A 57,396-nucleotide genomic window follows, 5' to 3' on the forward strand; every position below is an offset into this window, starting at 1 on the left:
CCCCTGGTCTGGACCGCGACCGCAGACTCAATCCTCAAAAAAGTAGCCCGCGGCCGCGTCGCCCTCGAATCCATCAAACAAAACTGAGACACACCACTAGCTGGGTGATGCGGACGTCATGGGAGGACGACGGCGATCGGCGCGCCTGGCGCCGCCACGCGCTCGAGTTCACGCACGACGTCGTCCGCCTCCTCGGCGGTGAGCCCCGCCAATGCCTGCACCGCCCACACGGCCGGAAAGACACTGTCCGCAAACGGCAGGCGTGCGGGTTCCGCCACCGAGACGCTCAGACGGCGGGAAACGGCATAACGGACGTTCCCGTCGAAAGGATCCACGCCTGTGTAGTGGATACCCGCCCGGACGAACCTGATTCCGTCGTCGCCCGGGCCGCAGCACACGTCCAAGACTGCGTGCCGCCCCTGGGCCTTGAGCAGGGCGATGAAGGGTTCCAGTGAGGTTTCGGTTAACAGAGGCATCGTGTTAACCAGTCTCAGTTAAATCACGACCGGTGTGAACCGCAGGCCGTTTCTGTCAGGCCACAGTCAGTTGAAAACGACGGTCCGGTTGCCGCCCAGGAGCACGCGGTGCTCGGTGAGCCACTGCACTGCCTGGGCGAGGGTGCGGTCCTCAACATCGCGGCCCATCTGCACGAACTGCTCGGGAGTGCGGGCATGGTCCACGCGGATCACTTCCTGCTCGCTTGGCGCCCTTGAAGGACGGCAGGAACATGGGCAGCGGTCGCCGCGATCGCAACCAGGTAGCAGCAGGCGTCGTTATAAGCGCTCAAAACGACACCTGCTGCTACCTAGCGGTCAGGCGGAGCGCGGAGGATCAGGAACTGGTAATGCTGCGTCCAGTGGCCGGCGCCAGGGCCGGACTCGGCGCCGGTGCCTTCCGGCCACGTGACGAATTCCTCAATCTCGCCGTGACGGCCGAAGATCTGCCGCAGCGCGGCGTCGCTTCGACGGCTGAAAAAGCGCCGCGGCAGGATCCGGTCTTCGGGGTTGAGTACCTCTTCGTCCTCCCCGGACCAGAGGCCGACGGCGATCGGCGCACCCGGCGCGGCCACCCGCACGAGTTCACGGACGACGTCGTCGATGTCCCGGTTGGGGATGTGCAGCAGTGTGCTCATGCTCCACAGCGCAGGGAACACGCCGTCGGCGAAGGGAAGGTTGCGGGCGCTGGCAACCGAGACGTTCAGGCCCTTGGCTGTGGCGATCCGCGCGTGCTCTTCGGACAGGTCAACGCCGGTGTAGTGTATACCCGCCTGGACGAACTTCAGCCCGTCGAGCCCCGGGCCAGTGCCGATTTCCAGCACGGCGTGCCTGCCCTCGGCCTTCAGCCGGGCGATGAATCGCTCCCGCTGCTCCGCACGCTGTGGGGTCAGCGGATGCTCCGGGTGCAGGACCGCGCGCTGGTTGTAGAACGCGGCCAGCCTGTCCTCGCCGCTGTCCTGCGGAGCGGGGTCCTCCCCGGCCGGCGCCACGTCCTGCTCCCCGGATCCTGGTTACACGGGCGCTAGTTAAAGACCACGGTCCGGTTGCCGTCCAGCAGCACCCGGTGCTCGGCGTGCCACTGCACCGCCTGGGCGAGCGTTCGCCCCTCCACGTCCCGGCCCATCTGCACAAACTGCTCCGGAGTGCGCGCGTGGTCCACGCGGATCACTTCCTGCTCGATGATGGGGCCTTCGTCCAGCGCCGCGGTGACGTAGTGCGCGGTGGCGCCGATCAGCTTCACGCCGCGGGCGTGGGCCTGGTGGTAGGGCTTGGCGCCTTTAAAGGACGGCAGGAAGGAATGGTGGATGTTGATGGCTTTGCCGGTCAATTCCGTGCACAGTTCGTCGGAGATGATCTGCATGTACCGCGCCAGCACGGTCAGTTCGATGCCTTCCTCAGCGATGATCTTCCGCAGCTGGTCCTCGGCCTGCACCTTGGTGTCCGCGGTGACCGGGATGTAGTGGAAGGGAATGCCGTAGAACTCGGCCAACCCGGCGAGGTCGCGGTGGTTGGAGACGATCGCGGGGACCTCGATGGGGAGGGTGCCGGAGCGCTGCAGGAACAGGAGGTCGTTGAGGCAGTGGGCGGACTTGCTTGCCATGAGCAGCGTGCGGACCTTCTGGCCCACCGGGTGGAGGCTCCACTGCATGCCGAATGCCTCGGCAACAGGCTCCAGCGCGGCCTGGACCTCGGCCCGGGAGGCGGCAGTGGTGGCTTCCACGCGCATGAAGAACGTGCCGGTGGACTGGCTGCCGTACTGCTGCGAGTCCGTAATATTGCAGCCGGCCACCAGAAGGGCGCCGGCCACGGCGTGCACGATCCCGGGGCGGTCGGGGCAGGACAGGGTTACTACGTATGCTTTGGCGAGCTGGTCATCAATCACGAAGAACAGCCTACCCGCGCGGACGCCCGGCATTTGGTAGTCTGATGGGGTCGCAACTGGCGTTGGGTGGCTAACCACCAGGGAGCGGCATTCACGAAGACCACGGATCGTACGCCTGGGCCGAGGGTCATGTTATGCCGGCAAAGCGCCGCGCTTCCCCAAGTGCGCGTTTCCCCGGAGCGTTGCAGCGCCCATGCGGACAAGTGTCCGGGACGGGTCCTTTGGGCTTGTCATCAAAGGGCGCAGCAACGCCCCAGCCGGTAGCCTGACCTTAGCAGTGCCCATCCCTAGCCAGGAGTTCCTCGTGACTACTTCACCGACTTCCGTCAGCACTTCCTCCACCGTCAGCAACCAGCCGCTGGCTGAGCTCGATCCCGAGATCGCCGCAGTCCTGGACCAGGAGCTCGGCCGCCAGCGCGGCACCCTGGAAATGATCGCCTCCGAAAACTTCGCGCCGCGCGCCGTGATGGAAGCCCAGGGCTCCGTCCTCACCAACAAGTACGCAGAGGGCTACCCGGGCCGCCGCTACTACGGCGGCTGCGAGTACGTCGACATCGCCGAGCAGTTGGCAATCGACCGTGTCAAGGAACTGTTCGGCGCGGAATACGCCAACGTCCAGCCGCACTCCGGCGCGCAGGCCAACGCCGCGGCACTCTCGGCCATGATCACCCCCGGTGACAAGATCCTGGGCCTGTCCCTCGCGCACGGCGGCCACCTCACCCACGGCATGAAGCTCAACTTCTCCGGCAAGCTCTACAACGTGGCTGCCTACCAGGTTGAGCCGGACAACTTCCGCATCGACATGGACAAGCTGCGCGAGCAGGCCATCGCCGAAAAGCCGCAGGTGATCATTGCCGGCTGGTCCGCCTACCCGCGCCACCTCGACTTCGCCGCCTTCCGCTCCATCGCCGATGAAGTGGGCGCCCTCCTCTGGACCGACATGGCGCACTTCGCCGGTCTCGTTGCCGCCGGCCTGCACCCGAGCCCGGTGCCGCACTCCGACGTCGTCACCTCCACCGTGCACAAGACCCTCGCCGGCCCGCGCTCCGGCGTGATCCTGGCCAAGAAGGAGTGGGCCAAGAAGCTCAACTCCAGCGTCTTCCCGGGACAGCAGGGCGGCCCGCTCATGCACGTCATCGCTGCGAAGGCCGTGGCCTTTAAGATCGCCGGCACCGCGGAGTTCAAGGAGCGCCAGGAGCGCGTCCTCGAAGGCGCCAAGATCATCGCCGACCGCCTCAACCAGTCCGATGTTGCCGAGGCCGGCGTCTCAGTCCTCACCGGCGGCACCGACGTGCACCTGGTCCTGGTGGACCTGCGCAACTCGCAGCTGGACGGCCAGCAGGCCGAAGACCTCCTGCACTCCGTGGGCATCACCGTCAACCGCAACGCTGTACCGTTCGACCCCCGCCCGCCGATGGTCACCTCCGGCCTGCGCATCGGCACCCCGGCACTGGCAACCCGCGGCTTCGGCGCGCAGGAATTCACCGAGGTCGCGGAGATCATCGCCACCGCGCTGAAGGCCGGCTCGGGCACCGATGTCGAGGCCCTGCAGGCCCGCGTGGACAAGCTCGCCGCCGACTTCCCGCTGTACCCGCAGCACGAGCAGTGGTGACCCCGTCCATGGCGCAGACCGCGAAGATCCTTGACGGCAAGGCAGCCGCTGCCGCCATCAAATCCGAGCTGGCTGAGCGTGTCGCGGCCCTGAAGGCCCGCGGTGTAACCCCGGGCATTGCCACTGTGCTCGTGGGCGCGGACCCGGCGTCGCAGCTGTACGTGTCCATGAAGCACAAGCAGTCTGTGGAGATCGGGATGAACTCGATCCAGCGTGAGCTTCCGGCGGATGCCACGCAGGCCCAGGTTGAGGCCCTCATTGACGAACTCAATGCGGACCCCACCTGCCATGGTTACATCGTGCAGCTGCCGCTGCCCAAACATCTGGACACCGACGCCATCCTCGAGCGGATCGACCCCGCCAAGGATGCCGACGGCCTGCACCCGACCAATCTTGGCCGGCTGGTGCTCAATGTGAACGGCGAGATCACCTCGCCGCTGCCGTGCACGCCCCGCGGCGTTATCGAGCTCCTGGAGCGCAACGGCTACAGCCTCTCGGGCAAGCACGTCGTGGTGGTCGGCCGCGGCGTCACGATCGGCCGCTCGATCGGCCTGCTGCTAACCCGGCGGGCCGTGAACGCCACCGTGACGCTGACGCACACCGGCACCAAGAACCTCTCGGAGCTGCTGCGGCAGGCGGACGTCATTGTGGGCGCGGCTGGTGCCAAGCACATCGTCAAGGCTGCGGACGTCAAGCCGGGCGCGGCCGTGCTCGACGTCGGTGTCACCCGTGAAACCGACCCCGAGACGGGCAAGAGCAAGGTCCATGGCGACGTCGATCCCGCCGTTGCCGAGGTAGCCGGCTGGATTTCGCCGAACCCCGGCGGCGTCGGTCCCATGACCGTGGCGCTGCTCATGACCAACGTGGTCGAAGCCGCGGAACGCCACGCGGGTCTCGCTTAGCTGCTGCTGATCGAGCCCGGGGCCACGCCAGCCTGGTTACCCGGCGGTCGTGGCCCCAGGCTCAACCAGCGGGACCGTAGGGCGCCTACTCCTCCGGGAGTAGGCGCCCTGCGCCGTTAAGCAGACGACGATCAGCACCTCCGCGGCTAGGCTCGGACTATGCAGCGCCGTTTCCGTGGACCGCCCACCGCCGTCATCGTGATCGTGGTGGCAGTGGTCCAGGTTGTCGGCACGGTCTTCGCCTCCGCGAGGCAGCCGGACCACCGGCCCCTGGACGCGCTCGCCTTCGGCCTGCTGCTGCTGGGGCCCGCCGCATTGTCGCTGCGGCGGCGTGCCCCGCTGGTCATGCTTCCCGCCGCAGCAGCCGCCGTGGCGGCGTATCTGGCGATCGGTTACGCATGGGGTCCGGTGTTCCTGTCGCTGGCACTGGCCATCGTGTTCTCCGCGGCAGCGGGCAAGCGCTGGCAAACCTGGGCCGTGGCCGGAGCCTGCGGCGCGGCGCTGGTGGCCGTGTCGCTGTCGCGCGGTGATGATGCCGCCCTGCTCCGGGCCTTCGCCGGCACCGCGTGGCTGGCAATCCTGGTGCTCCTGGGGGAGGGCGCCAGGCTCCGGGGCGAACGCGTGGCCGAACGGCGCAGGCAGCGGGAGGCCCGGGAACAGGCGGCCCGCGACGAGTACCGCCTCACCCTCGCCCGCGACATCCATGACGTCGTGGCTCATTCGCTGTCCCTCATCAATGTCCGGGCTTCGGTGGCACTGCATCTGGGCGAGAAGGATCCCGAACAGTTCCGCCCTGCGCTCGAAGCAATCAAGGCCGCGAGCAAGGATTCGCTCGCCGAGATCCGCCAGCTCCTCGGCGTCCTGCGCGACGACGCACCGCTCCGCCCGGCGCCTCCGCCGCGGCTGTCGCAGATCCCGACGCTCGCGGACAACGCCCGGCGAACAGGCCTGGACGTGAGGCTGAGCCAGCCGGATCCGGACCTCGCCTCGCAGCTGCCCGACGCGGTCCAGGAGGCGGCCTACCGGATTGTCCAGGAGGCGCTGACGAACGTGGTGCGGCACGCCGGAGCCCGGCAGGCCGCCGTCGTCCTCGCCGTTCAGGCTGCCGGCACAGCGGCCGGCACCGGTGCCGGACTGCTTACCGTCACCATTGACGACGACGGCGCCGGCGCGGCCGGAGTGCCGGACGGCAACGGCGTGACGGGGATGCGCGAGCGGGCGGCAGCTTTGGGCAGCACGCTGGAGCTGGCTCCCCTGGATCCGGGCTGGCGTGTCCGGGCCGCGATCCCGGTGCCGGACGCGGACGCCTCCGGCTCCCGGACCGTGGACGGCCGGCCATGATCCGCATCCTGCTGGCTGACGATCAGACCCTCATCCGCGCGGGGTTCCGCGCCCTGCTGAACGCCGAACAGGACATGACGGTGGTGGCCGAGTGCGGCACCGGCCGTGATGCCGTGCGCCTGGCGTCCCGCGAACATCCCGACGTGGTGCTGATGGATATCCGCATGCCGGACGGCGACGGGCTCGAGGCCACCCGGCAGATCATGGCCGGCAAGGACCTTGCCGGCACACGGATCATCATCCTGACCACCTTCGAACTGGACGAATACATCGCCGAGGCCGTTCGCGCCGGCGCGGCCGGGTTCCTGGTGAAGGACACCGAGCCGGAGGAGCTGCTCCGTGCCGTGCGCGTGGTCCACGACGGCGACGCCCTGCTTTCGCCGTCGGTCACCCGCCGCATCATGGCCCAGCTCGCCGTGCAGTCACGGGCGGCGGCACCGCCTGCCTCCCTGGACCAGATCACGGAGCGCGAACGCGAGGTCCTGCGGCTGGTGGGCGAAGGCCTGAACAACGCCGAGATCGCCGAGCGGCTGTTCATCACACCGCTCACGGCAAAGACCCACGTCTCCCGCATCATGACCAAGCTGCTGGTCCGGGACCGGGCACAGCTGGTGGTGCTGGCCTACGAATCCGGGCTGGTGCGTCCGGGCTGGGCCGGCTGACGTCGGCCCGGCCTGACGACGCGGCCTCCTGACGGCGCAGCCGCGGGCATCCCGCCGGAGTACGCCGGCCGCCGAAGGTGACTCCCGACGGCGGACGCCAGGCGGGCGAAGCACGGCCAGACTCGATACAGAGCCGAAATACGGCCCGGTATTGAGAGTTTGGACGATTGAAATGCTCACCGACCTTGCCACCACCGTTACGGCAGCGGCCTCCCAGGTTCCTGCCGACCTCGCAGCCCATGGACCTTGGGACGGCGGCGGATTCTCGCCGTGGTTCCTGCTGTTCCCGCTGTTCTGGATCCTGGTCATCGGGCTGTTCATCTTCGTCGCCCGGCGTACCTGGCGGCGGAACCACGAATGGGCTACCACCCGCGGCGGGGAAAGCGTCCTGCGGGAGCGTTACGCACGCGGCGAAATCAACGAATCGGAGTACCGCGAGCGGCTTAAGGTGCTGCGCGGCGACCAAAAATAAGGCCGGTCCAGACACGCCTGCCAGGGCTACGGACAACGAATGGATTTTTCGAGACCGGGCTATTCCTTTGACCTCCTGCGCGTACTAGCTTAGGGGGGTGCCCGAACTCCATTCCGCTCAAGAAACGTCCAAGAAGCCTGTGCCCGCCAAAGCCGCCGGAGCCGCTCCGCCGCAGTACGTGATCACCGCGGAAAACCTGACCAAAACCTACGGCGACGTCACCGCCGTCGACGGTATTTCCTTCAGCGTTTCCGCGGGGGAGTCGTTCGGGCTGCTCGGCCCGAACGGTGCCGGCAAGTCCACCACCATGAAGATGATCGGCGGGGTGGCCCAGCGCACCTCGGGCAGCCTGACCATCATGGGCCTGGACCCCGAACAGCACGGGCCGGAGGTCCGCGCCCACCTGGGCGTGGTGCCGCAGCAGGACAACCTGGACGAGGAACTCAAGGTCCGGGACAACCTCCTGGTCTACGGGCGCTATTTCGGCCTGCCGATGAGCTACCTCAGGCCCAAGGCGGACGAGCTCCTGGAATTCGCGCAGCTCACGGACAAGGCCAAATCCAAGGTGGACGCGCTGTCCGGCGGCATGAAACGCCGCCTGACCATCGCGCGTTCGCTCATCAACGAGCCCCGCATCCTCCTTCTTGACGAACCCACCACAGGCCTTGATCCGCAGGCACGGCACATCCTCTGGGACCGCCTTTTCAGGCTCAAGGAACAGGGCGTCACCCTGATCCTCACCACGCACTACATGGACGAGGCCGAGCAGCTCTGCGACCGGCTCATCGTGGTGGACAAAGGCAGGATCATGGCGGAAGGATCGCCGGCCAGCCTGATCCGCGAGTACTCCACCCGCGAGGTCCTCGAGCTGAGGTTCGGCTCCGAGCGCAACGCCAGCATCGCCGCGGAACTCGAAGGCATCGGCGAACGTCTGGAGACACTTCCCGACCGTGTCCTTATCTACACGAACGACGGCGAGGGGGCACTGGAGGAAGTCTCCGGCCGCGGCCTGCGCCCGCTCACCTCGCTGGTGCGCAGGTCGTCGCTGGAGGACGTCTTCCTCCGGCTCACCGGCAGGAGCCTCGTTGACTGAGCCGTCTTTTACCGAGGACATGACGGGAAGTCCGACGGCGGCACCTCCTTTGCGTGCCCACTCGCCGGAGGTTTCCGCTGCCAAGGCCCGCCGGTGGGGCGCGTTCTACTACGCCGAGCAGGTCCTGCGCGTCATGAAGGGATACGGCTGGTCCATCTTCCTCTACAGCGTGGGGCAGCCCGCGGCCTACCTGTTTGCCATGGGCGTCGGCCTGGCCACCCTCGTGGACACCAACACAACCTCGGTATTCTTCGGCGGCGTGAGCTACATCGCCTTCATTGCCCCCGCGCTGCTCATCTCCGCCGCCGTCATGACGGCGGCCACTGAGTTCACCTTCCCGGTGATGGACGGCTTCAGATGGCGCCGGGTCTTCTACGGGCCCCATGCCTCCCCGCTGACCCCGGAGCAGATAGCGGGCGGACAGATCATTGCCGTGACCTGCCGCTTCCTGCTGCAGTCCGTCATCTACTTCGTCATCGTGGCGATGTTCGGCGCATCGCCGAGCGGCTGGGGCTGGGGATCCGTGCTGGTGGCAACGCTCGCCGGGCTGTCGTTCGGGCTGCCCCTGATGGCCTACGCCGCCTCCATCAAGGAGGACAAAGGCCAGTTCGCCATGGTCATGAGATTCATCGTGATGCCGCTGTTCCTGTTCTCCGGGACCTTTTTCCCGCTGGACACGCTGCCCGTGCTGGTCCGCTGGATCGGCTGGATCTCGCCCATCTGGCACGGCACCGAGCTGGGCCGTGTCATGACCTACGGCTACGGGGAATCCCCGGTGCTGACCATCATCCACGTCGTTTTCCTGCTCGGGCTCGCCTGGCTGGGGTGGGTCCTTACCAAACGCCAGTTCGTCAGGAGGATGGGGCAGTGACAGTCCTGACCCAGGGCCACAGCGTCACCGAAGAGGCGCGGAACCGGCGCTTCGGCCCGCTGTATTCCCGAAACGCCAGGGCAGTGATCGGTCGCGGGCTGATGGCCACCAAGAGCAGCAACTGGATGGTCATGCTGTCCGGGTTCTTCGAGCCCGTGCTGTTCCTCCTCTCCATGGGAGTCGGCATGGGCGCCGTGGTGGGCTCCGTCCAGGGCCCGGGCGGCCAGGAGATCAGCTACGCGGCCTACATTGCGCCCGCCCTCCTCGCCGTCTCCGCGATGAACGGGGCGGCGTACGACTCGACCTGGAACGTCTTCTTCAAGATGAACTTCGCCAAGCTCTACCAGGGCATGCTCTACACCTCGCTGGGACCTCTGGACGTGGCGATGGGAGAGATCTTCCTGGCGCTGCTGCGCGGGCTGTTGTACGCCACAGGGTTCACCGCCGTCATGGGCCTCATGGGACTGATCACCACGCCGTGGGCCCTCCTGATGGTTCCCGCCTCGGTCCTCATCGCCTTCGGCTTTGCCAGCTTCGGCATGGGCATCACCAGCTTCATGAAGACGTTCCAGCAAATGGACTGGATCAACTTCATCATGCTTCCCATGTTCCTGTTCAGCGCCACCTTCTATCCGCTCAGCGTGTACCCGGAGTACATCCAGTGGCTGATCCAGGCGATGCCCCTGTGGCACGGCGTTGAGCTGCTGCGCGAGATCAACTCGGCCACCTTTACCTCGGCAACCGCCATCCACATCGGCTACTACGTGGTGATGATCGTGCTCGGGCTCATGCTGACCACCGGCAGGCTGAGGAGCCTGTTCCTCAAGTAGCTGTCCTCTCGTTGTCCGCGACCCGCTGTTCGCCGGGGGTGGAAGCGTGCGGAGCCGGGTCCGCGGGTTTGAGACAATAGCTGCATGCAATCTCTTGGCAGCCCCAAATCTTCGTCCAACCCGGCCAAGGGCGGATTCTCCATGTTCCGCATCAGCGGCCCCGGCCTGATGGTCCTGGTCACGGCGTTCGTGGTGGCCGTCATCTTTGCCGCCAACCAGAACGACGTCGTGGGCTGGGTCGTGGCCGTCATCGCACTGTTCTGGCTGCTGCTGGCAACCTTCGTGGTTTTCAGTATCCAGAAGGCCGCCAGGAGGGCGGGGGCGAAGCTCAACGAGGCGCACAACGCGTTCAACGCGGCTGCCGGGCGCGCGCCGTCGTCGGGCAGTGCGGACCATGGGGGCACCCGCCTGGTGAAGTCGCGCAGCGAAGCCGACGAAGTCCGCGACATGAAACTGGACCACTCCTTCAAGATCGTGCAGGTCCAGGTGCGCGTGGTGGAGCAGGAACGTGCCAAGGGCGCCGCCGCGGACCAGGACACCATCCGCCGTGCCCTCGAGACCATCGAGATCACAGCCACCAACGCCCGTGACATGATCAAGTCCTCCGGCGACTCCGGTGAGCCCGTGACCGGAACCATCATCGACTAGAGTGGAACGGGTGAGCTCGGCATTGAAGAAGGACCACCTTCGCATCGCAACAGTCAACGTAAACGGCCTTCGCGCTGCCTATAAGAAGGGCATGGCCGAGTGGCTGGCACCCCGCGAGGTGGACATCCTTACCCTGCAGGAGGTCCGCGCGCCTGACGCGATCGTCCACCAGCTCATCGGCGAAGGCTGGCACATCCTGCACGCCGAGGCCGAGGCCAAGGGCCGCGCCGGCGTCGCCATTGCCTCCCGGGCCGAGCCGGTGGCCACGCGCACGCACATCGGCGATGACTACTTCGCTACGGCGGGACGCTGGGTGGAAGCGGATTTCCGGGTCACTGACGCTGCGGGCAATCCTGCCCAGCTGACCGTGGTGAGCGCCTACGTCCACTCCGGCGAGGCAGACACCCCGAAGCAGGTGGACAAGTACCGTTTCCTGGACGTCATGACCAGCCGCCTGACCGAACTGTCCAAGCACAGCGACCACGCGCTGGTCACGGGGGACCTGAACGTCGGCCACACCGAGCTGGACATCAAGAACTGGAAGGGCAACGTCAAGCGTGCGGGCTTCCTTCCGGAGGAGCGTGCCTACTTCGACCGATTCTTCGGCGAGGAAATCGGCTGGAAGGATGTTCACAGGGGCCTGGCGGGTAACGTCAACGGCCCCTACACTTGGTGGTCGCAGCGCGGCCAGGCCTTCGACAACGACTCGGGCTGGCGCATCGACTACCACATGGCCACCCCGGGCCTCGCCGCCGCAGCAGTTTCGGCCGTCGTGGACCGGGCTCCCTCGTGGGACACACGTTTCTCTGACCATGCACCGCTGGTAGTGGACTACCAGCTCTAGTCTTAAGGCCTCGACGAATGACCTCCAGCCCAACCGTGACTGACGCCGCAGCTTCCGAGCAGCCCGTTGCCGGAATCCAGCAGGACGCCGGAATCCGGCACCGCATCCTGTCGGGAATGCAGCCTTCCGCTGACTCGCTGCACCTCGGCAACTACCTGGGCGCCCTCGTGAACTGGGTGCGGATGCAGGACGAGTACGACGCCATCTTCTTCATCCCGGACCTGCACGCCATCACCGTCCCGCAGGACCCCGCCGAACTTGCCCGCCGCACCCGAGTCACGGCGGCCCAGTACATTGCCGGCGGCGTGGACGTGGACAAATGCACGTTGTTCGTCCAGTCCCAGGTGCCCGAACACGCCCAGCTTGCCTGGGTCCTGAACTGCATCACGGGCTTCGGCGAGGCCTCCCGCATGACGCAGTTCAAGGACAAGGCGCTCAGGCAGGGCTCGGACCATGCGAGCGTGGGGCTGTTCACCTACCCCGTTCTCCAGGCCGCGGATATCCTGCTTTACCAGCCGCACGGTGTGCCTGTGGGCGAGGACCAGCGGCAGCACGTGGAGCTCAGCCGCGACCTCGCCGCCCGGTTCAACACCCGGTTCGGCAAGACGTTCACTGTTCCCGAGCCCTTCATCCAGAAGGAATCGGCGAAGATCTACGACCTGCAGCTCCCCACCGCCAAGATGTCCAAGTCCTCGGAGTCTCCGGCTGGCCTGATCAACCTGCTCGATGACCCCAAAGTCACCGCCAAGCGGATCAAATCGGCCGTGACCGACGCCGAGACCGAGATCCGGTTCGACCGCGAGGCCAAGCCGGGCATCTCCAACCTGCTGACCATCTACTCCGCCATCACCGGCCAGAGCGTGGAGCAGCTGGTCAAGGCCTACGAAGGCAAGATGTACGGCCACCTCAAGGTGGACCTGGCCGAGGTGGTGACCGAGCACCTGACACCGATCCGCAGCCGCGCCAACGAACTGCTCGCAGACCCCGCAGAACTGGACCGTCTCCTTGCACTCGGGGCGGACAAAGCGCGCGGGATTGCGTCGGCCACCCTGCAGGACGTCTATGCCAAGGTCGGATTCCTTCCATATGCCGGAGCCCGCTAGACCGATGCCCGCTCCCACGCCCGCCAACAGCGGAGTCAGCAACGGAATGAGCCTCGGGGTCATTCTGGGCTTCCCCCCTGAGATCGCGGAGGAACTGCAGCGATGGCGGGCGTCCTTCGGGGACCCCATGGCCACGGTCATTCCGGCCCACATCACCCTCGTCACCACCACACCCACGCAGGACTGGGAGACGGCCCGGGACCACGTCCGCGAGGTGGCCCGCACGCAGGCCCCGTTCATGGTCACCATCGCCGGAACGGGCTCCTTCAGGCCCGTTTCGCCTGTCGTGTTCATCAACGTGGAGGAAGGCTTCGGAGCCTGCGTCGAACTCCACGAAAAGCTGCAGACCGGGCCGCTGGAACGCGAGCTGCCGTTTGCCTACCACCCGCATGTGACCATTGCCCACGACGTCGCTCCGGAGAGCCTCGACGAGGCCGAAACCGTGCTGAAGGAGTACAGGGCGACCTTCCCCGTGGTTAGCATGGGACTCTACGAGCACGACACAGACGGTATTTGGCAGCTACGGGAAGAGCTTGACTTTGGTACCGAACCAGACGGCGAACGAGACACCCTCCGGGCTGCGGACGCCGACGGAGCAGCCGCTACCCACTGAACGTGCCCGCCTCAAGCTCGAAGTCAGCCGCAAGCAGATGGAGTGGGGCAAGACGCGCAGGTCAGGCGCCGGCCCCATGGCCCAGGCGATGGCAATGTTCCAGTGGCTGCTCGCCCGGCTGAACGCGTTCCGGCCCATGCGGGCCTGGCAGCATTACACGCTCCAGCACGGCCCGCTGATGAGCGCCGGCATCGGGTTCAACATGTTCTTCTCCATCACCGGCCTGCTGACCACCGGATTTTCCATCGCCGGGCTGGTGCTCCGCGGCCAGCCGGTACTTTTGGACCGGATCATCGCCAGCGTCTCGGAAAGCGCGCCGGGCCTGCTCAAGGTCAACGGCGGCGACGGGCTGGTGGATCCGAAGGACCTCCTCAACCCTGATGGCCTCGGCTGGACCGCAGTGATCGCCGCCGCCGTCACGGTGATCACGTCATTGGGCTGGATCGCCGGACTCCGCGAGGGCCTCCGCGGCGTCATGGTTCTGGGGCCGCTGAAACTCAACCCGGTGGTCATGAAACTGCACGACGCCGGAACCCTGTTGCTGCTCGGCGTCGCACTCGTCATCAGCTCCGGGGCATCGCTCGTCTTCGGAACCGCCGCCGGCTGGGTGATCGAGCAGCTCCGGATGGACCCTGCCGTGGCCGGGCCGCTGGCGGCGTTGATCAAGATCGCCGTGCCGCTGGTGCTCAACTGGATCACGGCAATCATCATGTTCAGGCTGGCAGGGGGTCTCAAGCTCTCCCGCCGGGCACTGCTGGAGGGAACCATCCTCGCCGGAGTCGGCACCGCCGTCCTGCAGGTGTTCAGCACGGAACTGCTGGCCGGCGCCGGACGCAATCCCATCCTGGCGCCGTTCGCGATCATCATCGGGCTGCTGATCTGGTTCAACCTCGTCAGCCAGGTGTACCTCGTGGCCGCGGCGTGGTCCGCCATCCGCGAGGAGGACCTGAAAGCCGCTCCGGCTGCCAAGGCAACAGGCTGGGGATCACGCCAGGTGCAGCCCGGAAAGACGCCCGTGGAGCGGAACCACCCGGCCGAGCACCCGCGCCCGGTGGGCGTTACCGCCCGGCGTCGAGGTACTGATCGGCCCACGCCGCGATAATCTTCGCGGCCCGGGCCGCCTGCCCCTTGCCGGTCAGCAGGTGGTCGCTGCCCTCGAGGGAGACGAAGCTGCGCGGGTGGCGTGCCGTCTGGAAGATGGTGCTGGCGTTCTCGATGCCCACAGTGTTGTCCGTGGGGGAGTGCAGCACCATCAGGGGCTTGTGCAGCCGCTTGATGCAGTCGGTGAGGTCGGCGTTTTCCAGGTCCTCCACGAAGTGCCGGCGGATCTCCACCCGCTTGCCGCCCAGGTCTACCTCGGCACTGCCTTCGCTGAGGATCTTGTCCAGCGCGGCGTCAAAAACGTGAGCCACGTGTTTCGGCGAAAACGGCGCCCCAACGGTTGCCACGGCGTCAAGTTCAGGGATCTCCGAGGCCGCCGCGAGGACGGCGGCACCGCCGAAGGAGTGGCCCACCAGCAGCGAAATCTGCCGGCCCCCGGCGCGCATGAATTCCGCGGCCCGGACGGTGTCCGCCACCTTGTGGCTGAAGGAGCCCTCGGACCACAGGCCCGCGGAATCTCCCAGCCCCAGGTTGTCGAAGCGGAGCATGCCGATCCCGCTGTCAGCCAGTGCCTTGCACATGCGCGACGCCGCGGGGCTGTCCTTGCCCAGCGTGAAGCCGTGCGAGAACACGCCCCAGCCCTTCACCGGCCCGTCGGGCAGGTCGAGGAGGCCGGAGAGCGCCTCGCCGGTGGAACCTTCGAAGGTGACTTTTTCGGAGCGTGACATGACGCACCCTTTCGTTGGACGGGCTCTCTTGCGCTTTTCCGGAAACGACGACGGCGCCCCTCACCGTACGTTTTCCGTACGTGGTGAGAGACGCCGTCGTCCGCGGTGCCTTGAGCTAGATCTTGCGGGCGAGGATCGCCTGCTTGACTTCGGCAATCGCCTGCGTGACCTGGATGCCTCGCGGGCATGCTTCGGAGCAGTTGAAGGTGGTGCGGCAGCGCCACACGCCTTCCTTGTCGTTCAGGATCTCCAGGCGCATGTCGCCGGCGTCGTCACGGGAATCGAAGATGAACCGGTGGGCGTTGACGATCGCGGCCGGGCCGAAGTACTGGCCGTCGGTCCAGAACACCGGGCAGGACGACGTGCACGCGGCGCAGAGGATGCACTTGGTGGTGTCGTCGAACCGCTCACGGTCCTCCGCGGACTGCAGGCGCTCCTTGGTGGGCTCGTGGCCCCTGTTGATCAGGAAGGGCATGACCTCGCGGAAGGACTGGAAGAACGGTTCCATGTCCACGATCAGGTCCTTTTCCACCGGCAGGCCCTTGATGGGCTCAACGGTGATGGGCTTGGTCGTGTCCAGGTCCTTCAGGAGGGTCTTGCAGGCAAGGCGGTTGCGGCCGTTGATGCGCATGGCATCGGAGCCGCAGACGCCGTGGGCGCAGGAACGGCGGAAGGAGACGCTGCCGTCCACTTCCCACTTGATCTTGTGCAGGGCGTCCAGCACGCGATCCGTGCCGTACATGGTCAGCTTGAAGTCATCCCAGCGGGCTTCTTCGGAAACCTCGGGGTCGTAGCGGCGGACGCGCAGGGTGATGTCGAAGGTGGGGATTTCTCCGCCGCCTCCCACATGGGCAGGCAGCTCGATCTTTGAGGCTGGCTCAGCAAGTTCAGCGGACATATTAGTACTTCCTCACCATCGGCTCGTAGCGCGTAAATACAACCGGCTTGGTGCCAAGCCGAATCCCGGCAATGCTTTCCGCGGACCCGTCCGCGGGAGCGTGCTCGTCCTTGTACGCCATGGAGTGCTTCATGAATTTTTCGTCGTCGCGTTCCGGGAAGTCCTCGCGGAAGTGGCCGCCGCGCGATTCCTCGCGGTGCAGGGCAGCAACCGTCATGACCTTCGCCAGTTCCAGCAGGAAGCCGAGTTCAACCGCCTCAAGGAGGTCCAGGTTGAAGCGCTTGCCCTTGTCCTGGACGTTGATGCGCTTGTAGCGCTCCTCGAACGAGGCGATGTCCTTCAGGACCTGGTTGAGGGTTTCGGCCGTGCGGAACACCTGCATGTTGGCGTCCATGGTGTCCTGGAGTTCCTTGCGGATCTGGGCCACCTTCTCCTCACCGTTGCCGTTGCGGGCGATGTTGAGGAGCTCAATCGTGTAGGCCTCCGGGTCCTCCGGCAGTTCCACGAAGTCCGCCGTCTTGGCGTACTCGGCGGCGGCGATGCCGGCGCGCTTGCCGAACACGTTGATGTCCAGCAGGGAGTTGGTGCCCAGACGGTTGGAGCCGTGCACCGAAACACAGGCCACCTCACCGGCTGCGTAGAGGCCCGGCACCACGGTGTCGTTGTCCTGCAGCACTTCGGTGGTGATGTTGGTGGGGATGCCGCCCATGGCGTAGTGGGCCGTCGGGAACACCGGTACCGGCTCCGTGTAGGGCTCGACGCCGAGGTACGTGCGGGCGAACTCGGTGATGTCCGGCAGCTTTGCGTCGATGTGCGCGGGCTCAAGGTGGGTCAGGTCCAGGAGGACGTAGTCCTTGTTCGGTCCGCAGCCGCGGCCTTCGCGGACTTCGTTGGCCATGGAGCGGGCCACGATGTCACGCGGTGCGAGGTCCTTGATGGTGGGGGCGTAGCGCTCCATGAAGCGTTCGCCCTCGGAGTTGCGCAGGATGGCGCCTTCGCCACGCGCAGCCTCGGAAAGCAGGATGCCCAGGCCGGCAAGGCCTGTCGGGTGGAACTGGAAGAACTCCATGTCCTCCAGGGGGATGCCGCGGCGGAACGCGATGCCCATGCCGTCACCGGTCAGGGTGTGGGCGTTGGACGTGGTCTTGAAGACCTTGCCGGCGCCGCCGGAGGCGAACACCACGGACTTGGCCTGGAAAACGTGCAGTTCACCGGAGGCGAGGTCGTAGGAGACCACGCCGGCAACGCGCTTCTGCTTGTACGGCGTGCCGTCCTCGCGCACGGCGTCTTCCTCGACGGTGAGGAGGTCCAGGACGTAGTACTCGTTGTAGAACTCGACGTTGTGCTTGACGCAGTTTTGGTACAGCGTCTGCAGGATCATGTGGCCGGTGCGGTCGGCTGCATAGCAGGCGCGGCGGACGGGAGCCTTGCCGTGATCGCGGGTGTGGCCGCCGAAGCGGCGCTGGTCGATGCGGCCCTCGGGCGTGCGGTTGAACGGCAGGCCCATCTTTTCGAGGTCCAGCACTGCGTCGATGGCCTCCTTGGCCATGACTTCGGCGGCATCCTGGTCAACCAGGTAGTCGCCGCCCTTGATGGTGTCGAACGTGTGCCATTCCCAGTTGTCTTCTTCGACGTTGGCCAATGCCGCACACATGCCGCCCTGCGCCGCACCCGTGTGGGAGCGGGTGGGGTAGAGCTTGGTCAGTACTGCTGTTCGCGCGCGCTGACCGGATTCGATCGCGGCGCGCATGCCAGCGCCACCGGCACCGACGATGACGACGTCGTACTTATGGACCTGCATACCAGACGCTCTTTCTCTCAAAATTCGCAATAAAACAACGGGCGGGCTGAAGCCGGCTCCGCAAAACAGATGCCCGCCGGACGGGGCGGGCAGCCGCGGTTTGCTACGCGGGGCAGAAGCCGCCGGGGAGCTGGACGCCGTTCACGACCGGGCACGGGTTGAAGGTGAAGATCACCAGGGTGCCAAGGATGATGATCACGGCAGCGGCGGTGAAGAGGACCATCTTGAGCCAGAAGCGGGTGGAGTCCTTCTCGGCGTAGTCGTTGATGATGGTGCGGACGCCGTTGGTGCCGTGCAGCATGGCGAGCCAGAGCATGGCGAGGTCCCAGAACTGCCAGAACGGGTCAGCCCACTTGCCGGCCACGAAGCCGAAGTCGATGGCGTGAATGCCCTCGCCCACCAGGAGGTTCACGAAAAGGTGGCCGAAGATCAGGACAACCAGCACCACGCCGGAGAGCCGCATGAAGAGCCACGCCAGCATTTCGAAGTTGCTGCGGGAGCTGCCGCCGCGGCGGTACTTCGGAGCGATGGTGCTGCCGCTGCGCGGGGACTGGATCTGCGTTGCAGTCATGGCTTAGTGACCTCCGAGTGCGAGGGACAGGTGGCGGATGGCGAAGGCCACGATGGTGACGATCCAGAGGCCCAGCACTACCCAGAGCATCTGGCGCTGGTATTTGGCACCCTTCTTCCAGAAGTCGACGGCGATGATCCGCAGGCCGTTGAAGGCGTGGAACACAATCGCTGCGACGAGGCCCGTTTCACCCAGGGCCATCAGCGGGTTCTTGTAGGCACCGATCACAGCGGTGTAGGCCTCCGGCGACACCCTCACGAGGGAGGTGTCCAGCACATGGACCAACAAGAAGAAAAAGATCACAACACCGGTAATACGGTGTCCAACCCAGGACCACATGCCTTCACGGCCGCGGTACAAGGTGCCAGCTGGTTTCGTCGGCACTGAATAAACCTCCCTGCAACACAGCGGCGCTGGCGTGGGATCCACGCGGGGGGAACGCCTACTGCGAGAGCACTCGTAGCTCAGGCCTAAATCTAGGCTTCGCTCACAGCTTATTCAATTCAGGCGGTCCTACGTGACCACGTACTGTACGGTTTTTGGCGAAATTTGAGACGAACGCCACATCCGGTTCCCACTGTGTCCGCGGCGCCGGTGGCGTCGCGGGGGTCTGGCCGGGGTCGTCGGCTAAAGTAGGCCGTGATGAGTAAAGACAAAGTGACAAGCCAGGATTCACCGCTCAGCCGCTTTATTGCTGTGATTCCTGCAGGTGGTGTGGGGACCCGCCTCTGGCCTCTGTCACGTGCAGCAGCTCCCAAATTCCTTCATGACCTCACCGGCTCGGGGAGCACGCTTCTGCGTGCCACCTACGACCGGCTCGAGCCCCTTGCGGGCAATCGCGTCCTGGTTGTCACCGGAACTGCGCACCGGGCGGCCGTCTGCCGTCAGCTGCCGGAGGTCCAGGACGGCGACCTCGTGCTGGAGAGCGAGCCGAAAGACTCCGGGGCGGCCATCGGCCTGGCCGCAGCCATCCTGCACCAGCGCGATCCGGACATCATCATGGGCTCCTTCGCCGCCGACCAGGTGATCAGCCCGGACGAGCTCTTCCAGGATGCCGTCCGCGAAGCCATTCACACGGCGGCGGCAGGCAAGATCGTCACCATCGGCATCAAGCCGACGCACCCGTCCACGGGATTCGGCTACATCCGGTCCGGCGCGTCGCTTCACATTCCCGGAGCGCCCAGCGCCCAGGCGGTGGTGGAGTTCGTCGAAAAGCCGGACGAGGACGTCGCCCAGCAGTATGTGGACAGCGGCGAATATGTATGGAACGCCGGCATGTTCGTGGCTCCCGTTGCCCTCATGCTCAAGCACCTGGAAGCAAACCAGCCCGAACTGTTCAACGGCCTGCAGGAAATCGCCGAGGCCTGGGACACGCCGCATCGCGACGAAGTCACCGCCCGCATCTGGCCCACGCTGCCCAAGATCGCGATCGACTATGCGGTGGCCGAGCCCGCGGCGGCCGCCGGGGACGTCGCCGTCGTGCCCGGAACGTTCCGCTGGGACGACGTCGGCGACTTCGCCTCCGTTGGCCGGCTCAACAGCGCCAAGGAAGTGGACGAGGTGACTGTCCTCGGCGAGGGCGCGCGCGTCTTCACCGAAAACGCCAGCGGCGTGGTGGTCTCGGACACCAAGCGGGTCATTGCGCTGATCGGGATCAAGGACGTGGTCATCGTGGATACCCCTGATGCGCTGCTGGTCACCACCAAGCAGCACGCCCAGCGGGTGAAGCAGGCCGTGGACGCGCTGAAGGCCAGCGGCGACACCGACGTCCTCTAGCAGTCCGTAACGCGGCGAAGGCGATGCCGCTATTCTTTCGGCCCTCGCTACAGTTGAGGTGTGCGCAATTACACTACTGAAGCTGAGCCCACCGCGCTGGTGGGGCCGTGGCTCGAACCGCTCCTGCCGGAACTGATCGACTTTCGCCGGGATTTGCATGCGCACCCCGAACTGTCATTCAAGGAGTTCCGGACCACCGACAAGCTCGTGGAACGGCTGGAGGCCGCAGGCCTCGAGCCCCGCCGGCTCGACGGCACCGGCCTGACCGTCGACGTCGGCGAGGGCCCCATCGCCACCGCGCTGCGCGGCGACATCGACGCGCTGCCCATCATTGAGGAAACGGGCCTGCCCTTCGCCTCGAAGAACCACGGCGTCACCCATGCCTGCGGTCACGACGTCCACACCACCACCATGCTGGGCATCGCCCTGGTGCTGCACCGCATGCACCAGGAAGCCCCTCTGGGCGGTTCTGTCCGGATCATTTTCCAGCCGGCCGAGGAGACCATGCCGGGCGGCGCACACGCCTGCATCGAGCAGGGCGTCCTTGACGGCGTGCCGCGTATCCTGGCCCTGCACTGCGACCCGCGAATCAACGTCGGCAAGATCGGGACGCGCATCGGCGCCATCACCTCGGCATCGGACACCATCAGGATCGAGCTTTCCGGCCGCGGCGGCCACACGTCGCGCCCGCATCTGACCGAGGACCTCGTCTTCGCGCTGGCGCAGATCGCCGTCAACGTGCCGGCCGTCCTTTCGCGCCGAGTGGATGTCCGCAGCGGCGTCTCTGTCGTGTGGGGCCATATCTCCGCCGGTTCGGCGCCCAACGCCATTCCGGGCATCGGCTACATGGCCGGGACCATGCGGTGCCTGGACCGCGACGCCTGGCACAGCGCCGGCGAACTCCTGGACGAAGTAGTCCATCAGGTGGCCGAGCCCTATGGCGTGGACGTCCGGCTGGAGCACACCCGCGGTGTTCCGCCGGTGGTCAACTCGGAGCACGAGACCGCACTCATCGAGGCCGCGGCCCGCGCTGAGATCGGCGAAGGCGCCGTGGTCCTCACCCCGCAGTCCATGGGCGGCGAGGACTTCGCCTGGTTCCTCGCCGAGCTGCCCGGTGCCATGATGCGCCTGGGCACCAAGACTCCCGGCGGCGAGGAATACGACCTCCACCGCGGCGACTACATCCTGGACGAGCGTGCCCTGGGCTACGGCATCCAGGTGCTCACGGCCGCGGCCCTCCGCACGATCCGCGACCTCTAAGCCCCTCCGCGCGAGCGCGAACGGACACTTAAGCCCCCTTTTCCCACGACTCAAGGGGCCTCAACTGTTCGTTCGCGCTTATCTTTCGCCTAGGTAAGTTGTGCACAATTGAATTGTGGGCTAACGTTACGGTCATGACCGACGCTCCCCGCCTTGACCGCCAAGTGTGCTTTGCGCTCTATTCCGCGTCCCGGGCGGCCACCGCCGTCTACCGGCCGCTGCTGGACGGGCTCGGCCTGACCTACCCGCAGTACCTCGTGATGCTGGTGCTGTGGGAAAACGAACCGCGCGGCGTGCGGGAACTGGGGGAGGAGCTGGGGCTCGATTCCGGCACCCTGTCACCCCTGCTCAAGCGGCTCGAAGCCATGGGCCTGGTGGAACGCCGCCGTTCCGCAGAGGATGAGCGGCGGGTCGCTGTGCATCTGACCGCGGACGGCATGGCCCTCAGCAGCAAGGCTTCCGGCATTCCCCAGCGCCTCGCCGAAGCCGCCGGCCTGAGTCCCCGGGAGCTTGACCAGCTCCGCGAAACCCTCGGCAAGCTCACTGCCGCCCTGCACGATTCGCACTGACGCCCCACTCCGGCCTCAACACCAACCCCTATTGACACCGCATAACACCCGGACTTCCGAAACCATCAGAACGGACCGTATTTTGAAGACTCTCTACACTGCCGAGGCCCTCGCTTCCGGCGAAGGCCGCGACGGCTCCGCGCGCACCAAGGACGGCAAGCTGGACGTGACCCTGGCCAGCCCCGTGGAGCTCGGCGGAAGCGGTCAGGGCACCAACCCGGAACAGCTCTTCGCTGCCGGCTACGCCGCCTGCTTCCACTCCGCCCTCCGGGTGGTGGGCCGCAAGGAACGCGCCGATCTCACCGATTCCGCCGTGGCGGCGAAGATCCACTTTGGCGCCCTCGACGGCGGTGACGGCTACGGCCTGGCGGCCGAACTTGAGATCGCCCTGCCGGCGCTCGACCGGGCTTCCGCCGAGGCGCTCATGGCCAAGGCGCACCGGATCTGCCCCTACTCAAACGTGACCCGCGGCAACATGGATGTGGCGCTGACCCTCGTGGAGTTCGCAGCATGAGCGGCAGCCAGGACCGGGCCCTGCCCGCAGTAACCCGCGAGATCCAGCTGGCCTCCCGCCCCGTGGGCCGCCCGGCGCCGGAGAACTTCCGGCTCGCCGAAAGTCCGCTTCCGGAGCTCCGGGACGGGCAGGTGCTGGTCCGAAACCAATTCATCTCGGTGGATCCGTACATGCGCGGCCGGATGAACGACGCCAAATCCTACTCAGCGCCGTTTGCGCTGGATAAAGCGCTCGACGGCGGGGCCGTGGGTGAGGTGATCGCGTCCCGGGCCGCCGACCGCAAGGTGGGGGACGCCGTCGTGCATCATCTCGGCTGGCGGGAGTATGCCGTGGTGGACGTCAGCGCAACCACGCCTGCGCGCACCGATCTGGCACCGGCGTCCGCCTTCCTCGGCGCGCTGGGCATGACCGGTCTCACTGCCTACGCCGGCCTGCTGAAGGTAGCCGGGTTCAAGGCCGGGGACGCCGTGTTCGTCTCCGGTGCTGCCGGGGCCGTCGGTTCGCTCGTGGGGCAGATCGCCAAGGCCATGGGCGCATCCCGGGTGATCGGCAGCGCCGGCTCTCCGGAGAAGGTGGCCCGCCTCCTGGAGCTCGGCTTTGACGCGGCTTTCAACTACCGCGACGCGCCGGTCCGGGATCAGCTCAAGGCCGCCGCCGGGGAAACCGGGATTGACGTCTACTTCGACAACGTGGGCGGGGACCACCTCGAGGCCGCGTTGTCCGTCCTGAACGTTGGCGGCCGCGTGGCCATGTGCGGCGCCATCGCGCAGTACAACTCGACGGAGCCGCCGGCCGCTCCGCGCAACCTTGCCCTGGCGATCGGCAAGCAGCTGACGCTGAGGGGATTCCTCGTGGGCAGCTACCGGCAGTACGCGGGTGAGTTTGCCGAGCACATGGCCGGCTGGCTGGCCGACGGCTCCGTCTCCTACGACGAAACCGTGGTGGACGGCCTCGAGAACGCGCCGCAGGCCTTCATTGACCTTCTGGACGGTGCAAACACCGGAAAGATGCTGGTCCGCATCTAGCGGAACCAACAGCGCGAACGAACACTTGAGGCCCCGAAGATTCGGGGCCTCAAGTGTCCGTTCGCGCCGTATTTGGCGGGCTGCTGACCGGCTCCGCCGACCACGTGCAGGTGCCCGGCTACTGATAGGTAACAAGTTCTCAACAATCTTCGTTTTCCGCCGCCGATGTGTTATCCGGACGTGGCGCAGGCCACTACAGTGGCTTTCATAAGTGCGCTTCGGCGCAGTGCTGCGAAACCATCAGTGAAAACAGAATTTCAGTGTGGAGCATTAGAAACGGACACTCATTGAATCTCCGTCGTGGCGCCTATCTCTTTCTTCCTGGAGGAAATTTGAAGAACTCACTGCGTGCAAACGTCAAGCGCGGTTCCCTCGCCGGCGTGGCTTCCGTCGGCGCGGCAGCCCTGCTCCTGACCGGCTGCGGCCCCGCACCCCAAGCAGGCACTCCGACCGCCACCGCCAGCGACTACACGGGTTGCATCGTGTCCGACTCCGGCGGATTCGACGACCAGTCGTTCAACCAGTCCTCCTACGAGGGCCTCAAGAAGTCTGAGAAGGACCTTGGCATCAAGGTCAACCAGGTCGAGTCCAAGACCAACAATGACTTCGAACCGAACCTTCGGGCCATGGTGTCCGCGGGCTGCAACCTCACAGTGACGGTCGGCTTCCTCCTCGGTGACGCCACGAAGAAGCAGGCCGAGGCCAACCCGGACCTCCACTTCGCCATCATCGACTTCGGCTACGCCAAGCCGATTGCCAACGTCAAGCCCATCATCTACGACACGGCCCAGGCTGCCTTCATGGCCGGCTACCTGGCCGCCGCCTCAACGAAGACCGGCACGGTGGCTACCTTCGGCGGCATCAAGATCCCCACGGTCACCATCTTCATGGACGGCTACGCGGACGGCGTGAAGTACTACAACGAGAAGAAGGGCAAGGACGTCAAGCTCCTCGGCTGGGACAAGGCCAAGCAGGACGGCAGCTTCACCGGCGACTTCGAAAAGCAGGACAAGGGTAAGCAGCTGACCCAGAACTTCCTGGACCAGGGTGCCGACGTGGTCATGCCCGTTGCCGGCCCGGTGGGCAAGGGCGCCGGTGCAGCTCTCAAGGAAGCCAAGGCCGCAGGCAAGGACGTCAAGCTCATCTGGGTCGACTCCGACGGCTTCCTCACCGCGCCCGACTACAAGGGGATCATGCTGTCCTCGGTCATGAAGCAGATGGGCTCCGCCGTTGAGACCGTCGTCAAGGAAGACAAGGACGGGAAGTTCACCAACGAGCCGTACATCGGCACGCTCGCCAACGAGGGCGTCCAGCTGGCCCCGTTCCACGACCTCGATTCGGCTGTTCCGGCCGAGGTAAAGACGGAGCTGGACCAGATCAAGAAGGACATCGTCGACGGCAAGCTGAAGGTTGAGTCCGCAGCCAGCCCCAAGGCGTAACCTCCTCCGCTAAGCGCCACCGCCCGGATGGTCATTGACTGCACGGGAGGTGGCGCTTTTCGTTGGGCGCTTCCGGCTCACCCATGACTGCAGGCACTAGGCTGGTGCTGCAGCCACATATCCCGTCCGGCCAGCAGTTCCGGACGCAACGAGATTGGTCAGAGTTTTGAAACTTGAACTCAAGGGGATCACCAAAAGCTTCGGCTCCCTGCTCGCCAATGATCACATAGACGTGGTTGTTGAACCCGGTCAGATTCATTGTCTGTTGGGCGAAAACGGGGCCGGCAAGTCCACCCTGATGAATGTTCTCTACGGGCTGTACGAGCCCACCGACGGCGAAATCCTCATCGACGACGAACCGGTCAGCTTCCGGGGACCCGGGGACGCCATGGCTGCCGGGATCGGCATGGTGCACCAGCACTTCATGCTGGTGCCCGTGTTCACCGTGGCGGAAAACGTGGCGCTCGGCGCCGAGTCCACCAAAGCGGGCGGCTTCCTGAACCTGGATAACACCCGCCGCAAGATCCAGGAGATCTCGGACCGCTACGGGTTCGACGTCGATCCCGACGCCCTCGTGGAAGACCTCCCGGTTGGTGTCCAGCAGCGCGTTGAAATCATCAAGGCGCTCGTGCGCGAGGCCAAGGTGCTGATCCTGGATGAGCCAACTGCGGTGCTGACGCCCCAGGAGACCGACGAGTTGCTGGACATCATGCGCCAGCTCAAAAGCAGCGGCACATCCATCGTTTTCATCTCCCACAAGCTGCGGGAGGTGAAGGCCGTCTCGGACATCATCACTGTCATCCGGCGCGGCAAGGTGGTGGGGAGTGCCGATCCCGGCGCACCAACCACCGAACTGGCGTCGATGATGGTGGGCCGCGCGGTGAGCCTCACGCTGGACAAGGCCCCGGCACAGCCGCAGGAAACCACGTTCGAGGTCAAGGACCTTACCGTCATTGCCCCGAACGGCCACCACACCGTGGATGGCGTCAGCTTCAGCATTGCCCGCGGTGAAATCCTCGCCGTCGCCGGCGTCCAGGGCAACGGCCAGACGGAACTCACCGAGGCGATCCTCGGGTTGCAGGAGCGCGTCAGCGGTTCCGTCCTGCTCGACGGAAAGGAACTCCTGGGCCGCAGTGTGAAGGAAGTGCTGCAGGCCGGCGTTGGCTTCGTTCCTGAAGACAGGTCAGTCGACGGACTCATCGGTACCTTCTCGATTGCGGAGAATCTGGTGCTTGACCTGTACGACCAGCCGCCGTTCGCCAAGGGCATCAGCATGAGCCCCGCCAAGATCTTGGAGAATGCCAAATCCCGGATTGACGAATTCGACGTCCGTACTCCCTCCGGGTCGTTGGCCGCGGGAACGCTCTCAGGCGGCAACCAGCAGAAGGTGGTGATGGCACGGGAGCTCTCCCGGCCGCTCCGCCTGTTCATGGCCTCCCAACCCACCCGCGGCGTGGACGTGGGATCCATCGAGTTCCTGCACAAGCGCATCGTGGCTGAGCGGGACCAGGGCACACCGGTAATGATCGTGTCCACCGAACTCGACGAAGTCATGGAGCTCGCCGACCGTATCGCCGTGCTTTACAAGGGCAAGCTCGTGGGCATCGTGCCCGCCGGGACCGGCCGTGACGTCCTGGGCCTCATGATGGCAGGGCTTTCACCCGGCGAGGCGCATGCGGACACCGTCCACCACCGCCCTGTTCTTCACAGCGACCAGGATCCGACGTCCACCTCCCACGCCGAAGGAGGCGACCATGACTGACCAGAACGAGCCGCAGTACCCCGGCGGCACGCCAGCGGGCCCCGATGCTGGCAAAGACCACGCTGACAAGCGTCACCCTGACAAACACCACGTGCCCACGCCCGCCGAAGAGGAGACTGCCGCGGTGGTGTCCCTGGACACCGCCGGCGGAGCCATGGAGCCTTCCGCGGTTCCGGCAACGGCCCAGAGCGGCAAGATCCCGGGTGGGCCGGAAACCCTCGCACGCAGGATCTTCACCGGCAGCGGCATGGTCTCCGTCCTGGCGGTTCTGCTCGCGCTGATCCTGGGCGGACTGCTCATCGTCAGCACGGACAAGCAGGTGGGAGCCACGGCAGGCTACCTCTTCGCGCGTCCCTCGGATTTCCTCTCGGCTGTCTGGACCGCTGCGACGCGCTCCTATGTCGCGCTGTTCCAGGGTTCGGTGTTCAACCCCCGCGGCTCCAGCGTTGCGGTGCAGTTCGCTCCGCTCATGGAGACCCTCACCATCGCCACCCCGCTGATCACCGCCGGTCTGGGCGTGGCCCTCGCCTTCCGGGCAGGCCTGTTCAACATCGGCGCCCAGGGCCAGATCATCATGGCCGGCATCCTTGCCGCCTGGGTTGGCTTCGCGCTCCACCTTCCCGTCGGACTGCACCTGCTGCTGGTCCTTATCGCGGGCATCGTTGGGGGCGCTATCTGGGGCGGTCTGGTTGGCTTGCTGAAGGCTCGTACCGGCGCCCATGAGGTCATCCTGACCATCATGTTCAACTACATCGCCCTGTACTTCCTGCGGTACCTGCTTAACACCCCCGCGTTCCAGCGGCCGGGGGAGTCCAACCCGATTTCTCCGATCCTGGATCCCAACGCCGTGTACCCGCAGATCTTCGGCACCCAGTACCGGCTGCACCTGGGCTTCATCCTGGCCATCGCGGCCACGGTGTTCGTGTGGTGGCTGCTTAACCGCTCCACTGTAGGGTTCGAATTCCGGGCTGTCGGCGCGAATGCCAAGGCTTCCCTGACTGCCGGTATCAACGTTCCCCGGGCCACCGTCCTGGTCATGGCCATTGCCGGCGCCCTCGCCGGCATGTCCGGCGTGGCGCAGGTGGCCGGCACGGAAAAGGTCCTCACTGACGGCGTTGCGGCAACGTACGGTTTTGACGCCATCACGGTGGCCCTCCTGGGACGTTCGACGCCGTGGGGCACGTTCGCCGCGGGCCTGCTGTTCGGCGCCTTCCGCGCCGGCGCCGTCCAGATGCAAATCCAGACAGGCACGCCGATCGACATTGTGCTGGTGGTCCAGTCCCTCATCGTCCTGTTCATCGCGGCCCCGCCGCTGGTGCGCGCGGTGTTCGGACTCAACCCGCGCAAGAAGAAGGCCGTGACCGCCGGCAAATCCAAGAAGGCAGCAACCACCGGAGGTGCAGCATGAGCACAACAGCAACGTCGCCCCTGCCGGGAAAAGGGGAGCCCGGAACGCCGCAGCCGGCTACGGACAACGCCCCCGCAATTTCGGCCAAGCCCGTCACCTGGAAAGTCCCTGTGCTGCTGACCGTCCTGGGCGTTGCGGCTTTTGTGTTCTTCGGCATCATGGGACCCAACCAGACAGCCAGGTTCGGGATTTCCTCGAGCGGTGATTTGTTCCAGCTCCCGGCCATTGAGGTGCCGGCGTTCCTTGGCGGCATCATCCTGTCGGTCCTCATGCTTGGCCTGGCCGGCTATGCCGTGTATCTCAAGACGAAGGACCAGGCCCCGCCCCGCTGGCTGCCAGTCACGTTCATCGTCCTCTTCGTCGCGGCTTTCCTTATCTGGGTTGTCGGCGGCGCACGCACGCCCAGTATCTCGCTGGCCGGCCTCATCGCGGGTTCGGTGACGCTTGCCGTTCCACTCGTGTTCGGATCCCTTTCCGGGGTGCTCTGTGAACGCGCCGGCGTGGTGAACATCGCCATCGAGGGTCAGTTGCTCGGCGGTGCGTTTACGGCTGCCCTGGTGGCCTCGATGACCAAGAGCCCGTTCATCGGGCTGCTGGCGGCGGCTGTCGCCGGTGCCGTCGTCTCCATGGTGCTGGCGCTGTTCAGCATCAAGTACCTGGTCAACCAGATCATCGTCGGCGTGGTGCTCAACGTCCTGGTGTCCGGCCTGACCGGCTTCCTGTTTAGCAYGGTAATGCAGGCGAACAAGGCGCAGTTCAATTCCCCGGGCAGGCTGCCCATCATCGACATCCCAGTGCTTTCCAGCATCCCGTTGGTCGGCCCCATCCTGTTCAAGCAGTCCGTGGTCGGTTACCTCATGTACGTGGCGGTCATCGTGGTGTGGGTGGGCCTCTTCAAGACCAAATGGGGGCTCCGCGTCCGGGCCGTGGGCGAGCACCCGCAGGCCGCGGACACCCTGGGGATCAAGGTCAATGCCACCCGCTTCTGGAACGTCACCCTCGGCGGTGCCGTTGCGGGCATCGGTGGTTCCTTCTTCACCCTGGTGGCCATCGACAGCTTCACCGAGGAGATCTCCGGCGGGCGCGGCTTTATTGCCATCGCGGCGCTGATCTTCGGGCGCTGGAACCCGATCGGTGCGTTCTTTGCCGCGCTGCTGTTCGGCTTTGCCGACAACCTGCAGAGCATCGTGACCATCATCGGAACACCGGTACCCAGCCAGTTCATGGCTATGCTGCCGTACCTGGTGACGGTGCTGGCGGTGGCCGGGCTCGTGGGACGGTCACGGCCGCCTGCGGCCGACGGCATTCCGTACGTCAAGGGGTGACCGCCGTGGACCACAACCCCGTCCCTGCCGTCCCGGCCACCGGCACGGTCGACTGGGAGGCCCTCAAGGCTGCCGCCGTCGCCGCCATGAAAAATGCCTATGCGCCGTATTCCAGGTTCCCGGTGGGGGCAGCCGCCCTCACCGCGGACGGCCGGATCGTCAGCGGCTGCAATGTCGAAAATGCCAGCTACGGGCTGACGCTGTGCGCCGAATGCGCTTTGGTGGGCAACCTGCAGATGACAGGAGGCGGCCTGCTTCGTGCTTTCTACTGTGTGGATGCAGGCGGCAACATCCTGATGCCGTGCGGGCGCTGCCGCCAGTTGCTGTACGAGTTCCGCGACCCCGGCATGGAACTCATGACCACACACGGAATCAAGACCATGGACCAGGTGCTCCCCGACGCATTTGGCCCCCAACATCTGGAGGAACCCCGGTGACACAGACCACAAGAAACACAGAGGCGTTCGACGCCGTCGACATCATCCGAACGAAGCGGGACAAGGGCACCCTGAGTCCCGAACAGATCGACTGGACGATCGATGCCTACACCCGCGGGGTCATTGCGGACGAGCAGATGGCCGCACTGAACATGGCCATCCTGCTCAACGGCATGGACCGCTCGGAAATCTCGCGCTGGACGGCGGCGATGATCGCCTCCGGGGAACGGATGGACTTCTCCAGCCTCAGGCGGCCCGACGGCGGCGTCAAGGCCACGAGCGACAAGCACTCCACGGGCGGCGTGGGGGACAAGATCACCCTCCCGCTGGCGCCCCTCGTGGCCGTCTTCGGAGTGGCGGTTCCGCAGCTGTCCGGGCGCGGGCTCGGCCACACCGGCGGCACGCTCGACAAGCTGGAGTCCATCCCGGGCTGGCGGGCCGCATTGAGCAACGACGAGATGATGGCCCAGCTTCAGGACGTCGGCGCCGTGATCTGTGCTGCCGGTGCCGGCCTTGCCCCGGCGGACAAGAAGCTCTACTCACTCCGCGATGTCACGGGAACCGTCGAGGCCATACCGCTGATCGCGTCGTCGATCATGAGCAAGAAAATTGCCGAGGGCACGGGCTCGCTCGTGCTCGACGTCAAGGTGGGCAGCGGCGCGTTCATGAAGGACGAGGCCCGCGCACGGGAGCTGGCCGAGACCATGGTGGCCCTCGGCAAGGACGCCGGCGTGAACACGGTGGCGCTCCTGACCAACATGAACACGCCCCTGGGACTGACCGCGGGGAACGCCATCGAGGTGGAGGAATCCGTCGAGGTCCTGGCCGGCGGCGGCCCGGAGGACGTCGTTGAACTGACGGTCCGGCTCGCGGAAGAGATGCTGGCGTGCGCCGGGATCAGCGACGCCGACCCGGCGGCCGCCCTCAAGGACGGCCGTGCCATGGACGTCTGGAACCGGATGATCGAGGCGCAGGGCGGGGACCCGAGGGCGAAGCTGCCCGCCGCCAAGGAATCGGAGACCATCTACGCCCCGGCCGACGGCGTCCTGGTGGAACTCGATGCGATGGCAGTCGGCGTGGCCGCCTGGCGGCTGGGGGCAGGCCGTGCCCGCAAGGAGGACGCGGTTCAGGCAGGCGCGGGAGTCCGCATGCACGCCAAGCCCGGGGCCGCCGTGCGGGCAGGAGAGCCGCTCATGACCCTGCTCACGGACACCCCCGAGAAGTTCGCCCGGGCGAAGGAGGCGCTCGAAAACGCCGTCACCATCGCGCCGGAAGGCTCGCGCCCGGCACAGCAGCTCATCATTGACCGCATAGCCTAAGCCCGTGCAGGCCATCAACGACTTCATCCTTGCTGCCGCCGGGCAGCCCTGGGTGCTCATCCTCGTCCTGGCCTGCTGCGTTATCGACGGCTTTTTTCCGCCCATTCCCAGCGAATCCGTCGTGGTGGGGCTGGCCGCCGTCGCCGCGACGGCGGACGTCCCCAATCCGTTGCTCCTCATCGCAGTTGCGGCCCTGGGGGCGTTCACGGGGGACAACACCGCCTACCTGATCGGACGCAGCGTCGGCACGAAACGGTGGCGCTGGATGCGGGGGCCGCGCATGCAGCGGGCGTTTCGGTGGGCCGGAGGGGAACTCCGGAAGCGGCCGGCGTCACTGATCCTCGTGGCCCGGTTTGTCCCGATCGGCCGGGTCGCAGTCAACCTGACCGCCGGCGCCACGCACTTCTCCCGGCCCCGGTTCATCGGGATGACCGTGCTGTCCGCCACTCTGTGGGCCTCGTACTCCGTGGCCATCGGGCTATTTTTCGGGCAGTGGTTCGAGCACAACCATCTGCTCGGGGCCGCCATCGCCATAGTCTGCGCCATCGTCCTGGGGATACTGGTGGACATTGCGATCACCCGGTTGCGGGGGCGGGTGCCGGATCCGTTCAGTGAGGGGTAATTTCCTGAGCCGGGCGTAGCGGACTATGCTTCGGCCATGGGACACTAAAGAGCGATTTGCGTCACTAATTGTTTTAGTCATTTTCCGCTAGGAGCAATACCCGCGTGGAGTTTATTAATGAGGCCGTGCTCCATGCAGCGGGTCAGTGGTGGATTTACCCTGTTTTGCTCGTGTTCTTTTTCGTGGACGGCTTCGCAATGGTCGTTCCCAGCGAGACGCTCATTGTCGCGCTGGCGGCATTCTCCCGTCACAGCGGCGAACCCAATCTCCTGATCCTGGGACTGACGGCGCTCGTGGGTGCCATGGCCGGCGACAACATGGCCTACCTCCTGGGACGGAAGATCGGCCTGGGCCGCTGGAAGTGGATGCGCCGGCCGAAAGTGCAGAAGGCCTTCGGCTGGGCGCGCTACGAGTTGGAGAAGCGCGGAGCCGTGCTGATCTTCACGGCACGCTACATCCCCTGGGGGCGCGTGGCGGTCAACTACGTGGCGGGAACCACGGGCTACCCGCACCGCAGGTTCTTCCTGCTGGACGGGTTCGCGTGCTTCACCTGGGTGGGGTATTCGATCGGCATCGGAATTGTCGCGAGCTCGTTTCCGTGGCTGCACCACAATCCGCTCCTTGGCGCCGGCATTGCGGTCGTCTTTGCCATCGTCCTGGGAATCTTCATCGACCACATGCTCCGCTGGTGGCACAAGAGGCTCGGCCGCAACGACGCCGTGACGGCGCCGGAGATCCTGGCAGAGGAGCCGGAAAGGGACGCTGAAGCCACCGTTGACGAAACGGACGACGCCGGCCGCCTGGCCCGTGTCGCGGCTGCGGCGGACGCCGAATCCGGGCGCTGAACCGGGCACGTGGGTGGGCCGCTGGCATTGCAGGCGGTCCAACCCTAGAGTTGGTACGTGACTGAGCCAATCGTTGACGCTGCCCCTGCCCTTGACTTCGACCTGAAGAGCCTTCCCAAGGTCTCCCTTCACGACCACCTGGACGGGGGACTCCGCCCGGCCACCATCATTGAGCTGGCGGAGGCCGCTGGCCGCACGCTCCCTTCGACCGATCCCATTGCGCTCGGCGAGTGGTTTCGCGAGTCCGCGGACTCCGGTTCCCTGGTCCGCTACCTCGAGACCTTCGACCACACCGTCGCCGTGATGCAGACCAAGGAAAGCCTGGCCCGGGTGGCCAAGGAATTCGTGGAGGACCTGGCGGACGACGGCGTCGTGTACGGCGAGGTCCGCTGGGCGCCGGAGCAGCACCTGCAGAAGGGACTGACCCTCGACGAAGCCGTCGAGGCCGTCCAGGAAGGCATCGAGGCCGGAGTGGACGCCGTTGCCGAGACCGGACGTGAGATCCAGGTCGGCCAGCTGATCACCGCCATGCGCCATGCTGACCGCGGCCAGGAAATCGCCGAGCTCGCCGTCCGCCACCGTGACAAGGGTGCGGTGGGCTTCGACATCGCCGGCGCCGAAGACGGCTTCCTTCCCTCCCGTTTCCGCGAGGCATTCACGTTCCTGGCCGAGAACAACTTCCCCGCCACCGTCCACGCGGGCGAGGCAGCCGGCCTTGAGAGCATCCAGTCGGCGCTCGTGGATGGCCGGGCACTGCGCCTTGGCCACGGGGTCCGCATCGCCGAAGACATCATGGTGGAGTTCGAGGACACCGAAGACATCGATGACGACGCCGATGACAACGTCGGCCTCGTGACGCTGGGCAATCTGTCCAGCTGGGTCCGCGACCGTGGCATCGCCCTGGAAATCTGCCCCTCCTCCAACCTGCAGACGGGCGCCATCGCCGGCTTCGGCGAGGGCATCGAAAGCCACCCGCTGGACATGCTCTACCAGCTCGGCTTCAACGTCACGATCAACACGGACAACCGCCTCATGAGCGGTGTGACGCTCACCGACGAGTTCGAGCTGCTCGTGGAGACGTTCGACTACGACCTTGACGACCTGCTGGAGCTCACGCTCAACGCCGCTGAGGCCTCCTTCCTGCCGCTGGAGGAAAGGGAAGCCCTGGTGGAGTACATCAACGACGCCTACGCCAACCTTGGCTGAAGCCCCTTCCGAGGTGTCCCCGGAGGGGCCGGTGGGGGAGCTGCTCCGTGTGATCGCCGCCCTCCGCGAGCACTGCCCGTGGATGGGGGCGCTCACCCACGGGTCGCTCGTCGAGTACCTCCTTGAGGAGGCCTATGAAGTGGCCGAGACCATCGAAACAGGTGCCGATGAAGCGGAACTCAAAGGCGAGCTGGGTGATGTGCTGCTCCAGGTGGTGCTGCACGCCCGGCTCGCCGAGGAGCGCGGCACCTTCGACTTCGGCGACGTCGCCCGCGGTATCACCGACAAGATGATCCGCCGCAACCCCCATGTCTTCCGGCCGGACGGCTCCCTGCAGGATGTTTTCCCCGCTACGGTGGAGGAGATTGTGCTCAACTGGGATGCGGTCAAGAAAGCCGAAAGGCCCGAACGGCTCAACCATTTTGAGGGCATCCCGGACGCGTTGCCTGCGCTTGCCCGGGCGCAGAAGACCCTGGATCGGGCAGAAAGGGCAGGTCTGACACTGAAGGTTGAGCTTGCCCGTCCGCTGGTTGAGCTTGTCGAAACCTGTGACTCCGAGAACCAAATCGGGGAGCTGCTGCTCGCCGTCGTCGGTTCCGCCCGGAGCAGGGGATTCGACGCCGAACGCGCCCTCCGCGGGGCCGTGCGGCGGTACCAGAACACGGAATCACCGGGATCATGACGTCCGGGTGATGGATAGGTTTCCGTTACGTGCACCACTCTCGACTACGCTAGTCCCTGACGAGAACGTCGAGATTTTCCGCTAGTTTCCCAGTAAATCGCTTCACCATAAGGAGCAAATTCATGGCGCTTATCGATGCCATCCACGCCCGCGAGATCCTCGATTCCCGTGGCAACCCGACCGTAGAAGTTGAAGTTCTGCTTTCCGACGGCCAGATCGGCCGCGCAGCAGTACCTTCCGGCGCTTCCACCGGCGAGCACGAGGCCGTTGAACTCCGCGACGGAGACAAGGGCCGTTACCTCGGCAAGGGTGTCCAGAAGGCCGTTGACGCCGTCATCGACCAGATCGCACCGGCACTGACCGGCTTCGACGCCACGGACCAGCGCAGCATCGACCAGGCCATGATCGACCTGGACGGCACCCCCAACAAGGGCAAGCTCGGCGCCAACGCCATCCTGGGTGTTTCGCTTGCCGTGGCCAACGCCGCCGCAGCGTCCGCCGACCTGCCGCTTTACAAGTACCTGGGCGGCCCCAACGCGCACGTCCTGCCTGTTCCGCTGATGAACATCCTCAACGGCGGCTCGCACGCCGACTCCGATGTGGACATCCAGGAATTCATGATTGTCCCGATCGGCGCCGAGACCTTCTCCGAGGGCCTGCGCTGGGGCGTTGAGGTTTACCACAACCTCAAGTCCGTCCTGCAGGCCAAGGGCCTCTCCACCGGTCTCGGCGACGAGGGCGGCTTCGCGCCGAACCTGCCGTCCAACCGTGCCGCGCTGGACCTGATCCAGGAAGCCATCAAGAACGCCGGCTACACCCCGGGCAAGGACATCGCCCTGGCCCTGGACGTCGCCTCCTCCGAGTTCTACAAGGACGGCGCCTACCAGTTCGAAGGCAAGGCACTTTCCGCCACCGAGATGAGCGCCTACTACGCCGAGCTCGTTGCCGACTACCCGCTGGTTTCCATCGAGGACCCGCTGGACGAGAACGACTGGGAAGGCTGGAAGACCCTCACCGACACCATCGGCGACAAGGTCCAGCTGGTGGGCGATGACCTCTTCGTGACCAACCCGGCCATCCTGCAGCGCGGCATCGACACCAAGACCGCCAACTCGCTGCTGGTCAAGGTCAACCAGATCGGTTCACTGACGGAGACGCTCGACGCCGTGTCCCTCGCCCAGCGCGCCGGTTACACCACCATCACCTCGCACCGCTCCGGCGAAACCGAGGACACCACCATTGCTGACATCTCCGTTGCCACCAACGCGGGACAGATCAAGACCGGTGCCCCCGCACGCTCCGAGCGTGTTGCCAAGTACAACCAGCTGCTGCGCATCGAAGAGGAACTCGACGACGCCGCACGCTACGCCGGCCGCAGCGCCTTCCCGCGTTTCAAGGGCTAGTAGCCCGATAAACAACTGACCGGTGGCTATGGTGGAAAGACCATAGCCACCGGTCGTCGTTTAAGGTGGCTGCCCGTCCAGGCCACAGACAAGCGCCACACGTTTACAGGAGTGTCATGGCTACCCGCCGTCCCAAAGTTCCCCGGGTGACCCCAGCAGCACCGCAGTCCCACGCCGGATCCGCCGGCGGCGATGTCATCCAGGCGGACTTCGGCGGCCACCGTCCGGGAGACGCGCACGGTCCGGCGGAAACAGCCCGGGCCAGGGACGCCGTTACGAAATCTGCCGGCCCAGCGAACTCAAAGGGCACGGCGAAGACAAAAAGCACCTCCGGCACTGCGGGGCCGGGTAAAGCACAGGCGAAGGACACCGCCGGGAACGGCCGCGGGAAGTCCGGCTCCGCCGGGGCGGCAGCGCGCGACGAGACCCTCGACCCGGTCCCGGCAAAGGCCTTTTCGGGGCGCATGCTGGCGCTGGCCGTTGTCATGATTGCCATCACCATCATGCTGGCGCCCACCGTGAAGATCTTCATCGACAAGCGCGCTGAAATTGCGGCGCTGGAAGCGGACATCGCCGCCAGCAAGGCGGACCAGGACAACCTCAAACGGCAGGTCTCGCGGTGGCAGGATCCGAACTATGTCAAACAGCAGGCCCGTGACCGCATTAACATGGTTATGCCGGGAGAGACCGGCTACTGGGTGTTCGGCAGCGATCTGCCGGCCGGCGCGTCAGCAGGCCAGCCCGGTGCAGCAGCAGCACAAGACCCCGCCAACTTGCCGTGGGTGGATTCCCTGTGGGAGTCCATCAGGCGTTCGGCAACAGACTAGGAGCGGCGCCCGCCGCCGGACTGCCTCAAAGGAGACAGCCAGAACCGGGCAGGAAGGACGGCCGCGCCAGTGGACGAGAACACGGCAACCGCGCCGGAGGAATCCAGCCAGCCATCGGCACACGACCTTGATGTGCTCAGCCGCCAGCTCGGGAGGCCCGTCCGCGACGTCGTTGAGATCCCGGCGCGCTGCGTCTGCGGCAACCCGCTTGTGGCCGCTACGGCTCCGCGCCTCAGCAACGGGACGCCTTTCCCCACCACGTTCTACCTGACGCACCCCGTCATTACGTCCGCCGTGTCCCGGCTTGAAGCCGCCGGCCTCATGAACGAGATGAATGACCGGCTGACGGCCGACGAGTCACTGGCAGCCGCCTACCGGGCTGCCCACGAGGCTTACCTGGCGGCCCGCGCTGAGATCGGGGCCCGCTCCGGCATCGGTGCGGTCCCCGAGATCGACGGCGTCTCGGCCGGAGGGATGCCCACCCGCGTCAAGTGCCTGCACGTCCTCGTGGGGCACTCGCTCGCGGCCGGCCACGGCGTCAACCCCCTCGGCGACGAGGCCATCGCCGCCATCGCCGAGTGGTGGACGGCAGACCGCTGCTACTGTGACGGTGCCTGGGACACCGCCGGCGAAGCGCCGTCCCGTGACCTCAGCCGCCACGGGCCCCAGGGCCTGCCGGCAATCGTCGGCCGGCCGGCCCCAATCCGGAAGACCACGACGGAGGCAGGCGAATGACCACCGTGGCAGCCATCGACTGCGGCACCAACTCCATCCGCCTGCTGATCGCCGACGTCGACCGCAGCAACGGAACCACGAAACTCACGGACCTCGTGCGGGAAATGCGTGTGGTGCGGCTGGGCCAGGGCGTGGATGCCACCGGAGAACTGGCGCCCGAGGCGCTGGAGCGCACGTTTGCGGCCACGGCCGAGTACGCAGAGCTGATCCGCCAGTACCGGGCCGAGAAAGTCCGCTTCGTGGCAACCTCCGCCAGCCGGGACGCCCGCAACCGCCAGGTCTTCGTGGACGGTATCCGCAGCCTCCTGGGCGTCGAGCCTGAAGTGATCTCCGGAGACGAGGAGGCCGCCCTGTCCTTCGCCGGAGCCAGCAGTGTCCTGCCGATCGCCAGCGATGACCGCGTGCTGGTTGTGGACCTGGGCGGCGGCAGCACGGAGTTCGTGCTGGGCGACGCAGGCGGCGTCATCGCCGCCAGGTCCGTGGACATCGGCTGCGTCAGGCTGACCGAACGCCATCTCAAGTCCGATCCGCCCACGGCCGAACAGATCGCCGCAGCGGAGGCCGACGTCGACGCCGCGATCACCGAAGCCGGACTGGACGTTCCGCTGGAACGCAGCACCGCCGTCGTCGGGGTCGCCGGTTCCATCACCACCATCACCGCTCATGCGCTGAAGCTTCCCGAATACCTGCCGGCCGCCATTCACGGAGCCGAACTGTCCATCGGAACCATCCGGGCGGCAGCCACGGACCTGCTGGAGATGACCAGGGCGCAGCGGGCGGAACTGCCTTACATGCACCCCGGCCGGGTTGACGTGATCGGCGCCGGCGCCCTGGTCTGGCGGCGGATCCTCACCAGGATGGGGGAGCTAAGCGGCGGCCGCATCATTACGGCCACCGCCAGCGAGCACGATATTCTTGACGGAATTGCCCTGAGTGTCAGCTAGTCAGGCACCAGCCAACCGAGTATTGGATCTTGAATGACCAGAGCAACAGCCCGGCTCCGCCGGACGGTCTCGGCTCTCCTGTCGGCGACGCTCGCCGGGGGCATCGCTGCCACGGCGATCGCAACAGCCCCTGCGGCGCAGGCCGACACCTGGCGCGACAAGCAGTATTGGCTCAAGGAAGCAGGCATCACCAAGGCGTGGGAGGTCTCCAAGGGAGCCAACGTCAAGGTGGCCGTGATCGACAGCGGGGTGGACGGCAACCACCCGGACCTCAAGGGCGTCCTGGCCGGCGGGCATGACGTCTCCGGCGCGGGATCGAGCGACGGTCGGAAGAGCATCGGTGCCAAGCCCGAACACGGCACGCTCGTGGCCACCATGCTCGCCGGCCGCGGGCACCAGCCCAAGAAGGCCGCCAGCGCAAAACCCAGCCCCAGCGCTACGCCGTCCAAAGTCATGCCCGACGGCATCATGGGTGTGGCGCCCGAAGCCCAGATCCTCTCTGTTTCAACGTGGCTCGGCTCAGCCAATCCCGGCGGTAAAAGCGATCAGGACCAGATCCCCGAGGCCGTCCGCTGGGCAGTGGACAACGGTGCGAAGGTCATCAACATTTCGCTGGGCAGCACGTCTCCGGAATGGCCGCAGAGCTGGGACGCCGCATTCCTGTACGCCGAACAGAAAGACGTGGTGATCGTTGCGGCGGCCGGCAACCGGGTCGGCGGAAACGTGCAGGTGGGGGCACCTGCCACCATCCCGGGCGTGCTCACCGTGGCCGGTCTGGACCTCAGCGGCGCCGCGAGCACGGACTCCTCCTCCCAAGGCATCAGCATCGGGGTAGCGGCTCCGGCGGAGAAACTCGTCGGAGGGCTTCCGGGCGGCAGCTACGCCGAATGGGCCGGAACATCAGGCGCCACCCCCATCGTGTCCGGCGTGGCCGCCCTGATCCGGTCCAAATGGCCGCAGATGAGTGCCAAGCAGGTCATCAACCGGATCGTCTCCACGGCCAAGGATGCGGGCGCACCGGGCAAGGATCCGCTCTACGGCTTCGGTGTGCTCAACGCTGAGGCGGCGCTGAAGGACGACGTCGCCGAGACGCAAAGCAATCCGCTGGGGTCAATCTCAGACTGGATCCGCGTCCACCGCCGCGGAAACCTCGCCACGCCCACTCCTGTTCCTCCGGCCGAGGCGCCGAGCGCCGAGGCCACGCTGCCCGAGGCGACGGTACCTGTGGCCGAGCCTCCGTCCCAGCTGGACGGTGCCCTCCCCGCCGCCGTGGTCATTGGTTTCGGCGGCCTCTTCCTGGCCATCATTGCGGGCGCCGCCATCCAGCTGCGCCGGGTGTACCGGGGCTCAGGCGGGAGCCGGGACGACCCCGAAACAGGCGTGCTGCACAAGGTGGATCCGGGCGGGCCGACCAGTTAGTGAAGATTTTCACAAACTCATGTATTCTTGAAGCATGGCAACCACCCCCCAGCTCCAGGACCGTCCCCGGGTGCTCGTCGTCGGCGGCGGGTACGTCGGCCTGTACGTAGCACTGAAACTGCAGAAGAAGATCGCGAACGCCGGTGGCATCGTCACCGTCGTCGATCCACTGCCCTACATGACCTACCAGCCCTTCCTGCCGGAAGTTGCCGGCGGAAACATTGAGGCCCGCCACGCGGTGGTGTCCCACCGCCAGCACCTCAAGCAGACCGAGCTCATCCAGGGCCGCGTCACCTCGATCGACCACGCCAACCGCACGGCCGTGGTTGCCCCGGCTGACGGCGGCGAAAACTTCGAGGTGCCCTACTTCGACGTCGTCCTTGCAGCGGGAGCCATCACCCGCACGTTCCCCATCAAGGGCCTGGCGGACAAGGGCATCGGCCTGAAGACCATCGAGGAAGCGGTTGCGCTGCGCAACAAGGTCCTCGATCGCATCGAGGTGGGCTCCCTCATCACCGATCCCGCCGAGCGGGCCAAGGCCCTGACCTTCGTGGTTGTTGGCGGCGGCTTCGCCGGCATCGAGTGCATCACCGAGATGGAAGACCTCGCCCGCGCGGCGGTCAAGAACAACCCGCGCGTCAAGCAGGAGGAAGTCCGCTTCGTCCTCGTCGAGGCCATGGGCCGCATCATGCCCGAGGTCACCGAGAAGCAGGCAGTCTGGGTTGTCGAACACCTCCGCAGCCGCGGCATCGAGGTCCTGCTCAACACCTCGCTGGACAACGCCGAGGGTGCCCTCAAGCTCATCAACCTGCCGGACAAGTCGGTGGCCCAGGAATTCGAAGCCGACACCCTGGTGTGGACTGCCGGTGTCCAGGCCAACCCGATGGTCCGTTCCACCGACTTCCCCCTCGAACCGCGCGGACGCGTCCGTGCCCTTCCCGACCTGCGCATCGCCGGCGACGAAGGCATCATCGAGAACGCCTGGGCCGCCGGTGACATTGCCGCTGTCCCGGACCTCACGGGCGGTGGCCTGCCGGACGGCACCTGCGTCCCCAACGCCCAGCACGCGCTGCGCCAGGCCAAGCGCCTCGCCAAGAACCTGTGGGCCTCCCGCTGGGACAAGCCGCTGGTCGACTACAAGCACAAGAACCTTGGTGCTGTAGCCGGCTTCGGCGAGTGGAAGGGCGTTGCCAACATCAACCTCCTGGGCCGCATCGGCCTCAAGGGCGGTCTCGCCTGGCTGGCACACCGCGGCTACCATGGCATGGCCATCCCCACGGTGGAGCGCAAGATCCGCGTGATCATGGGCTGGATCCTGGCCTTCTTCATGGGCCGCGACACCACGCAGCTTGAAGACCTGGACAACCCGCGCGGCGCCTTCGTGGCCGCCGCCACCCCGGCTCCCAAGCCGGCTGCTGCCCCCGTTGCTGCGGCGCCCGCGGACAAGCCCGCAGCCGCTCCGCAGGGCGGTTCGAAGGACCCTGTTGCGGCGGAAGCCAAGTAGCGCGCACTAATTGACGACGGCGGCCGTTCCCTTTCGGGGGAACGGCCGCTTCGTCGTTTTGGCCGACTTCCGCCTGACCTGTGCGTCGCGGCGGGGTCCCGGGCAGCGGCGGCCGGGAAGCTTAGACTGGCTGCATGACGGGTGAAAAGAACCTCCAGACACTGCTGGCCGCGATGCATCCCGCCCTGCGCAAAGGAGAGTACGTTTACGTGCTCTGGCCGCACGGAAAACCGCTGGCGGGCGGCATTGAGGCGGCTGTCCGGGAGGCCGAGGGGCTGACAGTAGTGTTGCCTCGCGCGGAGGCTGACGGGCTGGAGCTCCCTTACGACTTTGTGGCTGCCTGGATCACTCTCGAGGTCCATTCGGAACTGGAAGCGGTGGGGCTGACAGCGGCGGTAAGCAGGGCACTGACGCAGGCCTGGATCAGCTGCAATGTGCTGGCGGGCTTCCATCACGATCACCTGCTCGTGCCGGTGGGGGACGCCGCGAGGGCCCTGGAGGTCCTGGCGGAGCTCTCGGCCGCCAACGCCCCGGACCCTGAGCCCGTTCGGGAACTGGTGCTGCGGAACGAGAACCCCGAAGACCGCGCAGCAATCCTCAGCCTGACGGCCGAAGCCTTCGCTGTGTCCCCGGAGACAGGGCTGCCCGTGGAAGGCCAGCCGGTGGAGGTGGAGTTGCTGCGGCAGCTCTTCGACTCCGAGGAATACCTGCCGGAGTTCAGCGTCGTGGCGGAGCTCGACGGTGAAATCGTCGGGCACGTCATCAGCACGCGGGCGTGGGTGGATGGCCTGGAACTGCTGGGGCTCGGCCCCATCGGGGTGACTCCCAGGCTGCAGCGCCACGGCATCGGGTCGGCGCTGATGCGCGAAACCGTGGTCCGGGCCAACGCGGCGGGGGAGCGCGGCATCGCACTGCTCGGAAGCACGGAATACTATCCGCGCTTCGGCTTTGTGCCGTCGTCGTCGCTGGGCATCGAGGCCCCGGACAAGAACTGGGGCGACAACTTCCAGTTTCTTCCCCTCGCGCTCTGGCCCGGCGGCGTCCACGGCATCTTCCAGTACGCCGGACCGTTTGCCGCCGCGGAAGGCGATACCATTGACCGGGCGCCCCAGTAGCCCAATTGGCAGAGGCAGCGGACTTAAAATCCGCGTGTTGTGGGTTCGAGTCCCACCTGGGGTACAAATTTCCTGAGCCGCCTGGTACCGTACGGCATCCGATCCGGCCCTTCGCCGGCCCCGCTTCGCCCTGCGGCGGGCCCCATCGTCCTCCCCCTCCGCCTCCGTTTGCGCTGCCGTTCTCCAGCCGCTTCCGGCGCTCGGGGCGCGGGAATCCGCAGGTGTCCCATATGCAACGAGTGTTATAAGGATGTGACCTTACTCACTTATGTTCGGGCCTGATTTGCATTAGCTTGAAGTTAACTCAGGAACACCTGACCAATCGCATCAAAGGCCGTTCGCACCTTTCGATCGAGGAGACTCTCAATGATTTCACTCCCCCAGGCGGCGCCCCGAGTTGCTAAGCTCACAGCGCTTAGCATCGGCGTCGCCCTTCTGGCTTCGGCTTGTGGTGGCAGCTCCACCCCAACCTCGACCACCTCGGCGGCCGGCGCGGCCGGAGGTATCGCGTGCCCTGCCGCCAGCGCGACCGCTGGTGCCACCAGTACCGCGGCCGAGACCGGCTCCGTGCCGCCTTCGACAACCACCACCCCCACACCGTTGAAAATTGGATCGCTTCTGCCGACAACGGGGTCGCTGGCGTTCCTCGGGCCGCCCGAAATTGCCGGCGTTAACCTTGGCATCAAGGAGATCAACGCCGCTGGCGGCGTACTGGGTAAGCCCGTTGAGGTAATCCACCGCGACTCCGGCGACACCAAGACCGACATCGCCACGCAGTCCACCACTGCGCTGCTGGGAAGCGGCGTCAGCGCCATCATCGGTGCGGCATCCTCCGGCGTCTCGAAGACAGTCATCAACCAGATCACCGGAGCCGGTGTCCTGGAATTTTCGCCGGCCAACACCTCCCCGGACTTCACCACCTGGGACGACAAGGGCCTGTACTGGCGTACGGCTCCCTCTGACGTCCTGCAGGGCAAGGTCCTGGGTAACTACATGGCCACTTGTGGAGCCCAGACCTTGGGCATGATGGTCCTGAACGACGCCTACGGCACGGGCCTGCAGAAGAACGTGAAGCAAGCCTTCACCGCGGCCGGCGGCCAGGTCGTGGCTGAGCAGCTTTTCAACACAGGCGATTCGCAGTTCAGCAGCCAGGTCGATGCGCTGGTCGCGGCCAAGCCCGACGCCATTGCACTGATCACGTTCGACGAAGCCAAGAGCATCATTCCGCTGCTGACCGGCAAGGGAATCAAGCCGGAACAGCTGTTCCTGGTTGACGGTAACCTCTTCGATTACAGCAAGGACTTCAAGACAGGAACCCTCAAGGGATCCCGCGGCACGCAGCCGGGAACCTTTGCCAAGGAAGACTTCAAGAAGTCCCTTCTCGCGATTGATCCTGCTCTCCGGACGTTCAACTATGCAGGCGAGTCATACGACGCAGTCAACATGACCGCACTTGCAGCAGAGGCAGCCAAGAGCACGAAGGGCACGGACATTGCCAAGCAGCTCAAGGCAGTCTCTGAAGGCGGCGAGAAGTGCAGTACCTTCCCGTCCTGCGTCACCCTGCTCCGCAACGGCAAGGACATCGACTACGACGGCCAGTCCGGTCCGATCACGTTCTCTGACGCCGGTGACCCCACGGAAGCCTACATCGGCATCTACGAGTACGACGACACCAACAAGCCACAGCCTGTGAAGGAAGAATTCGGCAAGCTGTAAGCCGTTTTCTCCCAGCCACTCCGGAAGCCCCCGTCCAGCAGGACGGGGGCTTCTGCGTGCCCGCAGGCGCCGAGCCTGGACCTGCGGAGGCAACCGGAGGCCACCCCGGAGGTTGCGGGTGCCGGCACTAACCAGGCATGCAGAAGGGCCGCCACCGGATCGGTGACGGCCCTGGTCAAGGTTGCTTGCCCTGTGGGTGGCCTACTTTTCGTGTTCGTCGGCGAGCGTTCCGAGGTACAGCTGGATGACCTTGGGATCCCTCATGAGCTCCCGGCCGGTGCCCGTGTATGCGTCCTTGCCCTGGTCCAGGACGTAGCCGCGGTCGCAGATCTGCAGGCAGCGGCGCGCGTTCTGCTCCACCATGATGACGGACACGCCCGCGCGGTTGATCTCGTGCACGCGAAGGAAGGTTTCATCCTGCTTCACGGGGGAGAGGCCAGCCGAGGGCTCGTCCAGCAGCAGCACGGCGGGATCCATCATCAGGGCACGGCCCATGGCCACCATCTGGCGCTCACCGCCGGACAGCGAACCGGCGCGCTGGGCACGGCGCTTGCCGAGCTCGGGGAACAGGCTGGCGACAAAGTCGAACCGTTCGGCGAACGCCTTGGGCCGCTGGAACATGCCCATCTGCATGTTCTCCTCGATGGTGAGGGTGGCGAACACGTTGTTGTTCTGCGGGACGAATCCCACGCCCTGGGTCACCAGCTTGTTGGCCTTGAGGCCGGTCAGGTCCTGGCCGCGGACGACGACGGATCCCGAGTGCACCTTAACGAGGCCGAACATCGCCTTCAGGAGCGTCGATTTGCCCGCACCGTTAGGCCCGATGATACCGATCAACTCGCCTTTGCGGGCCTCGATGCTGCAGCCATTGAGGATGTTGACCCCGGGCAAGTAACCGGCAACCAGATTCGTGACCTTGACGACCGATTCATCCGCTGCTGCCGTGCTTGCGGCCGGGGCGGCACTCGTGGCACTCATTCTTTGTCCTTGTCTGTGCTGGCCTGATCTGGGCGCACCTGTTCTGTGCGGGTGTCGTCATCGCTGAGGATCAGTTCCGGTGCCACGACGTCCACGGCGATGATGCCTGCGTTTTCCGTGCCGACGATCGATTCCTCGTCCGCGACCAGTTCCTTCTCGAGCTCCCTGATGCCTTCAGCGGCGCCAAGGTCGACGTCGTGGTGGGCGCCCAGGTAGGCGTCGATCACGGCAGGGTTCTTCATGACTTCGCCGGGCGGTCCCTCAGCCACGATCTTTCCCTCGGCCATGACAACCACCCAGTCTGCGATGTGGCGCACCATGTTCATGTCGTGCTCCACGAAGAGGACCGTCATGCCTTCTGCCTTCAGGTTCTTGATGTGGTCCAGCAGGGACTGGGTCAGCGCCGGATTGACGCCGGCCATGGGCTCGTCCAGCATGACCAGCTTGGGCCTGACCATGAGGGAGCGGGCCATTTCCAGGAGCTTGCGTTGGCCGCCGGAGAGTGATGCCGCGTAGTCGTCCTTCTTCGTGTCCAGCTTGAATTTCTCCAGCAGGACGTTTGCCTGGTCCGTGATCTCCTTTTCGCGGCCGCCCCAGACGCCCTTGAACAGTGCCCTGGACAGTCGTTCGCCGGGCTGGTTGGAGCCACCGAGCCGCATGTTTTCCATCACCGTCAGCTTGCCCATGACCTTCGTGAGCTGGAAAGTGCGGACCATGCCCATGCGCGCCACCTTGTAGGAGGAAACACCGGCGATGCTTTGCCCTTCGAACTGCCATTTGCCGGAGTTCGGAATGTCGAATCCGGTGAGCAGGTTGAAGAGCGTGGTCTTGCCGGCGCCGTTGGGGCCGATCAGCGCGGTGATCTTGTGGCGCGGGATCTCAAGGTAATCGACATCGACCGCGTTGATGCCGCCGAAACTGCGGGTCACGTTCTCGGCGACGACGATCGGGTCCCGTTTTTTGCAGCCCGGGGTGTTCTCCCCGACGGCTATGGCGCGGGCGTCCGTCATGTAGTCGACGCCGGCTTCAGTTGATTCTTCGCTGTGCTTGCTCATGCGAACGCCAGCTCCTTCTTATTGCCAAAGACGCCCTGCGGCCTGAAGATCATCAACAGCATCAGGGCTATGCCCACCAGGATGTAGCGCAGCTGGCCCGCCTGGACTGTGGTCAGCCACGTCACTGCGCCGGACTCGATGAGTCCGTAAAGGATCCCTTGGGTGAGGGACAGGACCACCCAGAAGATCATGGCGCCGATAACCGGCCCCAGGACCGTGGCCATGCCGCCGAGCAGGAGGCAGGTCCACAGGAAGAACGTCAGCTCGGTGCCGTAGTTGGCAGGCTGGACCGCGCCGCGGGGGAGCGTAAACACCATGCCGGCCAGCGCTCCGACGATGCCGCCGATGACCAGCGCCTGCATCTTGTACGCATAGACGTTCTTGCCGAGCGAGCGCACCGCGTTCTCGTCCTCGCGGATGCCCTTCAATACCCGCCCCCAGGGGCTGCGCATCAGCAGCCAGACGATGACGCAGCAGACAACCACCAGACCCCATCCGATGACCCGGATGAAGAAGTCCCTGTTATTCATGCCGAGGTAGTTGCCCTCGGGGAACGGGTTCATCGAATAGAACCCGCCTTCGAAGGCGGCGAGTCCGTTGGCTGAACCGGTCACGGAGGTGAGCTGGTTGGTGGTGACGACGTAGCGGACAATCTCTGCCGCCGCAATTGTGACGATGGCCAGGTAGTCGGCCCGCAGGCGGAGCGTGGGTATACCGAGGATCAGCGCAAAGAGCACCGAACAGACGACGGCGATCAGGAGCCCCGCAAAGAAGGGAACGCCGAAGCTGAGGGTAGAGATGGCGAAGCCATAGGCTCCCACCGCCATGAAGCCGGCCTGGCCGAAGTTCAGCAGGCCCGAGTAGCCGAAGTGGACCGCCAGGCCGAGGGCGGCAAGTGCGTATGCGGCCGTCGTCGGGCTGAAGATTTCGCCGGCTGCGCTGGAAAGAATGAATCCGAAGTCCATGGCAGTCTCCTAACCCACGCGCTCGCGTCGGCCCAGGATGCCCTGCGGCCGGAACAAGAGGACAACAATCATGATGAACAGTGCTCCCACGTATTTGAGGTCGGCCGCGAGGCCGAAAACGGTGGTCAGTTCGACGAAGATGCCGACGATGACGGATCCGATGAGGGCGCCGAAGACGGTGCCGAGGCCGCCGAGCGTGACGCCGGCGAAGATAAGCAGCAGGATCTGCGAGCCCATGTCGAACGTGACGCCGGGACGGTAGTAGGCCCAGAGGATGCCGCCAAGGGAGGCCAGGACGCCGCCCACGATCCAGACAATCCGGATGACGGAGTCGACGTCGATGCCGGAGGCTGCTGCCAGCGCCGGGTTGTCCGCCACTGCGCGGGTGGCCTTGCCGAGCCGTGTCTTGAGAAGGACGATGCCGATCAGGCCGATCACGATTGCGCTGATCACCAGCGACCACAGGTTGTTGGGTGAGATGGAGACCGGCCCGATCTGGATTTCCGCGCTCTGGGCAAAGGGCAACTGCTGGGTGGCGCCGCCAAAGTAGAACTGGATGATGTAGCGGATTGCAAGGGCCAGGCCGATGCTGACGATCATCATGGGCACCAGCCCGCTGCCGCGGCGGCGCAGGGGCCGCCAGAGGCCGGCGTCCTGGGCCCATCCGAACAGTCCTCCGCCAAGGAGGGCCAGGAGGATGGCCAGCCAGAACGGCAGGTCCATGGCATTGAAGGTGAATACGAGAACGGCGCCGAGCGTCACCATCTCGCCGTGGGCGAAGTTCGTCAGTCCGGTGGTGCCGAAAATCAGGGACAGCCCCACGGATGCGAGGGCGAGCAGGAGGCCGAAGCTGAGGCCTGCCACGAGCCTGTTAAGCAGGTTTTGGCCGAAGTCCTGCTGTTGGACGACGATGCCCTTGCCGAAGGCGAAGATCACTGAGACGTTAGACGTCTGGCTGAACGTGACGTTGCGGGGGTTAGTCTGGCCCTCCGCCAGCTTGATGCCCTTCGGCAGGGTGGACTCGTCCAGTTGGACCTCGTAGGTGCCCTGCGACGGTACTCCGATGTTCCAGGATCCGTTGGCACCCGAGGTTGCTGTTCCAGTGAAGGCACCGCTTTTGGCGGTGATCTTGACACCTTCGAGCGGAGCGCGTGTGTCATCGCGGAGGAAGCCGCTGATGCTGTTCTGGAACTGCTGGTTCGACGGGGGTGGTGTCGGAGAAGGAGTGGCGGCCTGCGATGCTGGTGCGGCGACAAGCAGGATCGCCACGACTGCGGAGGCAATTGCCCCCATGGCCTTGAGCAATCCGGCTGGCCGCCGGCGGGGCAGGCCTCTCGGTGTGCGTCTCAAATTGAAAACCTCCACATGGGGATGGTCTGGGTTGCGTCGTTGCAACCGCTGCGAACGGAGAAGGTGACGGACGGTGGAGCGGGCGGTGCAAATGGTGCGATGCGATGCTGATGGCTTGACTTCTTGTGATATCCGTCACCCTACTTCGCCCCATGTTACAGCGAGAGCAGTACAAACTTTGCCGGTGAAGGCGGCCGCCAGATAGCGATCCGGTAACAACTGTGAAGCTGGCCGCAAACGTTAATTTAGGCGAGCTGATGAAAACTTTTGTTGTATGCGAGTATTCCTTAACTGTCTGTCGGCGCCGCTCTGACATTGCTCGCAGGAAGTGCGTCCGCCCATGTCACGATTCCGTGTCGACGGGACGGTCCGCGGAACTTTACTCACCGCTGGCGCGTGGAAATTGGTAGTTTGAACTTAGGAAATCCATTACTCACCCTTTATTTGGAGGACACCCGCAATGGCACTTGGCGGAAACCCGATCTTCAACGGAAAGAATTTCCGTGAAGCCACCCAGGCACCGCCTGTCCCGCAGGCGTACGGCCAGAACCCCTACGGCCAGAACCCCTATGGCCAGAACCAGTACGGCCAGGCGCCCGTCATGGACGCCCCCAGGGGCTGGGGTTCCCAGCAGCCGAACATGACGGATGACCAGCTGCAGCAGATGTACAACCGGCCGGCCGCCGGGCCGGTCGAAACCGGGCGGATGTCCTACGACGACGTCATCGTCAGGACCGCAGCCTGCCTCGGCGTCTTGGTGGCCGGAGCTGCCGTCACGTTGTTCCTCAGCATGTCGCTGGCCGGCCTGCTGATGATCGTCGGCGCGCTGGGCGGGTTCGTCCTGGCAATGGTCAACACGTTCAAGAAGCAGCCCTCGCCCGCACTTATCCTGGCTTATGCCGGTCTTGAGGGGCTCTTCCTCGGCGGACTGACACGCATCCTTGACGCCTTGTACCCGGGTGTCGGGCTGCAGGCCGTGATCGGCACACTCTCCGTCTTCGCGGTGACCCTCCTGCTCTTCAGGAGCGGCAAGGTCCGCGCCACACCCAAGGCCATGCGCTTCTTCATGATCGCCATGATCGGCTACGCCGTGTTCGCCCTCGTCAACATGGCGATGGTCTGGACCGGCGCGGTGCAGTCCCCGTTCGGCCTCAGCACGAGCTTCGAGATCTTCGGCATTCCGCTGGGCGTTTTCATCGGCATCCTGGCCATTGGCCTGGCCGCTTTCTCGCTGATCATGGACTTCACGAGCATTGAAGCCGGCGTCCGGGCCGGCGCACCCGAGCGCTTCGCCTGGACGGCAGCCTTCGGGCTCACCGTCACCCTGGTCTGGCTGTACGTGGAAATCATCCGCCTGCTGTCCATCCTCCGCGGCGAAGAATAGAACCAAAGCCGGCATACGCCGTCGTGAATTGATCAGCCGTGATTTGATCACAGGAGAGGGCCCCGCTTCCGGCGGGGCCCTCTTTGCGTTTCCCTCAGGCGCCCCCTCACGCGCCCGGAGGCGACGGACCGGGTTAGCTGAGGCGTTCCAGAACGACGGCCATGCCCTGTCCGCCGCCCACGCACAGGGTGGCCAGTCCAAGTGATCCGTCCGTCTCGCGAAGGCCGTTGAGCAGCGTGGCGGTCATGCGCGCCCCGGTCATACCGAAAGGGTGGCCCAGGGCGATGGCGCCGCCGTGGACGTTGAGTTTCGCAGAGTCGATCCCCAGTTCGCGGGCGCAGGCCACTACCTGGACCGCGAAGGCCTCGTTGAGCTCCACGAGGTCGATGTCACCGATGCCCAGGCCGGCCGAAGCCAGGGCCCGCCGCGTGGATTCCACGGGGCCCATCCCCATCAGCTCCGGTGAGAGCGCACTGACACCGGTTGAGACGATGCGCGCAAGCGGCTCCAGCCCCAGTTCTTTGGCCCGCGAGTCGCTCATGATGACGACGGCGGCCGCGCCGTCGTTGAGGGGGCAGGCGTTTCCGGCCGTGACGGTGCCCTCTCGCCGGAAGACGGGCTCCAGGGCGCTGACGCCTTCGAGGGTGACGCCGGCGCGCGGCGAGTCGTCCCGGTCCACCACGGTGCCGTCGCGCCGTTGATAGGGCGTGATTTCCCGGGCATAGAAGCCTGAGGCGATGGCCGCCTCCGTGCGGTTCTGGCTCAGCACGGCCCATGCGTCCTGATCGGCGCGGCTGATGCCGTACATCGTGGCAACGTTCTCGGCCGTCTGTCCCATGGCGATGTAGATGTCCGGCATTCGGCCGCCGAGCCTCGGGTCCGTCCAGGGGGTGTTGGACGCGGCACGTGCGGCGGTGCGCAGGCGTGCCGGTTCGAAGAGCGGGTTGTGGTTGCCGGAGTCGGTTTCGCCTGCCCCGGCCCAGTTCTGGTACCGCGACACTGCTTCGACGCCGGCAGCCACGAAGGCCTGCCCCTCGCCGGCCCGGATGGCGTGGAAGGCCATGCGGACGGTCTGCAGGCTCGAGGCGCAGAACCTGTTGATGGTGGCGGCGGGCACAGGGTCCAGGCCGGCCAGGATGGTGACCACGCGGGCCATGTTGGAACCGGCCTCGCCGCTGGGCTCGGCACACCCGAGATACAGGTCATCCAGCCCCGGCCCGCTGTCCCCGGTGGGGTCGAACGACGGCAGCTTGGCCAGCGCCGCACCCACCATGGCCGCGGCGAGGTCGTCCGGCCGCTCGTCCTTCAGTGACCCCTTGAAGGCTCGTCCGATCGGGCTCCTGGCGGTTGAAACAATGACTGCTTCCGGCATGCGCCCAGCCTACGCCGGTGCTATGCCAGCCGCATCGCCCCGGCAGCGGGGGTGACAGTGAAGATGTCAGGCGCGGTGTAGCCTGCGCGGGCAAAGGCCTGTTCGACGGCGGCGCGCACCTGCTGCTCCGCTGTCACCGGTGTGAGCGCGATGGCCGCGCCGCCGAAGCCGCCGCCGGTCATCCTGGCGCCGATGGCCCCGTTAGCCCGGGAGGTTTCGACCGCAAGGTCCAGTTCTGCGCACGAGATTTCAAAGTCGTCGCGCATTGAGGCGTGGCTGGCGTCCAGGAGCCCTCCGATCGCTGCGGGGCCCTGCCGGCCGAGGAGCTCCACGGTCTGCAGCACGCGGTCATTTTCCGTGACGATGTGCCGGACCCTGCGGAACGTGACTTCGTCCAGGAGCCCGCTGGCCTCCTCCAAGTCATCCGGTCCGACGTCGCGCAGTGCCCTGACCCCGAGCACCTCGGCGCCCAGCTCGCAGGAAGCGCGGCGCGAGGCGTAACCGCCGTCGGCATGGGAGTGGGACACCTTGGTGTCGATCACGAGCATGACCAGTCCCGCGTTCTCCGCCTCGAACGGCACCAGCTGCACGCTTTGGTCGCGGCAGTCCAGGAACACGGCATGGCCCTTGGATCCGCGCAGCGACGCGGACTGGTCCATGATGCCGGTGGGGGCGCCCACGAAGTCGTTCTCGGCGCGTTGCGTGGCCAGGACCATTTCCTCGGGGCTGAGTCCGGCGCCGGTGATGTCGTTCAAAGCGGAGATAACGGCGCATTCGATGGCGTGGGACGAGGAGAGACCGGCACCCAGCGGGACGTCGGAGTCCAGCAGCAGGTCCAGGCCCGGAACGTCGATCCCGCGTTGCTGCAGGGACCAGATGACGCCGAGCGGGTACTTGGTCCACCCCTTGGCCGCCCGGCGATCCAGCGAGGCGGTGTCCGCCGTCGTCAGGCCCTGGTCCCCATAGGTCGACAGGAGCCTGACGGCTGAGCCGGGACGCACGCCGACGGCGACGCGCGCCGTCTTGTCGATGGCGAACGGGAGCACGAAGCCCTCGTTGTAGTCCGTGTGCTCGCCGATCAGGTTAACCCGGCCGGGGGCCTGCCAGACACCGTCCGGCAGGCGGCCGAAGGCGGTTTGGAACTGTTCCGCGAGGTGCGTGGTGCTGACGGCGGGGGTCATGCGTGGGCTCCTTCGGTAAGTCCAGGGGCGGACGGGGCGAGTGCGGGGGCCGGTGAGGCGGGATCAATTGCCGGTGAGGCGGGATCAATCGCCGTCGAGGCGGGAACCGTGACAGCGCGGAGCCTCTCAGCCACAAGCTCGGGGGTGGTGTCGTTGATGAAGGCCCCCATGGCCGCTTCCGATCCTGCCAGGTACTTCAGCTTGTCGGCAGCGCGCCGGGGGGACGTGAGCTGCAGGTGCAGGTAGCCCGCCGGGCGGAGCAGGTCGTCCACCGGCGCCTGGTGCCACGCGGAGATGTACGGGGTCGGCGTCGGGTAGAGGGCGTCCAGGCGTTTGAGAAGGTCGAGGTACACGTGAGCCAGCTCGTCTTTCTCCTCGCCGCTCAGGGCGGCCAGATCGGGGACCTGGCGGTTCGGCACCAGATGGATTTCCAGCGGCCACCGTGCGGCAAACGGTACGTAGGCGCTGAAGTTCCCGCTTTCCATGATCATGCGGCTGCCGTCCTCGCGTTCCGCGCGCAGCAGCGAGCCGGTCAGCGTCTGCAGGCCGCCGGCGTCGTCATAGAACTTGCGCGCAGCCGCCCCCATCACCGCGGCCCGGGGCGTGACATAGGGGTAGGCATAGATCTGGCCGTGCGGGTGGTGCAGCGTGACGCCAATTTCGGCGCCGCGGTTTTCGAACGGGAAGACCTGCTTGATGCCGGGCAGTGCGCTGAGTGCTGCGGTGCGGTGTGCCCAGGCCTCCACCACCGTGCGTGCGCGGGTTTCGCTCAGGCCGCTGAACGAGCCCGTGTGCTCGGGCGTGAAGGTCACCACCTCGCACCGGCCGAAGGCGGGTCCCGTGGTTCCCCAGCCCGGGTTGTCCGGAACGGGACCCAGTGCGGGCCCGAGGGAGGGGAAGCGGTTTTCGAACACGGCGACGTCGTAGTCCGGCGCCGGGATCTCCGAGGGGTTGGCGTCAGTGGTGGGGCAGATCGGGCATTGGTCCGCCGGCGGCAGGTGCGTGCGGGTCTGGCGGTGCGCTGCCACGGCCACCCATTCGCCGGTGAGGGCATCGAACCGGACTTCACCGGGTTCGCCCCTGGGCGGCAGGTCCCGGTGGTCCCGGGTGGTTTCCACAGATCGGGGCCGGGTGGAGCCGGCGTCGTCGAAATAAAGCAGTTCGCGGCCGTCGGCTAGCTGTGTGCTGGTGATGTGGTTCATGCGTCGTGTCCTTTGTGCGCGGTAACCTGCGGCGTCCGGCCGGCAGGGAGATGGGAATGGGGTTGCGCTGCGGAGGCCGGGAGGGCGGCCTGTTCGGCGCGGGCAGGGACGGTCGCTATGCGCAGATCGCCGACAGCTTGTGTGAGCACGTCAGCGGCCGCGTTCCCGGAGCCACGGGTGGTGATTCCGGAGTCGGTAATGAGCGTGCCGATGGACGACAGCGGCGCGATTCCCGCCAGGCCGACGACGCCGTACTTCGACGCATCGGCGAGAACCACAAGCGCTCCCGAAGCCGCAATCATGGCGGCGTTGACCTCGGCTTCCAGAAGATTCGGTGAGGTGATGCCGGCCTCAGGGTCAATGCCGTGGACTCCCATGAAGCAGAGGTCCGCATGAAGGTTTTCCATGGCGTGCATGGTGACCGGTCCCACGAGCGCCTCGGAGGGCGTGCGCTGCCCGCCCAGCACCAGCGTCCGGATGCCGCCGTGCGCCCCGGGGCCCGGGGCGCCGGGGACCAGGGCTTTGGCCACCATGATGGAGTTCGTGGCCACCGTCAGCCCGAGGCCCCGGGGGAGGAGGCGGGCAAACTCGTAAGTGGTGGTGCCGCCCGAAATGAGCAGGATCATGTCCGGCCGGAGCAGGCTCAGCGCTTCGGCTGCAATGGCCCGCTTCGCTTCGGTTTCCTGTGCCGACTTGCTGACAAATTCGGGTTCGATGGCGCTGAATGTGCCGGTCCGGGTGGCCCCGCCGTGCACGCGAAGCAGCTGGCCTTCGGCATCGAGGGTGTCGATGTCCCGCCGCACTGTCATTTCCGAGACCCCGAACACGCTGGCAAGATCCGCCACGCGGACGGTCCCGCTGGCTTGGAGCTCCTGGAGGATCCGGTGCCGCCGCTGGGTTGCGAGCAAGGGGCTCCTCCTTTCCTGACATGTCCGGCATCCGGTACCGGTTCGGTGCGTGCCGGGTGCGGCCGTGCGTGTGACTGGTGCATCCGCGCCTCTGTGGGGCGTATCACCATTGTGGCACAAAACGATCAAAAACAAATACTTTCTAACAAAAGATAACAATGGAGTCTGCCAGCCGCACGGCCCCGGAGCGTTGTACGGTAGGTTCCATGACTCCCGCCGCCGCTCCCGATTCCAGCGAAAACCACTCGGAACCCAGGCGTTATGCCTCCGGCAGGCAGTACGAGCTGAGGCGGGGCGACGCGCTCGCGGTGGTCACCGAACTCGCCGCGGGACTCCGTTGGTACAGCCGCGCCGGCATCCAGCTGACCGAGACGTACGGCGATTCGGACATCCCGCCCGGAGCCACCGGAATCACGCTGGCACCCTGGGCCAACAGGGTTGAGGACGGCGTCTGGCACCTTGACGGCAAGAAGCAGCAGCTGGACATCACTGAGGTCTCGCGGAACAACGCCAGCCACGGGCTCCTGCGCAATGCGTCGTACGCGCTGGTCACGGAATCCGAGTTCTCGGTGACCCTTGAAGCCCCGGTGTTCCCCCAGCACGGATATCCGTTCCTGGTGCGGCACCGCGTGGAGTACTCGCTGGCCGAAGACCTGGGGCTCGAGGTCCGGCAGACGCTGATCAACGATTCCCAGGCGGACGCGCCCTTCGTGCTGGGCGCGCATCCGTACCTCCGCCTCGGTGAAACGCCCAGCGAAGAGCTCACCCTGACAGTCAGCGCCGCGACGCGTTTGGTGGCGGATGACAGGCTGATTCCCCGCAGCTCCGAACCCGTCAGCGCCGACAGCGACCTGCGGCACGGGCGGAAGGTGGGGGACCTCGACGTCGACGTCGCCCTCACTGATCTGCAGTTCGACGGCGGGATCGCCCGCCACACGCTGTCTGCGGCGGACGGCCGCAGCGTCAGCCTGTGGCAGGACGAAACGTGCCCGTTCGTCCACGTGTTTGTGACCCGCCAATTTCCGGGCCGGCCCAAGGCCGTGGCCATCGAACCGATGACCGGCCCGGCGAACGCCTTCAACTCCGGCGACAGCCTGCGCTGGCTGGCGCCGGGCGAATCCTTCACCATGACGTGGGGGATCGGCGCCGCCGTGGACGCCGCCGACTAGCGCGTTCCCTGGCCACGTGGCAGCACCCCGTTTCCCATTGCCGCGAGGCTAGGGAATTATTGGGCTATGACGCCAGCCAAGGACGCCGCACCAGAAGAATTCCCCACTGCAACGAGAGTGCCGCCGCCCGTCCTGGCCGGGCAGCCCGTCAGGTCGGACCGGGACCTGGAGCAGGACATTCCCTACGGCGTCCGCATAGCGGCCGCGTGGGCATGGCGCGTTGGCCTGATCCTGCTGATCAGCGGTGCCCTCATGTGGCTGCTGGCCAAGGTCAGCTTCCTCATCATCCCTGTCATGGTGGCGGCGCTGCTGGCCGGCCTGCTCAGCCCGGTGACAAAGTGGCTGCGGAAGCGGCGCCTTCCGAACGGGGCAGCCGTTGCCGCGACCGTCCTTGGTTTCATCGGACTGATCGCCGGATCGCTCGCACTCGTAGGGCGGCAGCTTGCGCTGGGCTTCGAGGAACTGTGGACCGAAGCGCTGACCGGCGTCCAGCAGGTCCAGGACTGGCTTGCCGAAGGACCGCTGCATCTCACCGCCGCGCAGATCGACAAATACATCCAGGAAGCAACGGCTGCGCTGCAGAACAACAGCAGCAGCATCCTGAGCGGGGCGTTGTCGTTCGGCAGCACCGCCGGACATTTCGCGGCAGGGCTGGTGCTGGCGCTCTTCATCCTGATCTTCTTCCTCCTGGAAGGGGACCGCATCTGGGGCTTCCTGGTCCGGCTCCTGCCCAGGCGTGCGAGGATTCCGGCCTACGGCGCAGGCCGGCGCGGGTGGGCGTCGATGGTCAGCTACGCCCGGATCCAGATGTTCGTGGCCTTCGTGGATGCCGTGGGAATCGGAGTGGGCGCGGCCATCATCGGCGTCCCGTTGGCGCTGCCCCTGGGTGTGCTGGTCTTCATCGGCTCGTTCATTCCGGTGGTCGGTGCGCTCGTGACGGGCGCCATCGCGGTGCTGCTGGCGCTGGTTGCCAACGGCCCCGTGAACGCGCTGATCATGCTGGGGATCGTCCTCCTGGTCCAGCAGCTCGAAAGCCACATCCTCCAGCCGCTGGTGATGGGCAGGGCCGTTGCGCTGCATCCGGTGGCCGTGATCCTGTCCGTCGCCGCCGGTTCGTACCTCGCCGGAATCCCCGGTGCGCTGTTCTCAGTCCCCATCCTGGCCGTAGCAAACTCGGCGATTCGGTATATTGCCGGTAGAACGTGGGAACATGAACTTGTGCCGGCTGCCGCGGATGGCAGTGCCATTGCGGGTTCTGCCGGTGCCGGGCTGGACAACACGTTCAAGGAAGTCCGGCTGCCGGGTGCGCATCCCGGCCACGGCAAAGATGCCGATCGTACAACGGGGGCTCCGGGCAGCAGTGCCGCTCCGGGCTCCGACGTCGAATCCCCCAAAGGAGAATAGTTCGTGAACACCCCCGAAAGCCTTCCCGTCACGCTGGACGATGTCCTTGAGGCGCAGAAGCTGCTTGACGGGATTATTACCCGGACACCGGTGGAATCCTCCAGGGC

At 65.9% G+C, this 57,396-nt stretch carries 56 protein-coding genes, 1 tRNA gene and 1 pseudogene (1 of these 58 only partly in view); 41 read left to right on the top strand and 17 right to left on the bottom strand.

All coding sequences use genetic code 11. The annotated features are described in order from the left end of the window. Positions 1-116: 116 nt before the first annotated feature. The 4 genes and pseudogenes from ASG92_RS13425 to purU (ASG92_RS13435) form a co-directional block, all read right to left on the bottom strand. Complete coding sequence (locus tag ASG92_RS13425) at positions 117-476, bottom strand: class I SAM-dependent methyltransferase (protein ID WP_056629168.1); 360 nt, start codon at positions 474-476, stop codon at positions 117-119. Between the two features lie 66 nt (positions 477-542). Next, positions 543-748: pseudogene (gene purU, locus ASG92_RS27370) on the bottom strand (formyltetrahydrofolate deformylase); the annotation flags it as partial. Positions 749-805: 57 nt separating this feature from the next. Further along, positions 806-1,486 carry a class I SAM-dependent methyltransferase gene (locus tag ASG92_RS13430; RefSeq protein ID WP_056629171.1) on the bottom strand — a complete coding sequence of 227 codons (681 nt, stop codon included), beginning with the start codon at positions 1,484-1,486 and terminating at the stop codon, positions 806-808. Positions 1,487-1,518: 32 nt separating this feature from the next. Next, positions 1,519-2,379: a formyltetrahydrofolate deformylase gene (purU, locus tag ASG92_RS13435; protein ID WP_056629617.1), complete on the bottom strand. Its 861-nt coding sequence runs from the start codon at positions 2,377-2,379 to the stop codon at positions 1,519-1,521. Between the two features lie 304 nt (positions 2,380-2,683). Here purU (ASG92_RS13435) and glyA point away from each other — a divergent pair, with 304 nt between their 5' ends. The 13 genes from glyA to ASG92_RS13500 all read left to right on the top strand — a co-directional run bounded on the left by glyA (position 2,684) and on the right by ASG92_RS13500 (position 14,472). After that, positions 2,684-3,991, top strand: a complete 1,308-nt coding sequence (glyA, locus tag ASG92_RS13440; protein ID WP_056629173.1) for a serine hydroxymethyltransferase — start codon at positions 2,684-2,686, stop codon at positions 3,989-3,991. Between the two features lie 8 nt (positions 3,992-3,999). After that, positions 4,000-4,893 carry a bifunctional methylenetetrahydrofolate dehydrogenase/methenyltetrahydrofolate cyclohydrolase gene (locus tag ASG92_RS13445; RefSeq protein WP_056629619.1) on the top strand — a complete coding sequence of 298 codons (894 nt, stop codon included), beginning with the start codon at positions 4,000-4,002 and terminating at the stop codon, positions 4,891-4,893. Positions 4,894-5,052: 159 nt separating this feature from the next. Further along, on the top strand, positions 5,053-6,234 hold the full coding sequence (locus ASG92_RS13450; RefSeq protein ID WP_056629175.1) for a histidine kinase: 1,182 nt from the start codon (positions 5,053-5,055) through the stop codon (positions 6,232-6,234). Beyond that, positions 6,231-6,896, top strand: coding sequence for a response regulator transcription factor (locus ASG92_RS13455; RefSeq protein ID WP_056629178.1), 666 nt, complete (start codon positions 6,231-6,233; stop codon positions 6,894-6,896). The genes ASG92_RS13450 and ASG92_RS13455 overlap by 4 nt, the downstream gene beginning before the upstream one ends. Positions 6,897-7,068: 172 nt before the next feature. Further along, the gene (locus ASG92_RS13460; RefSeq protein WP_157372219.1) at positions 7,069-7,368 is read left to right on the top strand and encodes an SHOCT domain-containing protein; all 300 of its coding nucleotides are present in this window, start codon (positions 7,069-7,071) and stop codon (positions 7,366-7,368) included. A gap of 139 nt (positions 7,369-7,507) precedes the next feature. Continuing rightward, positions 7,508-8,461 carry an ATP-binding cassette domain-containing protein gene (locus ASG92_RS13465; protein ID WP_056629179.1) on the top strand — a complete coding sequence of 318 codons (954 nt, stop codon included), beginning with the start codon at positions 7,508-7,510 and terminating at the stop codon, positions 8,459-8,461. A 19-nt stretch (positions 8,462-8,480) separates the two neighbouring features. Beyond that, complete coding sequence (locus tag ASG92_RS13470; RefSeq protein ID WP_056629181.1) at positions 8,481-9,332, top strand: ABC transporter permease; 852 nt, start codon at positions 8,481-8,483, stop codon at positions 9,330-9,332. After that, the gene (locus ASG92_RS13475; RefSeq protein WP_056629183.1) at positions 9,329-10,162 is read left to right on the top strand and encodes an ABC transporter permease; all 834 of its coding nucleotides are present in this window, start codon (positions 9,329-9,331) and stop codon (positions 10,160-10,162) included. Before ASG92_RS13470 ends, ASG92_RS13475 begins: the two co-directional genes overlap by 4 nt. 84 nt (positions 10,163-10,246) lie before the next feature. Further along, complete coding sequence (locus ASG92_RS13480; protein WP_056629184.1) at positions 10,247-10,810, top strand: hypothetical protein; 564 nt, start codon at positions 10,247-10,249, stop codon at positions 10,808-10,810. 10 nt (positions 10,811-10,820) lie between these two features. Next, on the top strand, positions 10,821-11,654 hold the full coding sequence (locus ASG92_RS13485; protein WP_056629623.1) for an exodeoxyribonuclease III: 834 nt from the start codon (positions 10,821-10,823) through the stop codon (positions 11,652-11,654). 17 nt (positions 11,655-11,671) lie between these two features. Beyond that, positions 11,672-12,757 carry a tryptophan--tRNA ligase gene (gene trpS / locus ASG92_RS13490; protein ID WP_056629186.1) on the top strand — a complete coding sequence of 362 codons (1,086 nt, stop codon included), beginning with the start codon at positions 11,672-11,674 and terminating at the stop codon, positions 12,755-12,757. A gap of 4 nt (positions 12,758-12,761) precedes the next feature. After that, complete coding sequence (locus ASG92_RS13495) at positions 12,762-13,370, top strand: 2'-5' RNA ligase family protein (RefSeq protein WP_200951966.1); 609 nt, start codon at positions 12,762-12,764, stop codon at positions 13,368-13,370. A gap of 37 nt (positions 13,371-13,407) precedes the next feature. Continuing rightward, complete coding sequence (locus tag ASG92_RS13500) at positions 13,408-14,472, top strand: YihY/virulence factor BrkB family protein (protein WP_082579497.1); 1,065 nt, start codon at positions 13,408-13,410, stop codon at positions 14,470-14,472. Here ASG92_RS13500 and ASG92_RS13505 read toward each other — a convergent pair. The 5 genes from ASG92_RS13505 to sdhC all read right to left on the bottom strand — a co-directional run bounded on the left by ASG92_RS13505 (position 14,429) and on the right by sdhC (position 18,853). Further along, complete coding sequence (locus ASG92_RS13505) at positions 14,429-15,199, bottom strand: alpha/beta fold hydrolase (protein WP_056629191.1); 771 nt, start codon at positions 15,197-15,199, stop codon at positions 14,429-14,431. The two genes, ASG92_RS13500 and ASG92_RS13505, sit on opposite strands and share 44 nt — an antisense overlap. Positions 15,200-15,314: 115 nt before the next feature. Further along, positions 15,315-16,097, bottom strand: a complete 783-nt coding sequence (locus ASG92_RS13510; protein ID WP_056629193.1) for a succinate dehydrogenase iron-sulfur subunit — start codon at positions 16,095-16,097, stop codon at positions 15,315-15,317. A gap of 1 nt (position 16,098) precedes the next feature. Next, complete coding sequence (gene sdhA, locus ASG92_RS13515) at positions 16,099-17,898, bottom strand: succinate dehydrogenase flavoprotein subunit (protein WP_056629194.1); 1,800 nt, start codon at positions 17,896-17,898, stop codon at positions 16,099-16,101. A gap of 103 nt (positions 17,899-18,001) precedes the next feature. Continuing rightward, positions 18,002-18,469: a succinate dehydrogenase hydrophobic membrane anchor subunit gene (locus ASG92_RS13520; RefSeq protein WP_056629196.1), complete on the bottom strand. Its 468-nt coding sequence runs from the start codon at positions 18,467-18,469 to the stop codon at positions 18,002-18,004. A 3-nt stretch (positions 18,470-18,472) separates the two neighbouring features. Beyond that, positions 18,473-18,853, bottom strand: a complete 381-nt coding sequence (gene sdhC, locus ASG92_RS13525; RefSeq protein WP_078030158.1) for a succinate dehydrogenase, cytochrome b556 subunit — start codon at positions 18,851-18,853, stop codon at positions 18,473-18,475. Between the two features lie 258 nt (positions 18,854-19,111). Between sdhC and ASG92_RS13530 the strand changes: the two genes are divergently transcribed. The 24 genes from ASG92_RS13530 to ASG92_RS13645 all read left to right on the top strand — a co-directional run bounded on the left by ASG92_RS13530 (position 19,112) and on the right by ASG92_RS13645 (position 44,321). Next, positions 19,112-20,245, top strand: coding sequence for a sugar phosphate nucleotidyltransferase (locus ASG92_RS13530; protein WP_056629198.1), 1,134 nt, complete (start codon positions 19,112-19,114; stop codon positions 20,243-20,245). Between the two features lie 60 nt (positions 20,246-20,305). Next, positions 20,306-21,505, top strand: a complete 1,200-nt coding sequence (locus ASG92_RS13535; RefSeq protein WP_056629200.1) for an amidohydrolase — start codon at positions 20,306-20,308, stop codon at positions 21,503-21,505. A gap of 134 nt (positions 21,506-21,639) precedes the next feature. Then, a complete protein-coding gene (locus ASG92_RS13540; RefSeq protein ID WP_056629202.1) occupies positions 21,640-22,074 on the top strand; it encodes a MarR family transcriptional regulator in 435 nt (144 codons plus the stop codon). An 82-nt stretch (positions 22,075-22,156) separates the two neighbouring features. Further along, positions 22,157-22,588, top strand: coding sequence for an organic hydroperoxide resistance protein (locus ASG92_RS13545; protein WP_056629204.1), 432 nt, complete (start codon positions 22,157-22,159; stop codon positions 22,586-22,588). Then, entirely contained in the window at positions 22,585-23,613 is a 1,029-nt protein-coding gene (locus tag ASG92_RS13550) for an NADP-dependent oxidoreductase (protein WP_056629206.1), read from the top strand. The genes ASG92_RS13545 and ASG92_RS13550 overlap by 4 nt, the downstream gene beginning before the upstream one ends. A 332-nt stretch (positions 23,614-23,945) precedes the next feature. Continuing rightward, the gene (locus ASG92_RS13555; protein ID WP_200951967.1) at positions 23,946-25,052 is read left to right on the top strand and encodes a BMP family ABC transporter substrate-binding protein; all 1,107 of its coding nucleotides are present in this window, start codon (positions 23,946-23,948) and stop codon (positions 25,050-25,052) included. A gap of 166 nt (positions 25,053-25,218) precedes the next feature. Further along, positions 25,219-26,814, top strand: a complete 1,596-nt coding sequence (locus ASG92_RS13560; RefSeq protein WP_056629207.1) for an ABC transporter ATP-binding protein — start codon at positions 25,219-25,221, stop codon at positions 26,812-26,814. Then, complete coding sequence (locus ASG92_RS13565) at positions 26,807-28,222, top strand: ABC transporter permease (RefSeq protein WP_240987131.1); 1,416 nt, start codon at positions 26,807-26,809, stop codon at positions 28,220-28,222. The genes ASG92_RS13560 and ASG92_RS13565 overlap by 8 nt, the downstream gene beginning before the upstream one ends. Beyond that, entirely contained in the window at positions 28,219-29,547 is a 1,329-nt protein-coding gene (locus tag ASG92_RS13570) for an ABC transporter permease (RefSeq protein WP_056629209.1), read from the top strand. Before ASG92_RS13565 ends, ASG92_RS13570 begins: the two co-directional genes overlap by 4 nt. A gap of 5 nt (positions 29,548-29,552) precedes the next feature. Then, positions 29,553-29,984 (top strand): cytidine deaminase, encoded by a 432-nt coding sequence (locus tag ASG92_RS13575; protein ID WP_157372220.1) that lies wholly within the window; start codon positions 29,553-29,555, stop codon positions 29,982-29,984. Then, entirely contained in the window at positions 29,981-31,303 is a 1,323-nt protein-coding gene (locus tag ASG92_RS13580) for a thymidine phosphorylase (protein ID WP_056629211.1), read from the top strand. The genes ASG92_RS13575 and ASG92_RS13580 overlap by 4 nt, the downstream gene beginning before the upstream one ends. A 4-nt stretch (positions 31,304-31,307) precedes the next feature. Beyond that, positions 31,308-31,925, top strand: a complete 618-nt coding sequence (locus tag ASG92_RS13585) for a DedA family protein (protein WP_056629213.1) — start codon at positions 31,308-31,310, stop codon at positions 31,923-31,925. 104 nt (positions 31,926-32,029) lie between these two features. Continuing rightward, positions 32,030-32,770 carry a DedA family protein gene (locus tag ASG92_RS13590; RefSeq protein ID WP_056629215.1) on the top strand — a complete coding sequence of 247 codons (741 nt, stop codon included), beginning with the start codon at positions 32,030-32,032 and terminating at the stop codon, positions 32,768-32,770. A 57-nt stretch (positions 32,771-32,827) separates the two neighbouring features. Beyond that, positions 32,828-33,976 (top strand): adenosine deaminase, encoded by a 1,149-nt coding sequence (locus ASG92_RS13595; RefSeq protein WP_056629217.1) that lies wholly within the window; start codon positions 32,828-32,830, stop codon positions 33,974-33,976. Positions 33,977-34,058: 82 nt separating this feature from the next. Continuing rightward, complete coding sequence (locus tag ASG92_RS13600) at positions 34,059-34,658, top strand: MazG nucleotide pyrophosphohydrolase domain-containing protein (protein WP_157372224.1); 600 nt, start codon at positions 34,059-34,061, stop codon at positions 34,656-34,658. 122 nt (positions 34,659-34,780) lie between these two features. Further along, positions 34,781-36,061, top strand: a complete 1,281-nt coding sequence (gene eno, locus ASG92_RS13605) for a phosphopyruvate hydratase (protein WP_056629221.1) — start codon at positions 34,781-34,783, stop codon at positions 36,059-36,061. Between the two features lie 116 nt (positions 36,062-36,177). Continuing rightward, positions 36,178-36,888: a septum formation initiator family protein gene (locus ASG92_RS13610; protein ID WP_056629223.1), complete on the top strand. Its 711-nt coding sequence runs from the start codon at positions 36,178-36,180 to the stop codon at positions 36,886-36,888. Positions 36,889-36,957: 69 nt separating this feature from the next. After that, the gene (locus ASG92_RS13615) at positions 36,958-37,623 is read left to right on the top strand and encodes a DUF501 domain-containing protein (protein WP_056629225.1); all 666 of its coding nucleotides are present in this window, start codon (positions 36,958-36,960) and stop codon (positions 37,621-37,623) included. Further along, positions 37,620-38,567 (top strand): Ppx/GppA phosphatase family protein, encoded by a 948-nt coding sequence (locus ASG92_RS13620; protein WP_056629227.1) that lies wholly within the window; start codon positions 37,620-37,622, stop codon positions 38,565-38,567. The genes ASG92_RS13615 and ASG92_RS13620 overlap by 4 nt, the downstream gene beginning before the upstream one ends. A gap of 33 nt (positions 38,568-38,600) precedes the next feature. Further along, positions 38,601-39,986 carry a S8 family serine peptidase gene (locus tag ASG92_RS13625; protein WP_056629229.1) on the top strand — a complete coding sequence of 462 codons (1,386 nt, stop codon included), beginning with the start codon at positions 38,601-38,603 and terminating at the stop codon, positions 39,984-39,986. A gap of 34 nt (positions 39,987-40,020) precedes the next feature. Continuing rightward, complete coding sequence (locus ASG92_RS13630; RefSeq protein ID WP_056629232.1) at positions 40,021-41,490, top strand: FAD-dependent oxidoreductase; 1,470 nt, start codon at positions 40,021-40,023, stop codon at positions 41,488-41,490. Positions 41,491-41,624: 134 nt separating this feature from the next. After that, positions 41,625-42,605 (top strand): N-acetyltransferase, encoded by a 981-nt coding sequence (locus ASG92_RS13635; RefSeq protein ID WP_056629634.1) that lies wholly within the window; start codon positions 41,625-41,627, stop codon positions 42,603-42,605. After that, positions 42,596-42,669, top strand: a tRNA-Leu gene (locus ASG92_RS13640). The genes ASG92_RS13635 and ASG92_RS13640 overlap by 10 nt, the downstream gene beginning before the upstream one ends. 302 nt (positions 42,670-42,971) lie before the next feature. Next, the gene (locus ASG92_RS13645) at positions 42,972-44,321 is read left to right on the top strand and encodes an ABC transporter substrate-binding protein (RefSeq protein WP_056629233.1); all 1,350 of its coding nucleotides are present in this window, start codon (positions 42,972-42,974) and stop codon (positions 44,319-44,321) included. A 201-nt stretch (positions 44,322-44,522) separates the two neighbouring features. Here the strand turns inward: ASG92_RS13645 and ASG92_RS13650 are convergent, their stop codons facing one another. Genes ASG92_RS13650 through ASG92_RS13665 form a run of 4 tightly spaced genes read right to left on the bottom strand, consistent with a single transcriptional unit; the run spans position 44,523 to position 48,612 of the window. Continuing rightward, entirely contained in the window at positions 44,523-45,299 is a 777-nt protein-coding gene (locus ASG92_RS13650; RefSeq protein WP_056629235.1) for an ABC transporter ATP-binding protein, read from the bottom strand. Next, a complete protein-coding gene (locus ASG92_RS13655; RefSeq protein ID WP_056629237.1) occupies positions 45,296-46,354 on the bottom strand; it encodes an ABC transporter ATP-binding protein in 1,059 nt (352 codons plus the stop codon). Before ASG92_RS13655 ends, ASG92_RS13650 begins: the two co-directional genes overlap by 4 nt. Continuing rightward, entirely contained in the window at positions 46,351-47,319 is a 969-nt protein-coding gene (locus ASG92_RS13660) for a branched-chain amino acid ABC transporter permease (protein WP_056629239.1), read from the bottom strand. Before ASG92_RS13660 ends, ASG92_RS13655 begins: the two co-directional genes overlap by 4 nt. Positions 47,320-47,328: 9 nt before the next feature. Continuing rightward, positions 47,329-48,612, bottom strand: a complete 1,284-nt coding sequence (locus ASG92_RS13665) for a branched-chain amino acid ABC transporter permease (RefSeq protein ID WP_056629241.1) — start codon at positions 48,610-48,612, stop codon at positions 47,329-47,331. A 517-nt stretch (positions 48,613-49,129) separates the two neighbouring features. Here ASG92_RS13665 and ASG92_RS13670 point away from each other — a divergent pair. Continuing rightward, a complete protein-coding gene (locus tag ASG92_RS13670) occupies positions 49,130-50,053 on the top strand; it encodes a Bax inhibitor-1/YccA family protein (protein WP_056629243.1) in 924 nt (307 codons plus the stop codon). A gap of 133 nt (positions 50,054-50,186) precedes the next feature. Here ASG92_RS13670 and ASG92_RS13675 read toward each other — a convergent pair whose 3' ends face one another. The 4 genes from ASG92_RS13675 to ASG92_RS13690 are packed head-to-tail and all read right to left on the bottom strand — an operon-like array spanning position 50,187 to position 54,716. After that, the gene (locus ASG92_RS13675) at positions 50,187-51,425 is read right to left on the bottom strand and encodes an acetyl-CoA C-acetyltransferase (protein WP_056629245.1); all 1,239 of its coding nucleotides are present in this window, start codon (positions 51,423-51,425) and stop codon (positions 50,187-50,189) included. 20 nt (positions 51,426-51,445) lie between these two features. Beyond that, positions 51,446-52,606, bottom strand: coding sequence for a galactokinase (gene galK / locus ASG92_RS13680; RefSeq protein WP_056629247.1), 1,161 nt, complete (start codon positions 52,604-52,606; stop codon positions 51,446-51,448). Next, entirely contained in the window at positions 52,603-53,808 is a 1,206-nt protein-coding gene (galT, locus tag ASG92_RS13685) for a galactose-1-phosphate uridylyltransferase (protein WP_056629249.1), read from the bottom strand. Before galT ends, galK begins: the two co-directional genes overlap by 4 nt. After that, positions 53,805-54,716: a DeoR/GlpR family DNA-binding transcription regulator gene (locus tag ASG92_RS13690; protein ID WP_082579499.1), complete on the bottom strand. Its 912-nt coding sequence runs from the start codon at positions 54,714-54,716 to the stop codon at positions 53,805-53,807. The genes galT and ASG92_RS13690 overlap by 4 nt, the downstream gene beginning before the upstream one ends. A 206-nt stretch (positions 54,717-54,922) precedes the next feature. Here ASG92_RS13690 and ASG92_RS13695 point away from each other — a divergent pair, with 206 nt between their 5' ends. The 3 genes from ASG92_RS13695 to ilvA all read left to right on the top strand — a co-directional run. Beyond that, positions 54,923-55,885 (top strand): aldose 1-epimerase family protein, encoded by a 963-nt coding sequence (locus tag ASG92_RS13695; protein WP_056629251.1) that lies wholly within the window; start codon positions 54,923-54,925, stop codon positions 55,883-55,885. Between the two features lie 66 nt (positions 55,886-55,951). Beyond that, on the top strand, positions 55,952-57,289 hold the full coding sequence (locus ASG92_RS13700; protein ID WP_082579500.1) for an AI-2E family transporter: 1,338 nt from the start codon (positions 55,952-55,954) through the stop codon (positions 57,287-57,289). 3 nt (positions 57,290-57,292) lie between these two features. Then, positions 57,293-57,396, top strand: the start of a protein-coding gene (gene ilvA / locus ASG92_RS13705) for a threonine ammonia-lyase (protein WP_056629253.1). 1,135 nt of this gene lie beyond the right edge of the window; 104 of the gene's 1,239 nt are visible here — the first part of the coding sequence; its start codon is at positions 57,293-57,295; its stop codon lies off the right edge, out of view.

This window comes from Arthrobacter sp. Soil736 (assembly GCF_001428005.1).
GTDB lineage: Bacteria > Actinomycetota > Actinomycetes > Actinomycetales > Micrococcaceae > Arthrobacter.

Bases quoted from the DNA above. Each gene is read 5' to 3' on its own strand.
- ASG92_RS13455 (WP_056629178.1), top strand. From the start codon at position 6,231: ATGATCCGCATCCTGCTGGCTGACGATCAGACCCTCATCCGCGCGGGG.
- ASG92_RS13700 (WP_082579500.1), top strand. From the start codon at position 55,952: ATGACGCCAGCCAAGGACGCCGCACCAGAAGAATTCCCCACTGCAACG.
- ASG92_RS13650 (WP_056629235.1), bottom strand. From the start codon at position 45,299: ATGAGTGCCACGAGTGCCGCCCCGGCCGCAAGCACGGCAGCAGCGGAT.
- ASG92_RS13480 (WP_056629184.1), top strand. From the start codon at position 10,247: ATGCAATCTCTTGGCAGCCCCAAATCTTCGTCCAACCCGGCCAAGGGC.
- eno (WP_056629221.1), top strand. From the start codon at position 34,781: ATGGCGCTTATCGATGCCATCCACGCCCGCGAGATCCTCGATTCCCGT.
- ASG92_RS13660 (WP_056629239.1), bottom strand. From the start codon at position 47,319: ATGGACTTCGGATTCATTCTTTCCAGCGCAGCCGGCGAAATCTTCAGC.
- ASG92_RS13530 (WP_056629198.1), top strand. From the start codon at position 19,112: ATGAGTAAAGACAAAGTGACAAGCCAGGATTCACCGCTCAGCCGCTTT.
- ASG92_RS13695 (WP_056629251.1), top strand. From the start codon at position 54,923: ATGACTCCCGCCGCCGCTCCCGATTCCAGCGAAAACCACTCGGAACCC.
- ASG92_RS13665 (WP_056629241.1), bottom strand. From the start codon at position 48,612: ATGGGGGCAATTGCCTCCGCAGTCGTGGCGATCCTGCTTGTCGCCGCA.
- sdhA (WP_056629194.1), bottom strand. From the start codon at position 17,898: ATGCAGGTCCATAAGTACGACGTCGTCATCGTCGGTGCCGGTGGCGCT.
- ASG92_RS13550 (WP_056629206.1), top strand. From the start codon at position 22,585: ATGAGCGGCAGCCAGGACCGGGCCCTGCCCGCAGTAACCCGCGAGATC.
- ASG92_RS13630 (WP_056629232.1), top strand. From the start codon at position 40,021: ATGGCAACCACCCCCCAGCTCCAGGACCGTCCCCGGGTGCTCGTCGTC.
- ASG92_RS13425 (WP_056629168.1), bottom strand. From the start codon at position 476: ATGCCTCTGTTAACCGAAACCTCACTGGAACCCTTCATCGCCCTGCTC.
- ASG92_RS13600 (WP_157372224.1), top strand. From the start codon at position 34,059: ATGGGGGCGCTCACCCACGGGTCGCTCGTCGAGTACCTCCTTGAGGAG.
- ASG92_RS13610 (WP_056629223.1), top strand. From the start codon at position 36,178: ATGGCTACCCGCCGTCCCAAAGTTCCCCGGGTGACCCCAGCAGCACCG.
- ASG92_RS13635 (WP_056629634.1), top strand. From the start codon at position 41,625: ATGACGGGTGAAAAGAACCTCCAGACACTGCTGGCCGCGATGCATCCC.
- galT (WP_056629249.1), bottom strand. From the start codon at position 53,808: ATGAACCACATCACCAGCACACAGCTAGCCGACGGCCGCGAACTGCTT.
- ASG92_RS13450 (WP_056629175.1), top strand. From the start codon at position 5,053: ATGCAGCGCCGTTTCCGTGGACCGCCCACCGCCGTCATCGTGATCGTG.
- ASG92_RS13565 (WP_240987131.1), top strand. From the start codon at position 26,807: ATGACTGACCAGAACGAGCCGCAGTACCCCGGCGGCACGCCAGCGGGC.
- ASG92_RS13540 (WP_056629202.1), top strand. From the start codon at position 21,640: ATGACCGACGCTCCCCGCCTTGACCGCCAAGTGTGCTTTGCGCTCTAT.
- ASG92_RS13675 (WP_056629245.1), bottom strand. From the start codon at position 51,425: ATGCCGGAAGCAGTCATTGTTTCAACCGCCAGGAGCCCGATCGGACGA.
- ASG92_RS13505 (WP_056629191.1), bottom strand. From the start codon at position 15,199: ATGTCACGCTCCGAAAAAGTCACCTTCGAAGGTTCCACCGGCGAGGCG.
- ASG92_RS13670 (WP_056629243.1), top strand. From the start codon at position 49,130: ATGGCACTTGGCGGAAACCCGATCTTCAACGGAAAGAATTTCCGTGAA.
- ASG92_RS13495 (WP_200951966.1), top strand. From the start codon at position 12,762: ATGCCCGCTCCCACGCCCGCCAACAGCGGAGTCAGCAACGGAATGAGC.
- trpS (WP_056629186.1), top strand. From the start codon at position 11,672: ATGACCTCCAGCCCAACCGTGACTGACGCCGCAGCTTCCGAGCAGCCC.
- ASG92_RS13625 (WP_056629229.1), top strand. From the start codon at position 38,601: ATGACCAGAGCAACAGCCCGGCTCCGCCGGACGGTCTCGGCTCTCCTG.
- ASG92_RS13520 (WP_056629196.1), bottom strand. From the start codon at position 18,469: ATGACTGCAACGCAGATCCAGTCCCCGCGCAGCGGCAGCACCATCGCT.
- ASG92_RS13510 (WP_056629193.1), bottom strand. From the start codon at position 16,097: ATGTCCGCTGAACTTGCTGAGCCAGCCTCAAAGATCGAGCTGCCTGCC.
- ASG92_RS13620 (WP_056629227.1), top strand. From the start codon at position 37,620: ATGACCACCGTGGCAGCCATCGACTGCGGCACCAACTCCATCCGCCTG.
- ASG92_RS13645 (WP_056629233.1), top strand. From the start codon at position 42,972: ATGATTTCACTCCCCCAGGCGGCGCCCCGAGTTGCTAAGCTCACAGCG.
- ASG92_RS13500 (WP_082579497.1), top strand. From the start codon at position 13,408: ATGGAGTGGGGCAAGACGCGCAGGTCAGGCGCCGGCCCCATGGCCCAG.
- ASG92_RS13460 (WP_157372219.1), top strand. From the start codon at position 7,069: ATGCTCACCGACCTTGCCACCACCGTTACGGCAGCGGCCTCCCAGGTT.
- ASG92_RS13655 (WP_056629237.1), bottom strand. From the start codon at position 46,354: ATGAGCAAGCACAGCGAAGAATCAACTGAAGCCGGCGTCGACTACATG.
- ASG92_RS13445 (WP_056629619.1), top strand. From the start codon at position 4,000: ATGGCGCAGACCGCGAAGATCCTTGACGGCAAGGCAGCCGCTGCCGCC.
- ASG92_RS13470 (WP_056629181.1), top strand. From the start codon at position 8,481: ATGACGGGAAGTCCGACGGCGGCACCTCCTTTGCGTGCCCACTCGCCG.
- galK (WP_056629247.1), bottom strand. From the start codon at position 52,606: ATGACCCCCGCCGTCAGCACCACGCACCTCGCGGAACAGTTCCAAACC.